The sequence below is a fragment of the Natronoarchaeum mannanilyticum genome (assembly GCF_039522665.1).
Taxonomy (GTDB): Archaea; Halobacteriota; Halobacteria; order Halobacteriales; family Natronoarchaeaceae; genus Natronoarchaeum; species Natronoarchaeum mannanilyticum.
On record NZ_BAAADV010000001.1, the window covers coordinates 1,216,133 to 1,272,634 of the forward strand.

The following is a 56,502-nucleotide window of genomic DNA, read 5'->3' on the forward strand; positions in this document are numbered from 1 at the left end:
CGACCAGCAGGCAAATCGTGAACATCGTCGCGAGCACGCGCGGGCGCTTGATCGCCCGCAGCTCGTCGCTGCCGAGCACCCCGCTGATCGGGTCGCCCAGCGTCAGCATCAGCATCGCGGGGATGGCGATCCTGGGCTCTAACAGCAGGACGACGATCGTCAGGCTGAACATGTACAGCGCGTAGCCCGCGGGGTTGTCTTGCTCGTACTCGCGGGTGAGCTTGTCGTAGATCCACCAGTCCAGCCCGAACGAAAGCCGGATCACCTCCAGGATCGCCGCGACGCTGCTGCCGATCAGCAGGAACCACTGGAGGTTCTCCCAGCTGAATATATCGAGGAGGTACAGCACCGGCATCCCCGTCCCGCTGATGTGCACGAGGCGTCGCTTGATCTCGTCGGCCATCGCTCGGTTAGTCCTCCTCGACAGGCTCGCCGTCGACGTCCGCGAACGCGAGATCACCCTCGCTGAGCGCCGTCAGCGTCTCGTCGAGGTCTTCGAGGGGGACGCGGAGCTGCTCGGTCGAGTCGCGCTCGCGGACCGTCACGGTGCCGTCTTCGAGCGTCTCGTAGTCGACCGTGACGCAAAAGGGCGTGCCGATCTCGTCCTGTCGGCGGTAGCGCCGGCCGATGGCGCCCGAGTCGTCGTAGTTGACCGAGAGGCCCGCCGCGCGCAGCTCCGCGGCGAGGTCGCGGGCGCGCTCGCCGAGGCCCTCCTTGTCCATCAGGGGGAACACGCCGACGGTCGTCGGCGCGACTTCCGGATCGAGCGAGAGGTAGGTGCGCTCCTCGCCGCCGACCTCGTCCTCGGCGTAGGCGTGATCGAGGATCGTGTACAGCAGCCGATCGACGCCGAACGACGGTTCGACCACGTGAGGCGTGATGTGTTCGCCGGACTCGGTGACCTCGTCGACCGAGAAGTCGGTCTTCTCGACGGGGACGGTGTACTCCTCGCCGTCGACGTCGACCGTCACGTCCTCGCCCTCGAACGCCGAGCGATCCTCCTCGGCGAGCGATTCGAGCGCGTCGGCCACGTCCTGGGCCTGCCCGCCGAACTCGGGGCCGAGGTAGCTCATGTCGGGATCGACCGTCGCGCGCTCGACGGTGACCGGCTCGTCGTACTGCTTGAAGATCGTGAAGTCCTCGTCGGAGTGCTCGGCGTGCTTGGAGAGGTCGTAGTCGCCGCGGTACGCGAAGCCGGCGAGCTCGATCCAGTCCTCATCTAACTCGGCTTCGGCGTCCCAGCAGTCGCTGGCGTAGTGGGCGCGCTCGCCCGAGAGGTGCTGGCGGAACCGGAACCGACTCTTGTCGACGCCGACGCGCTCGTACCACTCCTGGGCGATGCCGAGGTGGTAGGCGATCCACGGGCTGGCGAGCGTGCCGTCCGCGACGGCTTCACCGATCGTCGTCTCGATCAGCTCGCCCTCCTCGTCTTCCTGCTCGCCGATCGGGTAGAGCCGAACCTCGACGTCTTCGACGCGCGAGAGGTCGGGCCCCTCGCCCTCGGGGTCGACGAACAGTTCGAGTTCGGCCTGCGTGAACTCCCGCGTGCGGATGACGGACTTGCGCGGGCTGATCTCGTTGCGGTACGCCTTGCCGATCTGCGTGACGCCGAACGGCAGCTGGTTGCGGGCGTACTCCTTGAGCAGCGGGAACTCGACGAAGATGCCCTGAGCGGTTTCCGGCCGGAGGTAACCCGGCGAGGAGTCGCCGGGGCCGATGTTCGTGCCGAACATCAAGTTGAAGTCGTCGACCGGCTCGCCGGAGAGGTCGGCGCCACAGGAGGGGCAGACGAGCTGGTGCTCGTCGATCAGTTCCTCGACCTCCTCGATGGCGATCGACTCGGCCTCCTCGATCGCGGTGTTGTCCTCGATCAGGTGGTCGGCGCGGTGGCTCTCGCCGCACTCGGCGCACTCGACGAGCATGTCGTCGAAGCCGTCGAGGTGGCCCGACGCCTCGAAGACGGGCTCGGGCATCACGGTCGGCGCGTCGATCTCCTGGTGGCCCTCCCGGACCGCGAACCGCTCGCGCCAGGCGTCCTCGACGTTCTGCTTGAGCGCGGCGCCCTGCGGGCCGAACGTGTAGAAGCCGGCGACGCCGCCGTACGCGCCCGCCGACGGGAAGAAGTACCCGCGGCGCTTGGCGAGCTCGACGAGCTTCTCGGCGGTGCTCTCACTCATACAGCGCCTCCAGCAGGTCCATGTCGAGCACGATGCCCACGAGGTCGCCGCCCGAGACCAGCGGGATCTGCTCGATGTCGTTGGTGATCATCAGCTGGGCGGCCTCGCGGGCGGTCTTGCCCTCCGAGACGGTGACCAGATCCTCGGTCATGAACTCGGAGACCGGGCCCGCGGGCAGCTCGACGTTCCGGACGGTCATCGAGCGGCTGCCGACGCCCTTGATCCCCTCCCACATCCAGTCGTCGTCCTGGTCGGCGAAGCTGTTGCCCGTCTGCTCCTCGTCCTCGACGATCTCGGCGACGTCCAGCACGTCGACCTCGGTGAGCATGCCGGCCGGCTCGCCGGCCTCGTCGAGCGCGACGGCGTAGGGGACGTTGGCGTAGTTCAGCTCGCGCAGGGCGACGGTCAGCGGCGCGCCCGAAAAGGTGGTGTTCACGTCGCGCGTCGCGATTCCGCCGACCTCGACGTCGGCGTCGACGTCGCCCGTCGCGAGCGCCCGGATCACGTCCGTGATCGTGACGATCCCCTCCAGCTCGCCGTCCACGACGGGAACGCGCCGCGCGCCCTCCGTGACCATCAGTTCGGCCAGCTCCTCGATGCCGGCGTCGCGCGTCACGGTCGGGACGTCCTCCATCAGCAGCGCGAGCTGGTCCTCGTCGGGGTGTTCGATCAGGCTCTCGCGGGAGACGAGCCCGCGGTACTCCTCGCCGTCGTCGCCGGGCTTGACGACCGGCACGGAGGAAAATTCGCGATCCTGCAGGTACTCCAGGGCGTCGTCGCGGCTGCCGGGGAGCTCGACGGTCACGAGCTCTCCTCGCGGCGTCATCGCGTCGGACACATTCATACCACGCGGTACGTCCAAAACCGTCATAAAGGCCGTGCTTCGGCGGTCGCCCGCGGAAGCCGGCCGTCGGCGCCGCCGGAGCGCCGGTATCCGGGTACCTGCGTCACAGTTGACCGGTTCGTTTCCCGAGGAGCTCCGTCGGCGAACCGCCGTCCGTCGACTGCTCGGTCCGGCGCGAACGACGCATCGCGGCGCTTCGCCGCCGAATTCCCTCGTTGCGCCCCGCCAGACGGTTTCTGACGCGCGTTCGGGAAACATCCGTTCGATCCGAAACGTCAGTCAAATCCGACGGGTTTATCCATGTGTGAAAGATAATTATGTATATGTCGTCGTCAGGTTACAGCGACACGTCGCGCGGCGCGAGAGAGATCGTCGGCTCCGTCGACGGTGACGGGGACGACGAGCAGTACGTCATCGCCGACATCACGGCGGACGACGCCTGGCTCGCGATGGCGGTAGACGACGCGCCGTCGCTCCCCTCTTGCCGGTAACTCCCGCGGTTTTCGCTGCTTTCGATTCTTAGCCCAGCGGCTGTCGACCCCACCGTTTTTCCGCTCGCCGTGGACGTACGCCCGTGAGCGCGTACGACGTCGGACTGATCGTCGTCGCGGTGGCGCTACTGGGCGCTGTGCTGCTTCCTCGATTTCTGGCCGGCAAGCCGCTCTCGCTGCCGATCGTCTACGTCGGGGGCGGGTTCGCGCTGTTCGCGGCGGTGCCGGGCGTCCCCGCGCTCGATCCCGTCGTCAACGCCGATCTCACCGAACGGCTGACCGAGCTGGTCGTGATCGTCGCGCTGATGGGCGCCGGCCTCAAGATCGACCGGCCGTTCGACTGGCGCGGCTGGGCGTCGACCTGGCGGCTCCTCGCGATAGCGATGCCGCTGACGATCGCCGCGACGGCGCTGCTGGGCCGGTACGCGCTCGGCCTGCTGGTTCCGACGGCGCTGTTGCTCGGCGCGGTCGTCGCGCCGACCGACCCGGTGCTCGCCTCTGACGTCGACGCCGGCGCGCCGCTGACCGAGATCGAGTCCGAGCGGGCGCCCGTCCACGAGTGGGGAAGCATCCGCTTCGCGCTGACCTCCGAGGCGGGGCTGAACGACGGGCTGGCGTTTCCCTTCACGTACCTTTCCATCGCGGTCGCGGGCGCGAGCGCCGGCGACGGGTGGTCGTGGCTCGTCGACTGGGCGCTCGTCGACGTGGGGTACAAGATCCTGGTCGGGCTCGTCCTGGGATATCTGATCGGGCACCTGATGGCGCGGCTGGTGTTTTACTCGCCGGACCCGACCGAACGCGCGGAGGTGCTCGCCGGCGCCGAGGCGCTGGTCGTCACCCTGCTCGCCTACGGCATCACCGAGGTGGCGTCCGGCTACGGGTTCGTCGCGGTGTTCGTCGCCGCCCTCGAACTCCGGCGCTTCGAGTGGGAACACGAGTACTACCAGTACCTCCACGACTTCGCGGCGCTGATTGAGCGGCTGCTCACCGCGACCGTACTGGTGCTGTTCGGCGGCGCCATCGCGGGCGGCTTGCTCGCGCCGTTGACCCCGACGGGGGCGCTCGTCGGACTCGCGATCGTCCTCGCGGTCAGACCTGCAGCAGGACTGATCGCGTTTCTCGGCTCCGACGCGCCGTGGCTCGACCGCGCCGTCGTCTCGTTCTTCGGCATCCGCGGCGTCGGCTCCTTCTTCTACCTGTCGTACGCGCTGGCGCAGGCGTCGTTCGAGGAACTCGAACTGCTCGTCCAGGCCGAGGTGCTCTGGGCGATCCTCGGCTTCGTCGTCCTCTCGTCGGTCGTCGTCCACGGCGTCGCGTCGGGGCCGGTGATGGCCGCCGTCGATCGGCGGCGCGACCCCGTCACGCGGGAGCAAATCGACGAAGCCGAGTGAAGCGAGCGGTCCCGCGGGCCGACACCCGTCGGCGTCCGATCGCCGAAGAAATTTGATATAGCGCTCTATGATTTATTCGCGGTTCGGGTCGCTGTACACTGACGAATCGGGGCTCGGCGCCGTCCCCTTCCCGTCGCTGTTCTGCTGGACGAACGAGAACTCCCCGTGGCCGTCGACCGACTCGCCCTGCGTCCAGGGCATGTCGGGGTCCTCGCGCTCCTCGCGGTGGGTCGACATGAACGCGTAGTTGAACTCCTGGTTCTCCTTCTCCTGGGGGAAGCTCGCGGGCACCGGAACCGGATCGTCCAGCGTCTCCAGGGCGGCGAGCCACTGGTTCTGGTGCATCGTGTCGCGAGCGATCAGGTACTCCAGCATGTCCTTCATCCCGGGGTCGTCGGTCCGCTCCCACAGCCGCGTCGCGAGCAGGCGTCCGGTCGATTCGGCCATCACGTTGGCGTACATGTCCGCGGCGAGGTTGCCCGACGCCACGACGTAGTTCCCGTTGAACGGGAGCCCGTTGCTGTCGACCGGCATCGCCGACTCGCCGGCCGAGAGGATCTGGCGCGGGCTCTGGCCGGACATCATCATACGCATCATGTCGTCCTGAGCGGCGTCCTCGCGCTCCTCGTCGGTGGCGTTCCGGAGGTTCTTCGTGACCGCCGTCGCGAGGATCTCGATGTGGCCGAGCTCCTCGGTCCCGGTCTCCATTAGCAGCTTGCGGTACTCTTCGTGCTCCTTCGGCGTCGCCCAGGCCTGGAACAGGTACTGCAGCGCGACGCGCATCTCCCCTTCGACGCCGCCGATCGCCTGCTGAAGCTCCTTGGCGAACTGCGGATCGGGCTCTTCGACCGTAACTTCGTACTGTAGCTCGGGTTCGTGGAAGAACATGGGTATCCCCGCGAGCAACATCCACGAAGGTCGGAATAAGGGTTCGTTCGGTGTATTTACGTGGAGTAGAGGCAACTTGCCTGACGGTTTCGTACGGTAGCGTGCAAGTGACTGAGTGCCACTCGACAGACGGCGTCGCGCCACCGTCAGCGGCGTTCCTGTCGACGCCGCTGCGTCGCCACCTCGCCGCGGTCGCCGAGGGGCCGGCCCTGCGGAACGAGCGTCGGACGCCGGTGTGCCCGGATTTTTGTACGATGGCGCGCTACGTCGGCGAAATGGCGTCCGATCTCGACGACAACCCCTACTTCCGCGACCCCCCGACCGACTTCGAGCCGGTCGAGGACCTCTCGGAAGCGCGGGCCCGCGAGCAGGCCGAACAGCTCAGGGAAGCGGTCCGGCGTCACGACCGCCGCTACTACGTCGAGGGCGACCCCGTCATCGCCGATCGCACCTACGACGCGCTGTTCGCCCGCCTCGAAGCGCTCGAAGACGAGTTCGCCCTCGACGCCGAGGACAGCCCCACCCGCAGAGTCGGCGGCGAGCCGGTGGAGTCGTTCGACGCCGTCGAGCACGTCGCGCCGATGCTCTCGATCGACCAGAGCGGCGACGCCGAGGACGTCTACGAGTTCGACGAGCGCGTCCGCGGCGACCTACGTGCCAGCGGGCACGCGGGCGAGGTCGACTACGTCTGCGAGCCGAAGTTCGACGGTATCTCGATCGAAGTCGTCTACGAGGAGGGCAGCCTCGTGCGCGCAGCGACGCGGGGCGACGGTCGCGAGGGCGACGACGTCACCGAGAACGTCCGGACGATCCGGTCGATCCCCCAGCGCCTCGCCGGCGATCCGCCCGAGTTCCTCGCGGTGCGGGGCGAGGTGTTCATGCCCCGCGACGCCTTCCAGGCGTACAACCGCGAGCGCGTCGAGAGCGGCGACGACCCGTTCGCGAACCCCCGGAACGCCACCGCGGGGACGATCCGCCAGCACGACCCCTCGGTCGTCGCCGATCGGCCCCTCGACTGCTTCTTCTTCGAGGTGCTCGATTCGAGCGACGGCTGGGCGACCCGGTGGGCCGAGGATCAGGCGCTGCCCGAGTTCGGCCTCAAGGTCAACGAGCACACCGAGCGCGTCGACTCGATCGAGGACGCGATCGAGTACCGCGACGCCATGCTGGAGCGCCGGGACGACCTGAACTACGAGATCGACGGCGTCGTGATCAAGGTCGACGACGCCGAGAAGCGCGAGGAGCTGGGATCGACCGCCCGCCACTACCGGTGGGCGTTCGCCTACAAGTTCCCCGCCCGCACCGAGGTGACGACGATCCGCGAGATCGCGGTGCAGGTCGGCCGTACCGGACGGCTCACGCCGGTCGCGCTGCTCGACCCGGTCGACGTCGGCGGCGTCACCGTCTCGCGAGCGAGCCTGCACAACCCCGACGAGATCGCGGATCTGGGCGTCGACATCGGCGACAAGGTGCGCATCGAGCGGGCGGGCGACGTGATCCCGCAGGTCGCCGAAGTGGTCGAAGACGGGAGCGACGGCGAGGACGGCGACGCGCACTTCGCGTTCCCGGATCGCTGCCCGGTCTGTGATAGTCCGGTCGAGCGCGACGGGCCGATGGCGTACTGCACCGGCGGGCTGGCCTGCGACGCCCAGCTGCGCGAGTCGGTGGTCTACTACGGTAGCGACGACGGCCTCGACATCGAGGGGCTGGGCGAGCGCACGGTGCGCCAGTTCCTCGACGCGGGGCTGATTACCGACAGCGTGGCGGACCTCTACGAGATCGACGCCGACGAGCTGGTCGACCTGGAGGGCTGGGGCGAGCGCAGCGCCGAGAAGCTGCTCGCCGAGCTCGAAGCGACCAAAGAGCCGCCACTCGACGACTTCCTCGCCGCGCTGGGCATCCCGCACGTCGGCGCCGCGACGGCCCGCCAGCTCGCCCGCGAGTTCGGCTCGCTCGACGCCGTGATGGCCGCCGACGCCGAGGAGCTGGAGGACGTGCCCGACGTCGGTCCCGTCGTCGCCGAGCAGATCCGCGACTTTTTCGACTCCGAGGCGAACCGCGCGGTCGTCGCGGACCTGCGCGACCACGGCGTCGAGCCGCAGGACGCCGACGTCGAGGGTGGCGACGAACTGGAGGGACTTACCTTCGTGTTCACGGGCAGCTTGCCGAACTACACCCGCAGCGAGGCTCAGGAGCTGGTCGAGGACCACGGCGGCTCGGCGACCGGGAGCGTGTCGGGCAACACCGACTACCTCGTCGCGGGCGAGAACCCGGGCCAGACCAAGCGCGACGACGCCGACGCGGAGGGCGTTCCGCAGCTCGACGGCGAAGAAGAATTCGAGGAACTGCTCGAAGACCGCGGCGCGCTGTAGCGGTTCGCCGGCCCGGCACAGCCGGCGACGAGGGCTACAGCCGCTTGCTCCGCGAGGCGACCACGTCCAGTCCAGGACTGTAGTAGTACACCGGCTCGGCGTCGGGCTCCGCGAACCCGTGGGCCGCCAGCAGCGTGTTCGTCTCGATGTCGGCGTCGGCGGGGTACAGCGTCCAGGGGTCGTGCTCGACGTCCGTGTACCGGATCGACCCGTCCTGAGCTTCGGTGTAGAACCGGTAGCGCTCGACGAGGAACTCCCCGAACGGATCGTCGGGCGCCGCGAACGGCTCGCCGCTCGGCCGGTACGTCCCCTCGTAGCGGGCGGGGCGGGCGCCCGGGTGGCGACGCCGACTGCGAAAATTCACCCGGCCGTCGGTAACCTCCAGCGAAATCCGGGCGTAGTGGTACGGCAGGTGGTGGAAGATCCGCGCGCCGAGGACGCTCGCGACGTCCTGCGCGTCGAGCGTGAAGAAGTAGACGCTGGGGACGCCGTCGCGGGTGACGTACGTTCTGAGGTTGAGTTCGGGCAGTCGGATTCCGAGCGGTTCGGGGACGCCCTTCGGGCGCACGGCGACGTTGGTGAACGGCACGACCGAGAGCCACGCCGAGCCGTCGTACGTGTCGGGCGCGAGCCCCTCGGGGAGGTGCGCGTCCATGACGTCGGGCTCGACCGGCCGGTTCTCGAACAGGAGGTGACGCCACCCCATCTCCAGCGGGACGACCATACGATATCTAAGCGGTCTGAACGAAAAGCGGCTTCGACCCGGCATCGGCGTCACGCGACGGCGTCGACGCGGACGCCGCCGCGCTACAGGTCGACGGCGTCGAACCGCCAGAGGCCGATCGTCAGCGCGCCGACGGTCCACAGCGCCAGCACGACCCCGCCGGTCCAGGCGGTCATGTACGGCTCGGCGTACCAGACCGAGTACTCCGTCAGCACGACGTCCCGGAGCACGATCTGGTAGGCGTTGTGCGGGCTGAGCATGAACATGACCGACACCCACTCGGGGAATCCGCCGATCTGGACGACCCACTCGCCGGTCGCGAGCCGCGCCCTGACGGCGTTGGTCGCGAGCACGAGCGCGCCCCAGAGCCACTTGAACACGAGGTAGTACGCCAGCACCCCGGCGGCGGCTTTCGTCGTCGAGCCGGTCGACGCCGAGACCGCGATCGCGATCGCGACGTAGGCGATCCCGACCAGCAGCAGGGCTCCGAGGAAGCCGACGTAGCCGGCGATCGAGTAGGCGTCGAACGCGACCGCGACGACGCCGAAGCCCGCCGCGAACGCCAGCGCGATCGGGACCGCCAGCACGACCGCGCGGCCGACGAACTTCCCGATCACCACGTCGTCCCGGCTGTGGGGCTGGGAGAGCAACAGCGCGAGGCTGCCGCTCTCGCGCTCGCCGACGATCGCCTTGTAGCCCAGCATCGCGGCGAGGATCGGCACGAACGCCGACGCCGGGCCGAGCGATGCGACGAAGTTCTGGAACGTCAGGTTGCTCGCGGGCGTGCCGAACAGCCGCGGCGCGCCGACGTACACGCCCATCAGCGCCAGCGCGATCAGCACCATCGCGCCCGTCAGCGCGTGGAGCACGCGCGAGCGCGCCGCGTCCTGGACCTCCTTGCGGGCGATGATCTGCCAGCTCATGTCGACGCCTCCGTGTACTCCCGAAAGAGGTCCTCCAGCGACGCTTCCTCGGTCGAGAAGTCCGAGACGGCGACGCCCTCGTCTTCGAGCGTCGACACCACCGCCGACTTCGTCCCGTCGGCGCAGCGGACCAGGATCTCGTCGCCCCGAATTTCGGCGGCCGTCACGCCGTCTAACTCGCGGACGGCGTCGACCGCCGCCGGATCGGCGCGGTCGACCGACACGCGCAGGCGCGCCCCGGAACCGGCGGCCTCGCGCAGCCCCTCGACGCTGTCCTCGGCGACGAGCTCGCCGCCCCGCAGGATGCCGACGCGGTCGCAGACCGCCTCGACCTGATCGAGGATGTGGCTGGAGAAGAACACCGTCGCGCCCCGGTCGCGCTCCGCGAGGATCAGCTCGCGCATCGCCCGGGCGCCGTTGGGATCGAGCCCGGTCGTCGGCTCGTCCAAGATCAGCAGATCGGGGTCGCCGACCAGCGCCATCCCCAGCGCGAGGCGCTGGGTCATCCCCTTCGAGTAGTCCCCGGCCGTCCTGTCGGCGGCGTCCGCGATGCCGACGCGCTCTAATATCGCCTCGGGATCGGCGTCGACCTCGCGGGACTCGCAGGCGAACCTGACGTGCTGGCGGCCCGTGAGCCGGTCCCACGGGCTGAAGCCGTCGGGGAGGACGCCGACGCGCTCGCGGACGGCCACCGGTTCGGCCTGACAGTCCAGCCCGAACACCCGCGCGGCGCCCGCGGTCGGCCGCGCGAAGTCAAGCAACACGTTGATCGTCGTCGACTTCCCGGCGCCGTTGGGGCCGAGGAAGCCGTAGATCTCGCCCGCCTCGACGGCGAGATCGAGATCCGACAGCGCCGTGACGCCGCCGTAGCGTTTGCTCACGCCGTCCAGCTCGATGGCTGCCATGGCCGACGGTTCAGCGCACCGCCGCTTATGTTCTGTGATGGGTCTCGCGCTCGGACGCCGCCGATCACGCACCCCCGCCGAGCGTCGACGACCCCGTCCGGGTCGCTCAGAGCTCCTCGTCCGGATCGTACTGCTCGCGCACGGACGCGACCTCGTCGGCGTAGCGCGCCCGGGTGTCGGCGTCCTGCACGTCCTCCAGTTCGTCGGCGGGGATCTCCCGCGCCGCGGTCACGTCGATCTGGGAGAGCGCGTTGCCCGACAGCTCGCGCTGCTGGTAGCGCTCGCCGTCGGGCGTCGCGTACACCAGCGTCACGAGGTTGCGCTGGTCGAACGACCGCTCGACCAGCCAGCACTGTACCGCGTCGGTCGCGTCGCCGTCGGTCGCGTCGTCGGTCATGTGTCCCGGTTCGTGGCCAGGCCCCGTATGCCTCCCGGCTCGATTTCGGCGTCGTTCCGTCCGCGGGCTGCCGGCGCCCCGACCGCGACTCGCCCCGCTCCGGCTCGCGCTGGCTCGGCGCCGCGGCTCCTGGCACGCGGTCCCGGCGCTACCGGCAAGTAGTTCCTGAGTTCGGGTAGTGAAAACTGTGATGAAATAATGCTTCGTGAACGTTTTATGCCCTGCCGACCGCGTGTGTATGTGAAACGTAGTACGCACATCGCCACTCTGAGTTCGCTGGTCGACGCTCCCCGCCCGGACGGCGGCGAGCGGCGACCGGCGGAAGACGGCTCCGAGCGCGGCGACGACTCCTCCCACCCCGGCCCGCCGCGGTTCGTGGCGGTCAGCGAGACGATCGAGGACCCGAACGGGAACGATCAGCACGACCGCGACGCGCTGGCGCCGCGTAATCCCGACCCGGACGCCGAGTACTCCTGGTCGGTCGCCGACGCGCCCGACGGCAGCGACGCCACCGTCGGTGCGGACCCCGTCGTCTCGTTCGATCCGGACGTGCCGGGCGCGTACACGCTCGAACTCGAGGCTCCCGACGGCCGCCACGAGCTGACCGTCCACGCGTTCCCCGAAGAGGACGAGGACGATCCGCGGCCCCGCGTGGAGATCGACGCCGAGACGGTCGGCGATCGGGTGGTCCTGACCGCCGCCGCGACGACGCCGCCGGCCGACGACTCGATCGACCCCGCCGTCGACGTCGAGCTGTACGTCGACGACCGCGACAAGGACGTTCTGGCCGAGGCGAGCGGCGCGATCTCGGCGTCCGAACTCGACGAGCCGGTGCGGATCTACGCCGTCGCGGCGGGACGCCGCTACAGCGTCGCCGACGCGATCGAGCTCGTCCCCGAGGGCGATTCGGTGACCGTCGAGCGTCCCTACGATCCGCCCGAGTGGCTCGACGACGCCGTCTTCTACGAAATCTTCACTCGTCGGTTCCCCGATCAGGACGATCCGACGTTCGAGACGATGGCCGAGCGCGTCCCCTACCTCGCCGACCTGGGCGTCGACGCGCTCTGGATGACGCCGTTCGTCGAAGCGAACAGCAGCTTCGGCACCGACGCCGAGCGCGGCGGCCCCCACGGGTACGACGCGCTGGATTACTTCTCGGTCGACCCCGAACTCGGCACGATGGAGGAGTTCGAGGCGTTCGTCGACGTCTGCCACGACCACGGTATCAAGGTCGTGTTCGATCTGGTGGTCAACCACACGTCGATCCTCCACCCGCACTTCCAGGCCGCCGCGGACCCCGACCACGAGGACCACGAGAAGTACCGCGACTGGTACCGCTGGGAGGACGAGGGCGAACTCGAACCGGACACGTACTTCAACTGGAGCACGATCCCGAACCTGAACTACGAGAACCCCGAGGTCCGGGAGTTCGTCCTCTCTATCGTCGACTTCTGGGCCGACAAGATCGACGGGTTCCGCTGCGACGTCGCCTGGGGCGTCCAGCACTCCTTCTGGAAGGAAGTGTACGAGCGCACCACGGCAAAGGACGACGAGTTTCTGCTGCTCGACGAGTCGGTGCCGTACTTCGCCGACTTCTCGGAGGGCGAGTTCCACATCCACCACGACGACCGGCTCCACAAGGCGCTGAGCATGGCCGCCGACGGCGACGCCGACGCGATCCTCGACGCCGTCGAGCGCCGGGCTAACGTCGGCGTCCCGGCGTACCGACCGTTCCTCCAGTACGTCGAGAACCACGACCTCGATCGCTTCATCGCGGAGTACGGCCGCGAGGCACAGATGGCCGCCGGCGCGGCGACGTTCACGCTGCCCGGAAATCCGATGCTGTACTACGGGCAGGAGACCGGCCTCGAAGGGTATCGCGACGCGATGAACTGGGGCGAGTTCGACGAGGAACTCAACGGATTCTACCGCTCGCTGATCGAGGCTCGCAAGTCGATCCCCGCGCTTGGCAGCGACGCCGGGATCGAGCGGATCCCGTTCCACGCCGAGTCGGATCACGTGCTCGCGTTCTCTCGAGTCGCCGACGACCAGCGCGTCGTCGTCCTGCTCAACTTCGCCGACGGTCCCCGCTCGGTTCGCGTGGGAGACTACGTCGAGACGACCGATCTGCGCACCGGCGAGGCGGTCGCGCCGACGACCCACGACGACGGCTCGCTGGAGTTCGAGGTCGACAGCGTGGTCGTCGTCGAAGCCGATCGGCCGACGCCGGGTACCGGTCCCGAACCGGCCGACGAACGCGCCCCCGAACGCGACTTTGACGACGCGGACGGACTCGCCGCCGTCACCGGCGACGACGCGGACGACTCCGAGTAACGTCCGGCTTTTTTCCATCGCGGCAACTATCGGACAAACAGCTGACAACTGTGTCGAAATAATTCATAATGTTTTTATAGACATCTACAAAGTGTGGTACCATGGACCGAAGACAGTACCTGAGCGGCTTGGTTGCGGCGAGCGGACTAGCAGTTACGGGCGTCTCGACGGTTTCGGCGCAGTCGGACGCGATCGCCTCGTGGGACGACGCCACGGACGACGCGAACGGTCCCGGCAACTACACGCGCCCGACCGGCGACAGTTACTCGGACGCGACGTGGGACATCTCGTCGTTCAGCATCCACTCGGCCGACGGCGAGTACCAGTTCAAGCTGACGGTCGATGGAACGATCTCGAACAGCTTCCCCCTGGAGAACGGCTTTTCCCACCAGCACATTCAGGTGTATCTGCGCGATCCCAGCGCGAGTGGCGGCGCCAGCGCTGCGCGTGAGGGCGTGAACGCGAATCTCGCCGCGAACTACCAGATCCGGATCCTCGTCGACGGCCAGAACGGCGTCCGCGTGCAGGACGCGGAGGGCAGCGAACTCGCCACCGGAACGCCCAGCGTCGAGGGCGATTCGACGATCGTTTTCTCGGTGTCTCAGGACACGATCGGCGACATCGAGGCGATGGAAATCGTCCCGCTGATGCTCGGCTTCGACGGGTTCGGGCCCGGTCAGGTTCGGACGGTCGAATCCGAGGCCAGTCAGCACAAGTTCGGCGGCGCGGAAAACGAGAACGCGCCGAACGTGATCGACCTGATCGCGCCGGGGGGCACGAACCAGAGCGACGCGCTCGCGTACTCCAGCGATTCCAAGGCGTCGATCCCGTTCCTCGCTGTCACCGACGATAGTAGTTCCGGCGACGGTAGCTCGGATGACGGCAGCTCCGATGACGGAAGTTCGGACGACGGAAGTTCGGACGACGGTAGCTCGGACGACGGTAGCTCGGACGACGGTAGCTCGGACGACGGTAGCTCGGACGACGGTAGCTCGGACGACGGTAGCTCCGATGATGGTAGCTCGGACGACGAGAGTTCGGACGACAGCTCCGACGACGGCAGTTCCGACAACGGCGGATCCGGCGAGGACGACAGTTCCGACGAAGAGGACAGCGGTCTCCCCGGATTTGGTCTCGGCGTCGGTCTCGTCGGTGCGGCCGGCGGTGCGCTCGCGGCGCGACATCGCGGGGAGTCGGACAGCGACGAAGCCTGATCCCTGCGGCGTCTTTCTTTAGTGCGGTATCGACTGTTTTTCGTGCACCGTGTGGCGTCGGAGTCTCGTGTCGGCGTATCTGATCGACAGTCGTAGACCGCTCGTGACCGGCGATATCTACCGTTGCGGTTGTTCGGGGTTCCGTCGTCCCGCGAACACGTATTGTGACGCCGGTCGGAGGGCTGTGAACCGGCGCACCACACGGAATATATTCTATAACGCTATACGAAATCGCTCGGCGTCACGATTCCGACAACCGATCGGGCGAGCCTCGATACGGTCCTCGCTTTCCGTTGTCACGCCGGTTAGAGGGTTCGCATGCATTGGTGGACGAGGGGCAACCCCGCGCTGGCGATCCAAGAACGACTCTCCAGTATCCCTACTTCAGGGAAGTTCGCAAGTGTACGATTCCGGGCGCAACGAGTTGAAGATCGTCAGACCGGTGGGATCACTGACGTGATGGTCGGCCAGCTACCGCGGACGACGTGGGTGTCGCTGCGAGCGTCATCACACATCGAACACGCGTACGCCGCGCGGTACAGGATCCGTCGGCTCGTTCGCGTACCCGGGACTTCGATCGTGGGGCCGCGTCGTCGCGACTCGGCTTCGACACTCCGGGTGAGCGACGACGCCTCATCGGGAGCCGGTGATCGCTCTCCCGGCGAATGTTCTTCATCCGCGCGTGGCATCACCCCGTGTCCCGTCAGCATCCGAGCGTTGGCCTGAGGGATACTGCTCGCTGACTGGGATTCGTTCTGGTCAGTCAGGACATCCTCGTTCGGACGGCTCCCCGACTATTCTATATTGCACTATGTGATTTATTGAGCTGTGCGAACAGGACCGCCGGGGGACGAACTCCCGTCGACCCCGGATATCGTGGTCGATTCCGCGACGAAGCCGCCGAGCGACCCGTGCCGACGACCGCCATTCGGCCGACTTTTGTGTACCTCGCTCGTTCGATCCCACATGACCGAGTTCGATCCCGAGCAGTTCGAGGACAAGTACGCGAACTACTTCCCGGAGCTCCAGCGGGCCTACAAGAACGCCTTCGAGACGATGAACGACGCCTACGACTCCCAGCTGATCCACGGGATCGACCAGCAGGTGCTCAACGAGAGCGAGCCGTTCTACGAGGGCGACGGCGAGTTCCGGATCGAGCTCCCCGAGGAGCCCTACGAGCGCCTGACCGCCGTCGTCGTCGATCGCGAGAAGTTCGAGGCGGTGCTGGAGCGGTATCTCGACGAGATCGAGGCCGAACTCCGACGCGTCTTCGAGTTCGAGGACTGACGCCCGCGAGCCCGAACATCGGAGACCAAAGGCCTAAGACCGACCGCCACCTACCTCGTTCCATGAGCACGGACACGTCCAACGACGGCGACGACCTCGAAGATCGCGTCGCGAACTTCCTCCGCCGCAACTTCCCGCAGATCCAGATGCACGGCGGCAACGCGGCGATCCAGGACCTCGACCGGGAGACCGGCGAGGTGTCGATCCAGCTCGGCGGCGCCTGTAGCGGCTGTGGCATCTCTCCGATGACGATCCAGGCGATCAAGAGCCGGATGGTCAAGGAGATCCCCGAAATCGAGACCGTTCACGCGAACACGGGCGAGGCGGCCGGCCACGGCGGTGGCGGCATGAGCCCCTCGTTCCCCGGCGAGTCCAGCGACGACGACGCCGACTCCGACGAAGGCCCGCAGGCGCCGTTCTGAGGTCTCCGTCGGACTGTTCCGACGTTCGGGCTCTTTTTCGTCCCCCGGTCGAATCGGCCGTCGACTGGATCGATTACGGCTCTCGTAGCCCACGCTCTCGTTCCCAGCTCCGTACTACCCCCGCCAACAGCTCGTTCGTCGGCGCGTCGATTCCGTGATCCTCAGCTCGCTCGACGACGGCCTCGCTGACGGCGTCGATCTCGGTTCGGCGTCCCGCCGCGACGTCCTGGAGCATCGAGGACCGGTTCTCGGCGGTCGTCTCGACGACGCGTTCGAGGGCCGCCAGCGCCGCGTCCGTGGACAGATCTACGCCTTCGGCGCGGGCGGTTCGCGCGGTCTCCTTCGCAGCTCGCCTCGCGATATCGCGGGCGGGCGGCGCCGCGAGTGCGCCGTTCGGCACTCGCGCGAGCGCGGTCACGGGGTTGATGCCGGCGTTGACGGCGACTTTCTCCCAGAGCCGGTGGGGCATCGATCCCGACGCGCTCGTCTCGACGTCGGCGTCCCGGAACGCGCCGGCGATCCGTTCGGCCTGCGGCGAAGCGCCGCCCGACGGAGCGCCCAGAACGATCTCGCCGACGCCCGTGCACTCGGCGTGCCCCGGTTCGATCAGGCGGGCGCCGTAGGTCGCCGTACCCGCCAGTACCTCGCAGTCGAGGGCGTTCGCCAGCGTCGCCTCGTTGCCCAGCCCGTTCTGGAGCGACAGCGCGGCGTCGAACGATCCGGCGGCTAGTGCTGTCGCGGCCTGATCGGTGTCGTAGGCTTTTACCGTCACGACGGCCAGCTCGGCGTTCAGATTCGTTCCGTCGGTCGTCGCCGCTGGCTCGACGGCGGCGTCGATCCGATTCGAGATCCGGAGTCCGGACTCCGCGACCGTCGCGACGTGCGGGTCGCGCCCCACCAGCGTCACAGCGTGTTCGCGGGCGAGAAGCCCGCCCAGTAGGCTCCCGAGGCTTCCGGCTCCGAAGACGACGATCTCCATACTCTCCCCGGGGTCGCCGCCGACAAAACTGCTGGGTCAGTCCTCGGTCCAGTAGTAGATCTCTTCTTTGGGGACGCCGCAGTTCGGGCACTCGTCCGGGAACCCGTCGTCGATCGCGCCCATCTCGCCGCAGTTCGTGCAGCGCCACATCAACTCCGCCTCGCCGAAGCTCTGGCCCGACCGGGCGTGCTCGACCGACAGCGCCTCGTACCCCTCGCGCATCGTGACGTAGAACCCGCTCTTGTCGAATCCTCGTATCTCACCGAGGCGGTTGCCTTCCTCGTCGAACACGCCCATGCCCAGGTCCAGTTTCTGGAGCTCTTCCTCGTCGACGTCGTCGGGCTGCTCGCCGGTTTCCACCATACGCGGGCCTACCACGAATAACGGTATAAACGTCGGTTGCGACTCCTTCGATCCGCCGGTCAGTCCTCGGTCCAGTAGTAGATGTCCTCGCGAGGTGCGTCACAGGACGGACAGTTATCGGGAATCTCGCCGATCTTCCCCATCTCGCCGCACTGCCAGCAGCGCCACATCAGATCCATCTCGCCGGTCGGCCCGCCCGAGCGCATCCGTTCGGTCTCCTCGGCGACGGCGTCCTCGGCCAGCGTGACGTAGAACCCCTCGTCGTCGAACCCCCGGACGGTACCGAGCCGCGTTCCGTCCTCGTTGTAGATCGGAACCCCCAGGCTGACGTCCGCTCGCTCTTTCTGCGCCATGTGTTATCGTTTGGCGCGAACGGGCATAAATCCCGTTCGTCGTTTATCTCCGCCTGTACGCCGTCGTTTCGCTGCTTTCGGACGAAACCGGCTCTCTCTGTGGTGTCTGCTGCCGACCCGGACGATCCGGAAGTAAATCAATAAACGCTATACAGAATCTGGGTGTCCGGCTCGATGTCCGGCAGGACCACCTTCAAATCCGACGGCGCCGTACGGCCGGGCGTGACCGACCCCTTCGACGAGGACGAGTTCGACCCGCTCGATCCGGACGGCGAGATCGACGACACGCCGACGATCGCCTGCACGCGCTGCGGGCGCGAGTGGGATCTGGGCTACGAGCTCGACGATCTGGGCATCGGCAACCAGGCGATCGAGCAGTTCGCGCTCGACCACAAGCGCCACACCGGCCACTATCCCGACGGCGTCGCGCCGTGGCTCGCGGACTGTCGCAACTGTCCCGAAGGCGTCGAACGCCTCTCAAACGACGCCGCCCGGCGCTGGGCGAAGACCCACGCCCGACACACGCGCCACGAGGTCGACGTCGGGCGCGCGAACGAGGAGGAATCGACGGTCGTCGGCGCGCCCGAAGAGTAACCGTACGGACCACTCAGACCGGCTGATACTCCGAGACGCGACCGAAAGATTGTCGTTGCGGTTCGTCGCACACCCGGGCATGGTCCGCGACGTGATCGCCATCCCCGAGGAGGCCGCGCGGCAACTCGACCGCGACGTCGAGGGCGGGCTGAGCGACCGGGACGACCTGTTCGCGCACCGCTCGCGCGAGGCGGTCGAGCGCCTGCGCGAGCGCGCGGAGGCGTCGGACGAGCCGGTGCGTTTGGTCGTCGATCTCGATCCCGCCGAGAAGCGGGCGATCCGGAAAGCGCTGGGCTACGACGAGAAGCGCCACGAGTGGCTCCAGCGCGCGGTCTGCAAGACGTTCAGCGGATCGCGCGTCAACCGGCTCCCGCCGATCGACGTGATGATCGAGCGCGCGATCCGGGAGTGCGCGAGCATCTGAGGGCGGTTTTCGGCGTCGCTTCGGTCAAAAACGGGCGGGACGCCGTGGCGTCCCGCCTACTCACATGAAGCCCGCGATGCCGGTCTGCTTGTTCCGCGACGACCTTTTTCCCGTTCGGGTCGCCTTCGGCGACCTCTCACGGCAAAAAGCTCGGCCAAAAAGCCGCTCATCCCGACGGGGTTTGCGGTCCTACATGAAGTCCGCAATACCTGTCTGCTTGTTCTTGTCGTTCTCGAAGATGCTCTCCAGGGACTTTTCGAGCACCTCCAGGCGCTGTTTCGTGTAGTCCCGGGCGCCGAACTCCTCGGCGACCCGGATCGCGGTGTCCATGTACTTGTTGACCGACCCCTGGTGGACGGTGAGGTTCACCCGACCGCCGCACTCCCGGCAGTCGCCGGTCAACGGCATCCGGCGGTACTTCTCGCCGCAGTCGAGACAGCGCGTCTCCTGGCGCGAAAAGGCGCGAAGGTTGCCGATCAGGTCCGGCAGGAAGTGGTACTCGATGACGCGCTCGGCGACGTCGGTCTCGTCGACCGCCCGGAGCTTCCGGGAGATCTCGAGCTGGGCGTCCATCTTGTCCATCATCGACCCGAGCGTCTTGTACGCCGAGAGGTCAGGCCCCAGCGCGATGTCGCTCGTGTCGTGGGTGTGTCGGAAGCCGGTGTACTCCAGGTCGGTCCCGAGGGTGTCCTCGGCGATCTCGACGTCGACCTCGCCCGGATCTGCCAGCTCGCGGGTCGCCTCGTAGAACTCCAGGGGGTACCGGTCGACGACGTCCATGTTGTGGGCCTCGTCGTCGATCTCGGAGGGGTCGATCCGCGAGGACATCACCAGCGGGGCGTCCATCCGGCCGCCGCGCTGGTCCGGCAGGTAGCTCTTGCTGAAGTTCAGCAGGCCGTCGAGCAGGAGCATCACGCAGTCCTCGTCGCCGTCGCACTGCTTTTCTGATAAGTCGTTCGCGATGAGCGAATGCGTATCTTCCACGGTCAGGCAGTATGTCGAGTCGACGTCCGCCTTGACGATGTCGACGGACGTTACTGACTCGACGAGATAATCACCATCGCCGCCATCGAAGACGCGTCTGGCGGAGGTGTTGACGCTGTCAACCTGTGATTTCAACAGCTTGGATTTCCTCGAAAGATGAAAACCGACCTTGTCTGCGTATGCGACCGCGTCGTCAGAGGTGATGTTCACTACGTATCCTGGCGTAGACATCTCCGGATCGTCTATCTCGTAGTGTTCGGGAAACTTCTCGCAGAGAGGTACTGGGTCCGTTTTGTCGACGCGAGCAGTGATTCCGAGTCGACTCAGCAACGCGATGATGCCTTCCTTGAGATTCCTGCTAACCGTTGTCGCGGAGACCACTAAGGCGTTTGAGTCGACCGTCCCGTCGCCGCTGAAGTACCCGCGGAGGTACGCTGCGACGGTCTCGTCAGGAGCATCGAAGATACACTGCGGCACCCGTTTCGTGTCCGCAGACGCACTAGCGTCGAGCACCGTGTCGAAGAACATCCGCAGAAGTCTGCCTGATGCGGTTATCTTCGCATGGTTCTCTTCATATGGTTCGACGCCGAACTCTTTTCTAAGTACGCTCTTGAAAAACTCTCTGGCCTCCGACTCAACGCCGCAGATCGTCGTCTGGTGGATCGTGCCTTTTGGCGTTTTCTGGGTGCGAGCGAATCCCTCGGCAGTGTAGTATCCAATCAGCGTTGCGACTTGATCGTTCAACTCGATCCGCCGATCGATGGTCGTCGAATCGCGTTTCATCCCGAGTTCGACGTCTGCGGGGACCCACGCGAGCAGTTCTGCGGGAGACTCGAAACACTCGGTCAGAATGCTAATAGGAATGCTCTCTCGGTACAGGTAGTTACTGAGCGTCTTTTTGTTGATTCCCAGATGTTCGGCGGTCGAGTAGAGCGGGTAGAACTGCCCGTCCCACTGGTCAGCGAACGCATTCTCGAAGAGGTCGTACACTCGGTCTTTGTCGAGACCGTGGACCATGAGGCGATCCAGTTCGATCTCGTCGATCGCGATGCCTTGCGCGAGGAGGTCGAACACTCGTCCCGTCTCCGACGGATCTATCGAGTCGAGATGCTGCGGTTTGACGACTGAATCGCCCTTTGATAGCTCCGAGGCCCGCTCGGACGCGATCCCGTCTCCGTCGAAGACGTGCACGTCGTGATCGGGCGTTACCGTTATTTCCCGTCCGCTTCGGGTCTCGATCTTTACGAGATGTTCCGGCGCCTCGTGCTTCGATACTGCCTCGACGCGCTTGCGTTTCAACGTCCCGTCTTCGTCAATCGACGGCACGTAGACCTCGCCGTCGAGATTCTGTACGAGCGTGCCGAAGTCATCCTCTTCAGGATCGTTCAGTCGCTCCTCTACGAGCGTTCGGATCTCCTCGTAATGCCACTGTCCGCCTTCGTCCTCGTACCAGACTTTCGTCTCCGGATGGAAGCAGTTTCGACGTTTCGAAGCGTGGAAGAACGGATGAGCGTAGCCGACTGCCGCGCTCGTGAATCCTACGACCCTCCCTACGACAGCCGCGCTCGTGTGCGGCGCCATCCCGAACACCAGCTTCCCCACCAGATCGTCGCGCTCGTCGACCTCGTAGTACCGGTCGAGTCCGTAGTACTGCTCCAGGAGGTCGTCGACGAAGTCGGCGGTCTTGAGCATGTGCTCGGCGGCGCCGTCCGAGAGCACGACGTCCTGGACTTTCAGCTCGACGAGCTGGTCGTCGTGCTGGAGCGGGTCGCCGTGGATGTCCTCGTCGTAGCCCAGCTGGCGGAACTGGTCGGCCGTGACGTCGAGTTCCTCGGGGCGGACCGACGTGACCGGCAGGTCCGTCATGTCGTAGCGGACGGTGCCGTCCTTGAACGACGAGACGTCGTGTTTCGCCCGAAGGATTCCCTTCTCGATCGGCTCGGGCGTCTTGGTCGCCGAGGAGAGCCCCTTGACGCCTTTGAGCATGTCGAAGGCGTTCTCGCGCTCGCCGACAGTCTTCATCGCGTCGCGGAACTCCGCGTTGACGTCGATCACGCGGTCCTCGACGCAGGTGCCCTCGACCTCGCAACGGTCGCAGTGGACGCGACCGGACTCGTCGGGCTCCAGTCTGGTCTCGCAGTCCGGACACCGGTACACCGGCTCGGTCTGCCCGTCGCAGTCGGGACAGGCCGCCTTGAACGTCTCGGCGCCGCAGTCGACGCACTCGCGGTCGGCGACCTCGACCTCGATCATGCCGGGCGTATCCTCCATCGTGTCGGCGTGCTTCCCGGCGGCGGCGACGTCGCGCTGGCTGCCGCCGGCCTCGCCGATCGGGAACAGCGTGTGGACCGCGGGGCTGAGCTCTCGCTCCTCGGATTTTTCGGGCCTACCCATCCGGTTGCCGACGCGGGTCGGCGCCCGCTCCCGGACGTCGAACGGCGCGACCTCGCGGACGGCCTCCATCGCGTTGGGCCACGACCGGGCGTCGGGCGAGAGCTCGTCCCAGGTGCGTTCGAGCGTCGGGGCGTCGGCGGCCACGACGCCGCCGTCCGTTTTCGGCGCCGCCTCGCCGCCCCCCGCTCCGGCATCGACCCCCTCGTCGATCTCGAAGCCGAGCGTCAGCGCGAGCGGCCGCCAGACCGGGATTCGCAGGCGTCCGTCGGTCTGGGTGTGGGGGACGATCAGCGACTCGATCGCGTCCTGAACGTCCTCGTCGCGCTCGAGCGCGAGGTGGTCGCCGGTCCGGCCGCCGGCGGTGGGGTGGTCGATCGGCTCTGGATCGACGGTACCCGCCGCGACGGCGTCGGCCAGCGCCTCGAACTGCTCGGCGTCGACGTCGTGCCAGAGATAGGTGTAGTCGGGGTGCAGCGGCGCGTCGTACTCGCGGGCCCACGCGAGCGCTTCTTCGGGGTCGGGGTCCGAGAGATCGACGCCAACCGAGTCCTGCATCGCCTGCACGTCGGCGCCGGACTCGGCGAACTCCTGGATCCACCATTCGACGGTGTAGGACGCCGGGGCGAGCGGGTGGTTGTTCTCGACGAACTCGCCGTAGTTGACGAGGTACTCGCCCAGGTCGAGGATCTTCTCGACGCCGTTGCGAAGCTCCAGGGCGGTCTCGGGGTCGTCGATCCGCCGGACCTCGCCGTTGGCCAACCGGACGGTCGGCCCCTCGATCGAGTCGACCGGGATGACGCCGGCGGCCTTCCCGGGCAGCTCGGTCTTGATCTGCGTCCCGGTCGCGAGGAAGTCGTCGACCAGGTGCATCGTCGCGGGGTGGACGCCCGCGGTCGCGAACCCGTGGTTGCGTGCGCGGCCGTAGCGCAGGCGGAATCCGCCCTCCTCGCTGGGGTGGGAGAAGACGGGGCGCCCGGCGATCAGGTCCCGCAGGAACTTCTCGCTCGGATCGACGCGGGGCGGACCGTCGGGGTCGGCGTCCTCCGCGTCGCCGTCCGCGCCGTCGGCGTCGTCGCCCTCCGCAGCGGCGTCTTCGGCGTCGTCCGCGTCCGCTTCGTCGTCCTCGGCGTCCTCGCCGTCTTTCCCGATGGTGCCTTCCATCAGGTCGGTGAGCCAGGGCCACTCGACCTCGTCTAACTGTGCCGTGTAGCGCTTGATCTTCGGCGCCTTGAGCGCGATCCCCTCCGCGAGCACGAGACACATCCCGCCGCGGGCGCTGTTGGTGTCGATCCGCTCCAGGTCGCGGAAGCCCGAGACCTCCTCGTCGCCGGTGGCCTCCCCGTCGAGCATGATCGGGCAGTTCTCGGTGATGAACTTCGTCTCCTTGTCCTTCGGCGAGTACTGCAGCCCGGTCTCCTTGTCGTAGAGGCCCACTTCCTCGGCGTAGCGCTCTACCTCGTCGTCGCGGGGCTTGAACCGATCGACGTCCAGCAGCGACCGGGCGTAGTCGGCGACGAGCACGGAGAGCGCCTGCGCCGTCCCGCCCGCCGAGCGGATCGGCCCGGCGTAGTAGACGGCGACGAACTCGGTGCCGTCGTCGTTCTCGTTGATCTCGACGCGGTCGATCCCCTCGATCGGCGCCGCGACGACGCCCTCGGTCAGCAGCGCGACCGCGGTTCGGACCGCGCCCTCGACTTTCCCCGCGCGGCTCTCGTAGTCGCCGACCTCCCCGTCGACGAAGTCGGTCACCAGCTCCAGCGCGGCCTCCTCGCGGCTCATCTCGCCCTCGAGCTCGCGGACGCGCTCGGCGACGCCGTCGATCCCGAGGATGTTCTCGACCCGGTCGGCCATGTCCCGCGCGGTGGGGATTTCGACCTCGGGCTTCGGGTCGCCGCCGCGGCGCTTGGCCTCGCGGGCGACCTCGAAGGCCTCTTCGAGAGGATTTTCGAGTCGTTCGAAGTACCGTTCGTCTTCCTCGCGCATCTACAACCAGAGGTCCAGTTCGGTGGTGTCGTCGTACTCTCGCTCCAGTTCGCCCTCGAACGCGCGCAGGTGGACCTCGCCGGCCCACACCGTCGCCGAATCGAGGTGGCCCGCGAGCGCCTGCCCGCTCGGCCGCGAGAGGACGGCGTGAGTGTGGGCGAACCGGTCGCCATCCAGCAGCGAGACGTTCCCGACGCAGCTCGCGACCTCCAGCGGCTCGTCGAAGGTCATCGACTGGTACTCGCAACTGTCCTGATCGTAGAACCAGAGCTCGGCGTCCTGCACGGCGCCCATCGCGGCGAACCACGCGGCGTCGGCGTCGACGTCGGCGGCGAGCGCCTCGATCTCCGCGCGCCAGTCGGCGCCCGTCTCGAGGCGGGCGAGATACTCGCCCGTGGTCGTGACCTCCCGATAGTTCATACTCTCTCTCGTGGGCGGCACGGGCAAAAAATGTGAGCCTTCCGGCGCGACGCGCGGCCGGGGTCCGCCGGCGCGGCGTCGAGCCGCTACGGGCGCGTTCCGACGCTCCCGTCGGTTACAGCCCGGCGACGTCCTCGATGGCGTCGGTCAGCTCCTTGATGCTCTCGACGTCGTGCTCGCCCATGTGGCCGATGCGGAACGTCTTCTCGCCCAGCGCCGAGCCGTAGCCGTTCGAGAACGCGAAGTCGTACTCCTCGGAGACGGTCTCGATCGTCTCGGCGACGTCGATCCCCTGGGTGTTCTCGATGCAGCTCACAGTTTGAGACTCGTAGCCCTCCTCGGGGAACATCGCGAAGTGCTCGCGGGCCCACTCCCGGGTGTACTCGGCCATCTCGCGGTGGCGCTCGTCGCGACCCCGGTGGCCCTCCTCGAGCATGTGTTTCATCTGCTGGCGGTAGGCTAGCATGATCGGGATCGCGGGCGTCGAGTGGGTCTGGCCCTTCCGATCGTAGTAGTCGATCGTGCGCTGGAAGCCGCCGTACCACGACGCCGAATCCTTCTCCAGTTCGCGCTCGTAGGCCTCGTCGCTGACGGCGCAGACGGCGAGTCCGGGAGGCATCGCGAACGCCTTCTGGCTGGACGCGAAGATCACGTCGATCTCGTGCTCGTCGATGTCGACGTAGTCGCCGCCCAGCGAGGAGACCGCGTCGACGACGAAGTACGTGTCGGGGTACTCGGCGATCACGTCGCCGATCTCCTCGATCGGATTTCTGACGCCCGTCGAGGACTCGTTCATCACGGTCGCGACGACGTCGTACTGTTTGTCGCTGGACTCGAGCTCGGCGCGGATGTCCTCGGGCTTGATCGCCTCGCCCCACTCGTACTCCAGCCGGTCGACGTCCTTGCCGAGGCGCTCGGCGACGTTGGCGTGGCGCTCGCTGAAGCTGCCGCAGGTCGGGACGAGGATGTTCTCGTCGACGAGGTTGAGCGTCGAGGCCTCCCAGAACTCGGTGCCCGACCCCGTCAGGATGACGACCTCGTTGTCGGTGCCGAGGAACTCCTTCGTGTCCTCGACGATGGTCGTGTAGAGGTCGGTCATCCGGTCCATGCGGTGGCCGAACATCGGCTCGCACATCGCCTCGATGACGTCATCGCGCACCTCGGTCGGGCCGGGGATGTACAGCGTCTTGTCGTCGTAGTCGTCGCGGTATTCGCGTTTTTCGGTCACGGAGCTCACCTGATACTGCCCACTGCTCGGCGAGACGGCATGGTACTTTTGATCCGGCGCCGGAAACTCCTCGGAAACCCGGTCGGAGAGGCTACCTGCGAACGTCGACCCGACTGCGAACGTCCCGCGACGACCGCCCGATCTCGATCTCGTAGGTCCCCTCGTCGACCGTCCAGCCCGCATCCTCGTCGTAGCGCGCGAACGCCATCTCAGAGAGCTCGATCTCTACCGTCTTGCTGTCGCCCGCCTCAACCTCGACGGCGGCGAACCCCGCCAGTTCGCGCTCGGGGCGCTCGACGCCCGTCTCGGGCGGTCGGACGTACGCCTGGACTACCTCCCGACCGGCGCGGTCGGCGACGTTCTCGACGTCGACCCGCGCGACGCCGTCCTCGACCGTCGCGTCGCCGTACTCGAACGCGGCGTAGGACTCGCCGTGGCCGAAGGGGTAGGTCGGCGCGGCGTCCGCGGCGTCGAAGTGTCGGTAGCCGACGAACACGCCCTCGTCGTAGTGAGCGCGGTCGTCGACGCCGGGGTACTGGCGGGGTTCGGTCGCGGGATACTCGCCTTCGGGCGCGACCGTGACCGGGAGCCGGCCGCCGGGATCGGCGTCGCCGTACAGCACTCGGGCCAGCGCCTCGCCGTCGACCTGTCCGGGGTACCAGGTTTCGAGGATCGCGTCGACCTCCTCGCGCCAGGGCAGCTCAACCGGCCCGCTCGACCGCACTGCAACGATCGTTTGCTCCGCCGCGGCGGCGACGGCCTCGACCAGCTCGTCCTGCTCGCCGGGCAGTCGCAGGTCCTCGCGGTCGGCGGCCTCGGTCGTGCTGTCGCGGACGACCACGACCGCGACGTCGGCGGCCGCCGCGGCGTCGACGGCGTCGTCGAAATCGACGTCTTCCTCACCTGCTTCCTCGCCGCCCTCCTCGCCGGCGAGTAGCTCGAAGAACGAGGGGCTCTCGATCCTGGGGACGCCCCGCTCGACCGTCACCGATCCCGCGGCGCGGTCGCGGACGCCCGCCGCCGTCGAGGTCGCCTCTCGCGGCGTCGTCTCCGAGGAGCCGCCGCCGCCCAGCGTCGCCTCGTCGACGTTCGGCCCGATCAGCGCCACGTCCGCGTCATCGGACAGCGGGAGCCCCCCGTCGTTTTCGAGCAGTACCGTCCCTCGGGTCGCGATCTCCGTTGCCAGCGAATCGTGGGCTTCGGCGTCGACCGTCGGGGCTTCGCGCTCGCCGTCGAGCACGCCGAACCGCTTCATCTGGCCGAGGATGCGGGCGACCATGTCGTCGAGGCGCTCGGCGGGCACCTCCCCGGCGTCGATCGCGTCGCCCAGCGCCGCGCCGAACCGGTCGTAGTTCTCGGGGTCGGGCAGGCCGTCGGCGATCGGGCCGAGGTCGACGGCGTCGCCGCCGCCAGACTCGCCGTCGCCGCCGCCAGATTCGACATCGTCGCCGCCACCGCCCGGTCCGGCCATCTCCTGCTGGGGGATCCCCGGCATCTCCAGGTCGAGCCCGGCCGTCGCGGCGTCGACGGTGCTCTCGGTGCCGTACCAGTCAGACATCACGACGCCGTCGAACTCCCACTCCTCTTTGAGGACCTCGGTGACGAGCCGGCGGTGCTCGCTCATGTACGTGCCGTTCACTCGGTTGTACGCCGTCATCACGGCGCCCGCGCCGGCCTCGACGGCGGCGCGGAAGCCCGGCAGGTAGAGTTCGCGGAGCGCCCGCTCGCTCACCTCGGCGCTCACTCTCGCTCGGCCGGTCTCCTGACTGTTAGCGACGAAGTGTTTCGGCGTCGCGACGACGCCGTCCGACTGGATTCCGTCGACCGCGGCGGCGGCCATCGCGCCGGTCAGCTCGGGGTCCTCGGCGTAGTACTCGAAGTTCCGCCCGCAGTTGGGCACCCGGATCAGGTTCAGCCCCGGCGCGAGCAGCACGTCCTGGTTCTTCGCTCGGGCCTCCCGCGCCATCGCCGCGCCCTTGCGTCGCGCGAGCTCGGGATCGAACGTCGCCCCCGCCGCGATCGGCGCCGGGAACGCCGTCGCCGACTCGCCGGGGATCCGAACCCCGAGCGGGCCGTCGACGAGCCGTAACTCGGGGATTCCGAGCCGCTCGACGCCCGGCACGTAGCCGGTCGCGGTGCCCTCCGGATCGACCGCGCCGCGGACGAGATCGAGCTTCTCCGCCCTGGTGAGCGATTCGACGAGTCCTGCGACCGCGTCGCCGTCCCGTGTCATTGCCGTATTGCTCGGCGGGACGGTAATGATTGTACGGGTAGCGACACCCGACGTGCGTATTTAGCCCTGAGCCTTCTGCATCACCAGCAAGGAGATCGGAACGCTCGCCGCGACCAGCCCGAAGGCGCCGCCGATCAGCGGCTCGACGCCGAGCGCCGGACCGAGCAGGTAGCCCGCAAGAAATCCGATCGGATCGAGCGCGAGCGCCGAGATCAGGACCTGCTGTTCGAAGGGCTTCGACTCCAGCCAACCGGGGAAGATGCCGAGCATCGTCTACCGCGTTGAATTTTCTTTCTGGGAAATAACCTTTGTGCCGCGTCTCGCTCGCCGTCACGTCACAAGGTATTCACGTTCTCGACGAGAAGCGACGGTATGGCCGCGGTCGTCTCACTGCTGGGGATCGTGCTCGCACCTGTGGCTGCGGGTGTCGTCTACGCCGATGCGAGCCGACGCGAGCTTTCACCGCCGATTCGGCGGTTGTGGGCCGGGAGCGTCGGATTCGCGACCGTCGTCGGATTTTTCCTGCCCGCGTTGTTCGAGGGCGCGCTCCACGAGTTCTACTTCGGGGTGGTCAAGTCCGGTCCCGTCGTCCACACGCCGTACGAACTACTTGTCCTCGACGTGAGCGTCGGTCTCGCCGCCGGTCTGCTGGCGATCGCTCTCTACCTGTTCGGCAGCCGGACCGTAGCGGACGGTCGAGGCGTCGGCGCGTAAGAACGTCCGTACGGTTCGTCGCGCCGGCCGCGACGATCGTCGTCCCGCCGCGATCGTCGTTCCGTCGGCCGGCTCGTCACTCCGGGTCGGTCTCGTCCTGCCGCGGATCGTCGTCGCTGCTTCCCTCGTCCGCGTCGTCGTCCTCCTCGTCCTCCGGTTCGACGTCCGTCTCGTTCTGACGAGTTTCGATCGGTCCGTCGTTCTCGTCGCCGCCGTCGTCGATGTCGACGCCGTCGTCGCCGCCGTCGTCGATGTCGATGTCGACGCCGTCGTCGCCGCCGTCGTCGATGTCGATGTCGACGCCGTCGTCGCCGCCGTCTTCGATGTCGATCCGGATCGGCTCCGTCCCCTCGTCCGGACCGCTCGGCCCGAACGGCAGCAGGCCGCCGCCGTTCCGCTGGTCGGGAATCAGGTCGTCGACGTCCCGTTCGTTCGCATCGCGAGCGACGTCCCGGAGCACGCGCTCGATCTGGCTCCGTTCGAGTTGCTGGCCGACGCGCTTGCCGACGACGCCGCCGACCGCGTAGCCCACGAACTGCTCGACGGTCTGGCCCGGCGTGTACCGGCCCACCGAGTTGCGGACGATCAGCCGCCCGGTCATCTGACCGACGAGTTCGCCCATCTTCTCGTACTCCATCGGCTCTTCGAGTCCCTCGCCCGACAGCAGGGCGTCGACGTCGACGGCGTCGAGCACCTGCGTGATCGTGTCGGTCGCGAAGTACGCTTCGAGCCCTTTCTCGAGGCCGCGCTGTACGTGGTTCGAGACGTCTGCCGGTCCTGGCGTCATAGTTTGGAATCCCCCGGACGTTCGCGTGCGTCGGTACGTTCTGTGGCCTCGAAAAGGTCGGGTTTGCGAGGGCAAGCCCGCCCGGAGAGCTTTCCGGATCCTGCCAGCCGAGTTTATCATGATCGATAGCGTAGTTTCGAACGGTATGGCACAACGAGAGATCCACGACGTACTGGAGGTCGATCGGTACACGCTCGGACTGGTCGGCCCCGATCAGGAGTGGGCCGGCACGGTCGCCGACGGCGGGACGATCAAGACCCACACGCCGCCGGCGTGCTGGGGGCCGATGATCACGCCCGAGTTCCGCGGCGGCCACGAGGTGACCCGTCCGATCCGCGTCGAGAACGCCGAGGTCGGCGACGCGGTCGCGCTGAAGATCAAAGACATCGAGGTGACCAGCGTGGCGACCAGCACCGGCTCGATGCGCGAGCGCGAGGGAGCGTTCGGCAGCGACCCGTTCGTCGACCACCGGTGTCCCGAGTGCGGCACCGAGTGGCCCGAGAGCGTCGTCGAGGGCACCGGCGAGGAGTCGATCAAGTGCAAGGACTGCGGCGCCAACGCCTCGGCGTTCGGCTTCGAGTTCGGCTACACCGTCGCGTTCGACGACGACCGGTCGGTGGGGATCACGGTCGGCGAGGAGGGCGCCCACGATCTGGCCGAGCGCGCCGAGGAGGCGATGGCGATCCCCGAGCACTCCCGCCAGCATCCGATCCTGCTGTACGAGCCCGACGAGATGCCGGGGACGCTCGGGCGCCTGCGGCCGTTCGCCGGCAACATCGGCACGACGCCGCCGGTCGAGCTGCCGGATTCGCACAACGCCGGCGACTTCGGGCAGTTCCTGATCGGCGCCGACCACGAGTGGGGCCTGGAGGACGAGGACGCCCTCGCGGAGCGCACCGACGGCCACATGGACGTTCCGGAGGTGCGGGCCGGCGCGACGCTGCTCTGTCCCGTGAAGGTCGACGGCGCGGGCGTCTACGTCGGCGACCTCCACGCGAACCAGGGCGACGGCGAGCTATCGCTGCACACGACCGACGTGAGCGGGCGCACCGAGGTCGAAGTGAAGGTCATCAAGGACCTCGACATCGACGGCCCCGTTCTGCTGCCCAACGAGGAGGACCTGCCCCACATCAGCAAGCCCTACAGCGACGAGGAGCTCGACGCCGGGCGCGAGCTGGCCGAGCAGTACGACACCGACCTGACCGAGGAGATGGGCCCGATCCAGGTGATCGGCTCGGGCGAGACGATCAACGCCGCCACCGAGAACGCGTTCGACCGCGCCGGCAAGCTGCTGGACATGACCGAGGGCGAGGTCCGCGGCCGGTGCACGTTCACCGGCGGCGTCCAGATCGGCCGGCTCCCCGGCGTCGTCCAGCTGGACATGCTGGCGCCGATGGAGAAGTTGGAGGAGCGCGGGATGGACCACCTCGTGCGCGAACAGTACGGGCTCTGATCCGTCAGGGCTCCGCTGCCGCTTCGATTCACCCGTCGATGCGTCGCGGGTGACCCGTCACGCCCGATCGCCGCTCTATTTACCGTCTCCGCTCGCACCGTTCCCGCTACGTACAGCTATTGGCCTCTCGTACCGCTCCGGAACGCGCGTGATCGATTCGGACGCCGACGGCGATATACCGTATTGTTAATATATAAATTATAAAAGTACTACTTGCAACGAAATTTCGATCTACGTGCAGCATGCGACGACGACAGTTCATCACGGCGCTGGGTGCAACGGGACTGCTCGGAGCGGCCGGACCTGCGAGCGCGGGTACCGGCGAGGGGGCTCTGGGGAGTGAGATCGAGAACGTCATCGTGCTGATCGGCGACGGGATGGGGTTCGACCCGATCGAGGTGACGTCGGTCGTCCACGGCGACCTGTCGATGCAGTCGATGACCGGCGTGGGCTACACGCGGACGAACTCTCGGAGCGGCGAAGTGACAGATTCGGCCGCCGCGGGGACGGCGTTGGCGACCGGACACAAGGCGTACAACGGACAAATCTCGGTCCGAGGCGAGCAGGGTGACGAAGATCCGACGCCGCTACTGACGCAACTCGAACTCGCCCAGGAGCGGGGCAAGGCGACCGGGCTTGTCTCGACGACGCGGATCACGCACGCGACGCCCGCGGCGTTCGGCTCGCACGTTCCGGACCGGGGCATGGAGGAGGTCATCGCGGAGCAGCTCGTCGACACCGGCGTCGACGTCCTCATGGGCGGCGGGCGCGACCAGTGGTCCGGCGACCTGCTCGACCGGGCGCGCTCGGAGGACTACGAGGTGCTGTTCGACGAGAGCGACCTCCGGGGCGCCGACGGCGACCGGCTGCTGGGCCTGTTCGACGACAGCCACGTCACCTACACGCTCGACCGCGACGATTCGATCCCGTCGCTCCCGCGGATGACCGCGTCCGCGGTCGACCGCCTAGAGGGCGACGAGGGGTTCTTCCTGACGGTCGAGGGCGGCCGCATCGACCACGCCGAGCACGGCAACGACGCCCAGACGACCGTCGCCGAGACGGCGGAGTTCGACGCGGTCGTCGACTGGGCGCTCGACTACGCCGAGGGGCGAGACGACACGCTCGTCGTCGTCACCTCGGATCACGAAACCGGCGGGATGGCGACCGGGAACGGTTACGGCTCGCCGATCGAGGCCGACGCGATCCGGTCGGCGCAGGCGAGCAACGCGGCCATCGCCGCCGCCATCGACGACGGCGCCGACGTCCGCGAGGCCGTCGAGGGGAATGTCGACGTCGAACTTACCGACGAGGACGTCGCGCGGATCGAGGACGCCCGGGACGCCGACGGCTCCTACGCGCTCTCGAACGAACTCGGAGCGGTCGTCTCCGAACACCTCGGCGTCGCCTGGGCCTCGAACGCCCACACTGGACCGGCCCAGACGGTCATGGCTGCCGGCCCCGGCGTCGAGCCGTTTGACGGCTGGATCCACCACGTCGACCTGTCGGTGACCGTCGCGGCCCTCCTGCTGTTCGGACGGCTCGCGGACGTCTCGGACGACGAACGCGAGCGCTGGGAGCGTCGGGTGGCCCGGAACGGTCCGAGCGGTCGTCTGGACGCCTACCTCGCCCTGGAGTACGTCGGCCCCGCCACGGACGACGTGACCGAGGCGCTCGACGTCGACGGGGACGGGGTCGTCGACTACGCCGACGTGCTTCGGATTCTGGACGACGAGGAACCCTCGGACTCGAAGCCCGGTCGAGGTCGCGGACGGGGCCGCAACCGGGATGACGACGGGCGCGGTCGCGGCCGCCCCGACAAGTGGGAGCGCCGCACGCCGGACCGGTTCCACGACGCCTGATCGTCGCCGTTCCGAGTTCTCTTCTTATTCGTCCGGCGGGTCATTGTCGGATGCCGCGGCTCGGTCGTCCGGACGCCGCAGTTCAGTCGGCGTCCCCCGTCCCGGCTCCGACGATCGGCTTGCCGCCGAGGCCGAGCCGGAGGAACGCCGGGATCGTCACGAGCGCGATCAGGATCTCCAGTCCGCCGGCGACGAAGAACGCCGCGAGGTAGCCGAACTCGCTCGCGACGCCGCCGCCGACGAGAAAGCCCGTCAGGAAGCCGACGCTGCCGAACAGGTTGAACCCGCCCATCGCGACGCCGCGGTCGCCGTCGCGGGCGACGTCGGTGACCAGCGCCATCGTCGCCGGCGAGATGAGCGCGCCGAGCACGCCGACGACGACCATGCCGACGCCCGCCAGCCGGAGCGTCGGCGCCAGCCCGACGCCGATCACGCCGAGCCCGTACAGCGCCGAGCCGACGACGATCGGAACGCGGCGTCCGATCCGGTCGGACAGCTTGCCCATCGGATACTGCAGGAGCGCGAAGGGAGCGAAAAACAGCATCAGGACGAGTCCCGTCTCGCCCGGCCCGATCCCGAACTGGTCCTGGAAGTACAGCGTCCCGACCAGCGCGAAGAAGCCGGCGGTCAGCCGGTCGATCAGGCCGAAGGCGTACGGAATCCCGAGCGTCGGCGTCGCGCGGAGCGACGCCACCGCCTCGCGGGCGCTACGCCCGCCGGACGGGGCGCGATCCTCGACGAACCAGACCAGCCCGCCGGCGGCGAACAGCAGCGCGCAGGCGAGATACAGCGGCGCGAGCGGATCTATTTCGGAGAGCTGGCCGCCCAGCGGCGCCCCGACGGCCGTCCCGGTGCCGATGGCGATGCCCGCCGCGCCCATGTTCCGGCCGTGGCCGCCCTCCAGATCCATCAGCATCGTCATCGCCAGCGAGAACGCGCCGATCGTCGCGGCGCCCTGGACGACCCGCAGGACGAGCACGGCGCCGAAGCTGGGCGCGGCGATCGCCGGCAGGGCGCCCAGTGTCGCGTAGCCGATCGCGCCGCCGAACGCCCCCGCGGCGATGAAGGGAACCCGTCGGCCCGTGGCGTCGCTGAGCGCGCCCCAGACGCCGACGAACGTCACGAACGCCGCGAACTCGGCGGCGAGGAACCACATGCCGGCGTCGAGCTCGGTCGTCGCGCCGAGGGCTTGCACGAGGCCGCCGATCCCCGGATAGAGGAGGACCTGCGCGAGCAGGACCGAGGCCACGACGGCGGCGAGCACGATGCGGTCGCGGTGAGTACTCACGGTTGCAGGATGTTGGGCGTCGAGCGTGTTAACGGCTGCTGAATCGGTCGGCGGTTCCTGACTATTCGTCCGGTTCAGGGGCTGTGCTCAGTCCAGTCGCTCGACCAGCTCGACGACGTAGCCGTCCGGGTCCTCGACGAACGCCACTCGCCGATCGATGTCGTCCATCGTCGTCGGCTCCGTGCGAACGGGCGGGTCGGCGCGCTCGACGAGGCGCTCGAACGTCTCGTCGACGCTGTCGACGCCGACGGCGACGTGGGCCACCGATCCAGCGTCGATCTCCGGTCCACCCTCGGGATCGTATTTAAACTGGAACTCGCCGTGCTCGCCGCCGATATACACGTTCTGTACGCCGTCGCTGGTGAACGACCAGTTCTCCTCCAGGCCGAGGGCGTCGACGTAGAACGACCGCGTTCGGTCGATGTCGGACACCCACAGCGCGGTGTGGATCACGTCCATGGGCGTGGTGTCGGCGGCCGGAGAGAAGTCGGTTGCGTCTCGACGGAGTGGTTCGCATCGTCGAAGATTCGAGCAGCGCCGGGGTCGACGATCATCCGTGCTAACTATTGGCAATATTTGCGAATCTTGCCGTAACTGGCGGTTATTTCCGCGTGGGGAGATATGCGTCGTATACATGACCGACTCGGACGAGCCGGAGTTCCGAACCCGCAGCCTCCACGCGGGGCAGGAGCCCGATCCGGCGACGGGGGCCCGGGCACCGCCGCTCTACCAGACCACGTCGTACGTCTTCGACGACGCCGACCGCGCCGCCGACCTGTACGCGCTGGAGGCCGACGGACACATCTACTCGCGGATGACAAACCCGACGGTGCAGATGCTCGAAGAGCGCCTCGCGGATCTGGAGGGCGGCGCGGGCGCCGTCGCGACCGGCAGCGGGATGGCCGCGCTCGACGCCGCGACGCTCGTGCTCGCGAGCGTGGGCGACAACGTCGTCTGCTCGACGGACACTTACGGCGGCACGACGGCCTATCTCTCTCACACCGCCAACCGACGGGGGATCGAGGCCCGCTTCGTCCCGACGCTCGACTACGAGGCCTACGAGGAGGCGATCGACGAGGACACCGCCTACGTCCACCTCGAAACCATCGGCAACCCCTCGCTGGTGACGCCGGACTTCGAGCGCGTCGCCGAGCTCGCACACGAGCGAGACGTGCCCGTCGTCGGCGACAACACGTTCGCGACGCCCGCGCTCTGTAACCCCCTGGAGCACGGCGCCGACGTGGTGTGGAACTCGACGACGAAGTGGATCCACGGCTCGGGGACGACGATCGGCGGCGTCCTCGTCGACGGCGGCGACTTCGACTGGGAAGCGGGCGGCTACGAGGAGATCGCCGGGACGAACCCGGCGTACCACGACACCGACTTCAGCGAGGACTTCGCCGACGCGCCCTTCGCCGCGGCGGCGCGGTTCCGCTCGCTGCGGAGTTTAGGGAACCAGCAGCACCCCTTCGACGCCTGGCAGACCTTACAGGGCCTGGAGACGCTGCCGATCCGGATGGAGAAGCACTGCGAGAACGCCGCCATCGTCGCGGAGTACCTCGCGGACCACGACGAGGTCGCGTGGGTGTCGTATCCGGGCCTGGAGAGCCACGAAACCCACGGGAACGCGAGCGAGTATCTGGATGGCGGGTACGGCGGCATGATCGCGTTCGGTCTCGAAGGCGGATTCGAAGCGGGCAAGCGCTTCTGCGAGGAGGCCGAACTCGCGAGCTTCCTCGCGAACATCGGCGACGCGAAGACGCTGGTGATCCACCCCGCGAGCACGACGCACGGCCAGCTGACCCCCGAGGAACAGGAGGAAGCCGGCGTGACGCAGGATCTGATCCGGCTCTCGGTGGGGATCGAGGACCCCGCGGACATCCTGGCCGACATCGAGCACGCGATCGGGGCTGCCGGCGAGTAACGCGCAAGAATCATGACATGCCGATGCTCTAGAACGACCGTGAAACGAGCGAATCGGGCGACGAATCTCCCGTCAGAAGCCGAGCGTCGGCGTCGAGCCGGCGCCACTTCGGCGTCGACGAGCACCGGAGGTGACCGCCGATGAACGCCGACGCCGGCGTGCTCGATCTCGGCGAGTTCGAGTTCGAGTGCGGCGAGTCGATCCCCCGGCTCGACGTCGCCTACGAGGCCTACGGCGAGTTCGACGGCGAGAACGCGGTGCTGGTCTGTCACGCCCTGACCGGCAGCGCTCACGTCGCCCACCGCCGGCTCGACGACGAGCCGGCCGACGCCCAGCCCACCGGCGGCCAGGCCCACGCCTGGTGGTCCGACATCGTCGGGCCGGGCAAGGCCATCGACACGAAGGAGTACTACGTCGTCTGCGTGAACATCCCCGGCTCGTGCTACGGGACGACGGGCCCGGCCAGCGAGAACCCCGAGACGGGCGAGGCCTACGGCGCGGAGTTCCCGCCGGTGACCGTCGCCGACTGGACCCGCGTCCAGCGCCGCGCGCTCGACGCGCTCGGCGTGGGGCGACTCCACGCCGTCGTCGGCGGCAGCGTCGGCGGGATGAACGTGCTGGACTGGGCGAAGCGCTACCCCGACGACGTGCGCCGGCTCGCGCCGATCGCCACCGCCGGCCGGCTCGACCCCCAGAGCCTCGCGCTGGACGCCATCGCGCGGCGGGCGATCCGCGCCGATCCGAACTGGAACGGCGGGTACTACTACGGCGAGGATCAGGAGCCGCCCTCCGAGGGGCTGGCGCTGGCCCGCCAGATCGGCCACGTGATGTACCTCTCGAAGGCGTCGATGTCCCAGAAGTTCGGCCGGCGCGCCGCGGGCCGGGACGCCGGCGGCGAGCAGTTCCCGGCCGACGCCGCGGCGGCGTTTTTCCCCTACCGGGACGTCGAGTCCTACCTCGACTACCAGGCCGAGAAGTTCGTCGACCGGTTCGACGCCAACAGCTACCTCTACCTGACCCGCGCGATGGACAACTACGACCTCGCGTCGGGCTACGAGAGCGACGCCGATGCGCTGGCGGCCTTCACCGGCGAGGCGCTGGTGATGAGCTTCACCGGCGACTGGCACTTCACGACCGAGCAGGCCGAGTCGCTGGCCGACGGGTTCCGGGACGCCGACGTCGAGATCGCTCACCACGTCATCGAGTCGGACCACGGCCACGACGCCTTCCTCGTCGAGCCGGACAACGTCGGCCCGCCGCTCGCGGATTTCCTGTCGGCCGGCGTCGAGGGCAAGGCCGTCACCGACACCGACGAGGACCCCCGCGAGGACTCCGACTTCGCGCCGGTCCACACGAGTCTGTTTTCGGACTGAGGGTCGGCTGACGGAACGCGGTTCGGTTTGAAATCCGGAACTAGCTACCGCCCGTGGCGGAACCGACATTGGCGACGGCGTCCGAAAGGCCAACGAGCACTTCGCGGCGGCGAGCAACGACTCGCGGTCCCGGTACGGTCGCTACCGCGATATCACGGAAGTCGAGCACTGCAAAATCATGGACTTCACAGAACAGGAGCTTCAGGATAGGTACGACAAGGACAACTATGCGCTTCGGTTCCACAGGGACGACCTGGAGAGTCAACTGCGTCGGAAAGATGCACTCGATCTCGTCAGCAAGCACAAGACCGTCTGGCACAGAGAAAGTGCTAAAGGCGCCACGGAGCTGCATCTCGGCCGGTACGAGAGGTCGCGAGAGTGCTTTGCAGAGGGAACAGCGTTCAAGACGGCGTATCTGCACATCGTCGAAACCGCCCACCGGCGGGGGGAGCGGCTCGGCGGCGACTGGAACGCGTACCTTCAAAACGCAGAGGAAACGCTGGAAACGGCAATTCTCGGCAGCGATCCGGTCCTCGAAGCCCGCGTCGTCGAACAGGCCAGACAGTATACCGACGAGGACGCGACCAAGCCGCATTTCGAGTACTGGCACAACCGGGTTCACGCGCTCGCGGCGCTGGTCGACGGCACCGACGACCGAGCACTCGAGCGTCTCGATGCTGCGGCGGAACACCTCGAGGTAGTCGGCTTCGCCACGGCCGAACCCGCGCTCGACCTCTACCGGGGGCTCGCCGTCGCGGACGAGGCTGCCATCGAAGACGCCGCAGCGGACCTCGCAGCGATCGCAGAGCGGGAGTTCGAGCCGACAGTCGCACACGGGGGCCAGCTCGTCAGCTTCCACGCGATCGCCGGCCTCGCACTCGCGCGTCGGCGCGGGCTGGACGTCGCCGTCGAGAGCAACGCGATCCCCGAGGAAGTGTGTCGGCACGACTGGGCGCACCGCGAGCACGATCTCTCGGAGCTGGCCCGGACGACGCTCGCCGCCGTCGACGCGGACAAATGTGAGTGACGAGGCCGTTGGAGCCACTTTCGGGGTCCGACCAACACAGTGATTAGCAGATAGCTCACTGGGGGCACACTCACACCGCAACTCGCGAGGACGTGAGTGGCGACATTCGCAAGCGGTGGGCCAATCAGGCGCTCCCGTCTGAAGAGGTCGACACCAGTTCGATCGAATCGACGTTTGTCTCGTTCGGAAGTGCAACCCGTGATTTCGCAAGCGATGCGACGGGAGCGGTCGCGGACGTGACGCTCGGGACGACGGTGTACGTGCGGGCGACCGACGAGAACGAAAACAGCAAGCGCGCCGTCGGCGTCGAGCGGGCGAACTTCTACAGCTACATCGCTGGCGACCTCTACACGGGGACGCTGCTCGACTACGCCGTCGCCACCGAGTTCGGGAAGGTCTCCGGATTCTCGGCGAGCATGGGGATCTTCCTGAAGGACCTCTCGGCGTTCATCGAGGATCCCACGGCGTTCGTCGACGGGATCAAGGCGCTGTTGAAGCTCCTGGCCGAAGGGGACGTCGACGTCCAGGCGATCATCGACGGGTACGTCACGCAGTTCCAGCAAAAACAGGCCCAGAACAATCCGTACGACCCGACAGATCCCGACGAAGAACACCTCCACACCGCGTTCAAGGCAAGCTGGTACGAGGGATACGCGGCCGGCTTCGTCGCCAAGCTCGTGATCAGCGCCGGTCTCGGGAAGGCTGCCAAGACGGCGATCAAGCAGACCGACACGGTCGGCGACATCGCCGATCGGCTCTCGGACACGGGCGCGGCGCGAGCGCTCTCGCGGATCGACAGCGCCAAAGAAGCGAGCAAGGCCCGTGCGACCGCGCGGATTTTGTTGGCGGTCGACGGGGCGGTTCCCGAACGGTTGCTGAGTCAGGCCGACACGGCAGGGCAGGCGTATCGGCTGTGGCAGTTGCAGCGCGGGATGGACGCCGACGCGGCGCAAGAAGCTCGGTTCTCCACGACTACGATCAACTGTGGGCCAGACTGGACGGCCACTCCCCGTTCGATTCGACGCGTACATCACCGACCTATAACTACTGACAGGAGAACAGTGGATCAACTCGAGTACTCCGATGACTGATCCCGACCGCCAGCCGTCGCCCGACCGGCCGTCCGAACTGCTCTCCGAGGGGTCTCGCGAGGACGCGATCGACGCTCTGGCCCGACTCGAAACGGCCGACGCGGATGCCCGAAAGCGGACGATCCGGACGCTTCAGGATCTCGCCGAGACGGAGTCGTCCGCTTTCGATGAGCTGGCGACGCCACTGACGACGTTCCTGAACGACGAGGAGCGCGCCATCAGGCTGACGACCGCCAAGCTGTTCGTCGCGCTCGCCCGATCGGAGCCGGCCGTCGTTCGACCGGTCGTCGACGCGCTCGCGGCCCGATCGGCCGACGACGAGGAGTTCTACTACGTCCGGGCCCGGTGTGCGGAGGCGCTCGGCTACGTCGCGCTCGACCATCCCGACGCGGTCAGCGACCCGGAGCTACTGGCGGATCTCCGCGTCAGGCTGTCGTTCGACGAGCCGGAGGTCAGGGAGAAGCTGGCCAAGGCGCTGGCGTACGTCGCGATCGGCGACCCGAGCAGGCTCCGCCATCAGGTCTCCTCGCTGGCCGAGCATCTCGACGACGATTCCGAGCTCGTGCGGTACTACCTCTGTACGGCGCTGGCCGCGATCGGGTGCGATCACCCATCGAAGCTGGCGGACGCCCGCGACCCGCTCGGACAACTGCTCGACGACGAGCGTCCCTACGTCCGCGGGCGGGCCGCGGAAGCGCTCGGACTGCTGGCGCGGTCCGGCGACGCCGACATCCGATCGCTCGACGGCGTCGACCCCGACGAGGGCGACGCCGCGGCGTTCGTGGCCGATCGGGTGCGGTTCCTCGACGCGGCGCGAGACGGAGAGACGGGGGAACCTGCCGATTCGACCCCGGACGGCGTCGGGACGCTGGCCTCGATCCGCGGCGAAACCGAGGCGGTCGTCGAGGCGATGACGGCCTCGGACGACGACTGCCCCCACTGCGGGCACACGCTCGCCGAGGGACGGCCGCCGGTGTGCCCGCACTGCGGGGCCCCGCTCTGAGCGTCGTCCCGGTCACCCGATCCCCGCGCCCCACCGAACCGGTTTTCACCCGTCGGCCCCCACGTCGCGCACATGAGCGTTCGCGAGGAGTTCGACGCCTGGGCCGCCGAGGGACGGGACCGCGGGATGGAGGATCGACACTGGCACACCGCCAAGCACGTCCTCTCGCGGATGCCCGTCGAGGCGGGTGACGTCGTGCTCGACCTGGGCTGTGGCAGCGGCTACGCCGGCCGCGCGCTGCGCGAGGCCGCCGGCGCCGGGCGGGCGTACGGGCTCGACGGCTCACCCGAGATGACGCGCAACGCCCGATCGTACACCGACGACGAGTCGGTTGGCTACGTCGTCGGGGACTTCGGATCGCTGCCGTTCGACGAGAACAGCATCGACCACATCTTCTCGATGGAGGCGTTCTACTACGCCGCCGAACCTCACGAGACGCTTCGGGAGATCCGGCGCGTGCTCCGGCCCGGCGGGACGTTCTACTGCGCCGTGAACTACTACGAGGAGAACGTCCACTCCCACGAGTGGCAGGAGTTCATCGAGGTCGAAATGACCCGCTGGAGCGCCCGCGAGTACCGCGAGGCGTTCCGCGAGGCCGGGCTCCACGTCGCCGAGCAGGACAACATTCCCGACAACGAGACCGAGATCCCGCCGGCAAGCGAGTTCCCGACCGAGGACTGGGAGACGCGCGAGGACATGGTCGAACGCTACCGGGAGTACGGCACGCTGCTGACCGTCGGCATCGAGCCCTGACGCGGTCGCAAGAACTCTCCGCGGCGTCGAAACTTCGTCGCGGCGTCTCGACGCCGCTGCGCGGACGCCGTTTTCGAGTCGTCTTTCTTCGAGTCGACGGGCCGCTCAGGGCGCTCGCTCGCCCGCCTCGATCACGACGTCGAGCCAGTTCTCCTCGGGCGGGAGCGGGCAGGCGAACGTCTCGCTGAACGCGCAGAAGGGCGAGTACGCGAGGTTGAAGTCGACGACGATCTCGTCGCCGTCCGAGAGCTCCCGGTCGGCGTGGAGCTCCATGTACCGACCCTGGCGGTAGGTCTGCTGGCCGGTCGTCTTGTCGCGGAACGGGACGAAGTACGCCTCGTCGCCCTCCTGGCGGTACGCCGAGAGCGTCTGCTCGGTGCCCCTGATCTCGAAGGACAGCGTCGCCTCGCGGAGGTAGCGTACTTCGGGGCCGCCGCCGGTCGAGTCCATCGTGACGCCCTCGGGGTCGTCGTGGACGGTCACGTCGGCCGCGACCCGGTACTCGGGGTCGGGATCGAAGTAGTCGAGCCCGTCGAACTCGTCGCGCTCCTCGGGCGGGATCGGCGACTGTCGGTGCTCGGCGAAGAACTCGTCTTTCTCCTCGCGCTGTGCGGTCAGTTCGCGGCGCCACGCGTCGGCGTCGAAGGCGTCGTCGGTCACGAGCGTAGTTCTCGCTCCGGCACCAAAGGCGGTTTGCACTGGCGACGGGCTCAGCTGACCAGCGCGAGCAGCACCGACGACGTCGCCGTCACGCCCACCGCGACGCCCGAGAACCCGGCCAGCGACCCCATCCCCGCGAGCTGGCCGAGCGCGGCGGCGATCACGCCGAGTCCGACGAGCATCGCGCCGAACGCGAGCGCGACGAGCCGCGGCATCTCGAACTCGTACCGGAGCAGCCCCCACACGAGCCCGAACACTACGAGGAACCCCGCCAGTCCGGTATACGCTATCATCTTGGTTGTAATTTATTCAGCATCCTTATTAATTCTTTCTAGGTGTATGAACATAATTGTATTCGAGATTATGGATTAACTACCGCTTACCGACGAGTAGCTACCGTTTACTTGCCGCCTACGCTGCGGCCCCGCTGGATCGCTCCCCCTTCCGACAACCCTAAACGGGGAGCCAGGAGTAGAACGTGTAGATGCCCGGCTCCTGGCGAGACGTGTTCGGTCACGAGGATCCCTACGACGAGCAGGTCGACGGGATCGAGACCGCGATCGACGCCGCGCGCGACGGCGGGTTCCTGGCGCTGGAGGGCGCCTGCGGCACCGGCAAGACGATGCTGGCGCTCGCGGCGGGGCTTCACCTCGTACGCGACCCGGACAGCGACTTCGAGCGCGTGCTGGCGCTGACCAGCGTCAAGCAACAGCTCCGGCAGTTCGAGGCCGACGTCGAGCGGATCAACGACGAACTCCCCGACGACTGGCGCCCGTTCTCGGCGCTGACGCTGGTCGGGAAAGCCGACGTCTGTCCCTACAGCCGCGAGGAGGCGGCGGGGATCGACGACACCAACGTCTACGACCGCTGCGAGGAGCTGCGCGACACCACCCGCGCGCTGACCGGCGACGGCCCCGCCAGCGCGGGCGCGCTCGTCGACGACGCCCGGAGCCAGCAGATCGGGCTGGCCGACTCGGGGAAAGAGGGCGGGGCGGATTACCTCGAAACGGCCGGCGAACCGTCCCCCTATCCCACCGGGATGCCGACGCGCGACGACGCCGAGTACTGCCCGTTCTACGCCCGCTATCTCGACGACAAGCCCGACGACGGCGACGGCGATCCCGCCGAGGCCGTCCCCTTCGATTTCACCGACGCCGGGCTGATCGACCCCGAGGAGCTGGTTCGTCGCTCCGTTGGGGCCGGAACCTGCCCGCATTCGATGATGGGCGCGATTTTGCCCCACGCCGAGCTCGTGCTGGGCAACTACTACCACGCGTTCGACCCCACGACGACGGGCTCCTTTACCGGCGCCCTGCTCGACGAGTCGACGTTCGTGATCTGCGACGAGGCCCACATGCTCGAACCCCGCGTACGCGACCTGGTGAGCGACACCGTCGCAGACCGGTCGCTGCGGGACGCCGAAGCCGAGCTTACCAGAGTGCTGCAGGCCCTGCAGTTCGACGGCAAGGAAGGAACGAGCAGCGCCGACGCCGACCTCGTACGGGCGGAACTGCAGGAAGCGGAGGTCGCCCGGGACGAACTGGAGACGCTGCGCTCCTTTATCAGGGATCTCCGCGAGGAGCTCGACCGGCAGGTCACCGCCCACCTCGAACGCGAGCACCGCGGCTGGAAGAGCGACCTCAACAGCCTGCCCGACGAGGAGATCCCGCTGCGCGATCCGGAGGTGCCCGCGGTCGACGAGATCACCGAGTGGGCAGAGCGGACCGGCTACGACGACCGCGTGTGGAGCCGCGCCGAGACGGTCGGCGCGGTCGTCAAGCGCATCCTCGACGAGGCCGACGACGACGCCAAGCAGCGGGCCGCTCCCGGCGTCGGGCGCGTGCTCGGCCGCTGGTACCGCGCCGACCACGAGGGCCACTTCCGCGAGATCGAACTCGATCGCACCTGGGACGACGCCGAGCCCCCCGACAGCTGGCGCCGGGCGTACAACGCGCGGCTGGCGATCCACAACTGCGTGCCCGGCGACGTCATCGGCGAGCGCCTCGCGGAGTTCGGCGGCGGCGTCCTGATGAGCGCGACGCTCGAACCGCTTGACGTCTTCGCGGAGGTCACCGGACTGGATCACCTCGAACACGAGGAGGATCGCCCGGTCGTCACCCGGACCTACGGCCTGACCTTCCCCGCCGAAAATCGCGAGAGCTTCGCGGTCGACGCTCCGAAGTTCACCTACGACAACCGGGGCGGCCCCCACGAAGATAATCCGACGCGCCAGGCGTACGCCGACGCGATCCGCGACGTCGCCCGGAGTCCGGGCAACGTGCTCGTCGGAATGCCGAGCTACCGCGAGGCCGAGTGGGCCGCCGAGCGGCTGCGCGACGCCGTCGACAAGCCCGTGCTGATCGACGAGTCCAGCGGGGACGACGCCACCGAGGAGCTGAAGAGCGACTTCTTCGCCGGCGAGGGGAAGGTGCTGGTGACGAGTCTCCGCGGCACGCTCACCGAGGGCGTCGACTACCGCGGCGACCGGCTCTCGGCGGCGGTGATCTGCGGCGTCCCGATCGTCGACACCACGTCCCCGCGAACGCGGGCGATCCGGACGGCCTACGACGAGGCGTTCGGCGACGGCTTCGAGTACGCGCTGACGGTGCCCGCCGTCCGCAAGGCCCGCCAGGCGATCGGGCGCGTGATCCGCGGCCCCGAGGAGGTCGGCGTCCGGGTGTTCGTCGACGCCCGGTACGCCCGGGACTCCTGGGACAGCGTCCGCGAGTACATCCCCGGCGAGGAGTTCCAGCCCGTGAGCACGGATATGCTCTCGCTCGGACTGGAGCGGTTCTGGGATCGACACTGAGCCGCGAGACTCGCCGAGCGATTCGAAGCCATTTTATAGGGTCTCATTCGAACGAAGTACAGCGCGATTCTCGCCGTCCCGTCGTGGTTACACGCTCCGACAGGAACCCCTTCGTTTCAACTGGAGATCCCGCAGCGGGCGCTACGGCGTCCCCTCGACGCGACGCTCTCCGTCGGTCGCGACGACGCGGACGTCGGCCGGATCGAACGTCACGGTCACCGTCTCGGCGTCCGGCGCGTCCGCGAAGCGCGCGACCAGCTCCCGGCCGCGCCACCGCAGTCCGACGCGGACGGCACCGCCGAGAAACTCCGTCGTGACGACGTCCGCGGTCAACCTGTTCGTCGCAGCACTGCTGCGGCCCGCTCCGTCACCGCTGTCGCCGTCGAGTCGTCGAACGTCCTCCGGGCGGACGCAGACCGTCGCGCGCTCGGCGTCGACGCGGGGGATCAGCAGGTCGAACCCGTCGACGTCCAGCGTCGATCGGTCGTCGCCCGCCGGGCTCACCGCGCCCTCGAACACGTTGTTGTCGCCGAGAAAGTCCGCGACGAACCGCGTCGCCGGGCGCCGATACACGTCGCGCGGCGTCCCGACCTGCTCGACGCGCCCGCGGTTCATCACCGCCAGCCGGTCGCTGATCGCCAGCGCCTCGGACTGGTCGTGCGTGACGTAGACGGTCGTGACGCCCAGCTCCGACTGGATCTCCTGGATCTGGCGGCGCAGGCGCTTGCGCAGCCGGGCGTCGAGCGCGCTCATCGGCTCGTCGAGCAGCAGCAGGTCGGGGCCGGGCGCCAGCGCGCGGGCCAGCGCGACGCGCTGTCGCTGGCCGCCCGAGAGCTCGTCGGGATCGCGGTCCTCGAACCCCTCCAGATCGACCAGCGAGAGCAGGTCGGCCACGCGCTCGTCGCGGGACTCGCCGCCCGGCGGGTCCCGAAATCGCAGCCCGTAGGCGACGTTCTCGGCGACGCTCATGTGGGGGAACAGCGCGTAGTTCTGGAAGACGATGCCGACGTCGCGATCCTCGGGCCGGACGCCGACGACCGACTCGCCGCCGATCAGCACCTCGCCCGCGTCGGGCTCCTCGAAGCCGCCGATCGTCCGGAGCGTCGTCGTCTTGCCGCAGCCCGAGGGGCCGACGAGCGTGAAGAACTCGCCGTCCTCGATCCGGAGGTCGACGCCGTCGAGCGCCGTCGCGCCGCCGTAGCGCTTCGTCACGCCGCGCAGTTCCAGCTCGCTCATCGGTCTCCGCCTCCGGTCCCGTCGTCGCTCATCGACGCCCGCCTCCGTCGTCTCCCATCAGTATCTCCCTCCGACGCGCTCGATCACCACGAAACTGGCGCTGGTCACCGCGAGCAACACCGTGCCCATCGCGGTCGCCGGGCCGAGCGTCCGGTCGCCGAGGTAGCGCTCGACGGCGACCGGCATCGTGTAGGCGTCGCCGCCCTCCGCGAGGATCACCGTCGAGTTGAACTCGCCGATGCTGATCGCCGCGGCGAAGGCGGCGCCCGCGACGACGCCGCTGATCGCGAGCGGAAGTTCGACGTCGAGCAGCGCCCGCGCCCGCGAGGCGCCCAGCGAGCGGGCGGACTCGACGAGCGACCGGTCGACGCCGCCGACTGCCGGCGCGGCGTTGCGCACGACGAACGGGTACGCCGCGGCGGCGTGGGCGGCGACGATCGCGGCGACGCCGGTGACCTGCAGCCGGAACCCGCCGGGCAGCGGGACGCCGAAGACGAGCCCGCGGAGCAGGCCGACGCCCAGCACGATGCCGCTGACCGCCAGCGGCGCCGTCGCCAGCGCGTCGAGCACGAGGCCGCCGCGCCCGCCGCGGACGCGACGCACCGCGACGACGACGCCGGTCGGCACGGCGATCGCGAGCGTCGCCCCCGCAAACAGCAGCGAGTTGCGCACCGCGGGCCAGGGTTTCACCTGGAACGCGGCGCCCTCTGCCTGCCGATTTATCAGGAACGCGTAGTAGCGCAGCGTCAACCCGTTCGGCCCGGTGAGGCTCTCGACGATCATGCTGGCGATCGGCCCGACGAACACGACCGCGACGACCAGCCCGTAGGCGAAGATCGCGAGCCGACTGGGCTTGGCGAGCGCGCGCAGCGACGGAACCAGCGGCGTCCGCTCGCTCGGCGTCGGCGTCCTGCCCGAGCCGTAGCGCCGCGCCTCGAAGCGCAGGTAGATCGCCAGCACGGCGACTGCGATCGCCGTCTCGACGACGGCCAGCGCCGCGGCGCCCGCGAGATCGAGCTGGCGGATCCGGCTGTAGATCCACACCTCGACGGTCGCCAGCTCCAGCCCGCCGAGCGCGAGCACGATCGGGAACGTCCGGAACGTGAACACGAACGTCAGGATCGCCCCGGCCAGCACCGCGGGCGCGAGTTGGGGGACGATCACGTCAAGGAAGGCGCGGCGTCGGCTCGCGCCGAGGCTCCGGGCGGTCTCGACGGTGCGGGCGTCGACGCTCTCCCAGGCCGCCGTCGCCAACCGGGCGACCAGCGGCGCGTTGTAGAACGCGTGGGCGAGAACGATCACCTCCAGCGAGAACAGGATGTCGACCGGGCCGAATCCGACGAGCCCGAGCAGCCGGTTGAACGGCCCGCCGGCGCTGAACATCGCGAAGAAGCCGACCGCGACCATGATCCCCGGCAGCACGAAGGGGAGAATCGTCAGCGAGCGCAGCAGGTCGCGGCCGGGAAACTCGAAGCGCGCGAGCACGTACGCGCCGGGGAGTCCGAGCGCGACGCTGGCGACCGTCGAGAGCAGCGCCTGGTAAGCCGTGAAGCCGATCAGTCCGAACGTCGGGACGGGGAAGCCGGCGCGCGCCCAGCCGACGAGCCCGCGGAGGTGCTCGCCGACTGCGAGCGGATCGGCGAACACGTTCGCGAGGGCGCCCACGTAGAACGGGTCGGTTAGGACGCCGCGGATCGGCGCCGCGGAGAGGGCGCCGTCGACGAGAATCGCCTCGACGAACACGACCGCGGCGGGGAGGACGAACACGACCGCCAGCACGGCGACCGCGACGCCGGTGGCCAGTCCGAGCGTGCGCCGTTCCAGCCACTGTCGCGTTCGTCGAACTGCAGCCGACAGCGCGTCCTGCGTCCCCGCACTCGCTTCGGCGTCGTCCCCTCCGCTCGCCATGCTATCCCGCGATCTCTCGCGCCCAGTCCTCGACCCAGCCGTCGAGGTTCCCCCGCAGCTCATCGTAGCCGTAGAAGACGGTTTCCGGCGGTTCGTGGGCGTACTGGTCGAACTCCTCGTTCAGGTCGGCGTCGGTGGTCGCGGGGAACTGGACGTTCAGCGTCGCGATCTGGCCCTGCGCTTCCGGCGAGAGCACGAAGTCGAAAAAGTCGTGGGCCAGCTCCGAGTTGTCGGAGTCGGCGAAGATTCCCATCCCCTCGGGGTTGGCGTACCCCTGGTCTTCGAGGAAGCCGAGCTGATGGCGCGACATGTCCAGTCCGTCCCGATTCGCGTACACCTGGTCGGTCGAGTAGGAGACGACCATCGGCCGCTCGCCCTCGCTGTAGGCGCTGTAGGAGTCCCACCACGAGCCGAGAATCCGGACGCCGTTGTCCTGCAGGTCCCGCCAGTAGTCGAGGTAGCCGTCCTCGCCGTACCGGTCGATCGTCCACAGCAGGAACGCCTGCCCGGGGTCGCTCTGCTGGGCGTTCTGGGCGAGCAGCGTCCCCTCGTAGGCCGGTTCGAGCAGCTGGTCGAACGTCTCGGGGCCCGAGACCTCCCCCTCGTCGTACACGAGGCTGATGTAGCCGGTGTCGTAGGGCAGCAGGCGCTCTTCGGGATCGAACTCCAGTTCCGATTTGACGCTGTCGGCGTTTCCAATGGTGCCCCGGTCGAGATCCTGAAACAGCGAGTCGTCCAGCTGCTCGTCCGCGCGGATGAGGTCGTCGACGTTGACGCCGAGGTAGACGTCGGCGTCGAACTCGACGCCCTCGCCGGCACGCTGAACGTAGTGGTTCAGCCCGCTGTCGGGGTTCGTCCACTCGATCTCCACGTCGTCGTGCTCGCTCTCGAACTGCTCTTTGATCCACGCGCCGGGCGCGTCGAGCTCGCCCTGCGACTCGAGGAACGAGTCGTAGGTGGCGACCGTGAGCGTTCCGTCGTCACCGGAACTGCCGGGACTGGCGATACAGCCCGACAGCCCGATCCCCGCCGCGCCGCCGACCGTCGCGAGATACTGGCGTCGTTTCATTACCCGGTGTTTTCGCCGGGTAATGATAAGGGGAGCGGTACGCAGCGGCGTCTCGACGCCGTCGCCGCGCTTCGCTCGCGACGAGCCCCGACTCGCTTCGCTCGTCGCGACGCCGAACATCAAAAGCCGCCGCGCTCGATTGAGGGGTCTAGCCGGTCAGCGGGCAGTCTCTCCGGCAGTTCGAGTAGTCCGAGGGTCGAGTCACGAGTGCCGACCGACGTGGTAAATGATGCCCCACGCGAACGACAGTCCGACCATCACCACGAGCGTCCCGGCGAACTGCTCGTTCGCGGGCAGCTCCGCACCCGTGGTCGATCGGATCAGCTCGATCGTCAGCAGCGATAGCTCGCCCAGCGGCGGAACGATGTCCCAGATGAACTTCGACAGCAGCGTGCCGACGATCAGCGTACCGAACGCCGAGAACCCGTGCGACAGTCCCGATGTGGTGGCCATGCGCGACGTGTTTACGCCGCGATTATTTAAAATTCTGGACCGATCTGCCGCAGCTCACTCGGCGTCGGCCCCGCCGGTCTCGATCGGCCCGCCGGCGTCGGTCCATTCAGTAAAACTCCCCTCGTAGAACTCGACCGTTTCGTAGCCCAGATGCGAGAGCACGGCGTAGGTGTGGCTGATCCGCCGGGCGGTGTTGCAGTACAGCACGATTCGCCGATCGGTCGTGATGCCGCGCTCCTCGAGGATCGCGCGGATCTCCTCTTCGGGCTTGAGCCCCCGCGTCTCGTCGTCGACGAGCTCCTTCCAGTCCAGCCGAACGGCGCCGGGGATGTGGCCCTCGGCGAACTCCTCGGCGCGGCGCGTGTCGACGATGACGGCGTCGGGGTCGTCCATCGCGGCCTCGACGGTCGCCATGTCGACCAGCGGCGTCGCCTCGGGCTCGCTGACGACGTAGTCGGTCGGCTCGATATCGGGCGCGTCGTCGGTGGTCTCGTACTCGCGGTTCCAGGCGCTGTAGTCGCCGTCGAGCAGGTACAGCTCGTCGTGGCCGTAACACAGCGCCGTGACGAGAAAGCGCGCGGCGAACACGCCGTGGGTGTCGTCGTAGGCGACGATCGGGTCCTCCGGGGTGACGCCGGCCTCGCTCAGCAGCTCGGCGAACCGCTCGGCGCCGGGCAACATTCCGGCGTCGTCGTCGGCGGCGCTTCGGAACGAGTCGAAGGGGACGTTCGCGGCGCCCGGCACGTGGCCGATCCCGTCGTACTCCCAGGCGTCGCGCACGTCGACGATCCGCACCTCGTCGGCGTTGGCGTCGAGCCACGCCGGCGACACGAGTTCGATCATTGGCGGGCGTTGTGGGCGAACCTGTATGAACGCGCTGATACGGTTCCGAGCACGGGCTCGGCGATACCGGACATACTTGCGTCGACCTCGCGCGGCGACCGGGCGTTACGGGCGGGGCGCTGACGCGAGTCGGCGCGTTGCGGCCCGGAGCGCCGACGCTTTCGCACCTTGCGGCAACAATTGACGCCGATCGCCACGAAAGGCCGTTACTGCCGATGCTGAAGGTACTTTAATAGTGGGGCGCAAACGAGGAGCTGTATGACTGACTACGCAAAGGACGTGCTCGTCTCGGCCGACTGGGTCGAGGGGCACCTCGACGAGTTCCAGAGCGACGATCCGGAGTATCGACTGGTAGAGGTCGACGTGGACACGGAGGCGTACGACGAGGCACACGCCCCCGGCGCCATCGGCTTCAACTGGGAGACACAGCTCCAGGACCAGACCACGCGCGACATCCTCGACAAAGAGGAGTTCGAGGACCTGCTCGGTAGCCACGGCATCTCCGAGGACTCGACGGTCGTCCTGTACGGCGACAACTCCAACTGGTTCGCCGCCTACACCTACTGGCAGTTCAAGTACTACGGCCACGACGACGTGAAGCTGCTCGACGGCGGCCGCGAGTACTGGCTCGAGAACGACTACCCGACCACCGACGAGGAGCCCGACTTCTCCGCGGTCGACTACGAGGCCTCCGGCCCGCGCGAGTCCATCCGCGCGTACCGCGACGACGTCGAGAACGCGATCGACAAGGGCCTGCCGCTCGTCGACGTTCGCTCGCCCGAGGAGTACTCCGGCGAGGTTCTCGCGCCCCCAGGACTGCAGGAGACCGCCCAGCGCGGCGGCCACATCCCCGGCGCCGAGAACATCTCGTGGGCCGCGGTGACCAACGACGACGGGACGTTCAAGACGCCCGAGGAGCTCGAGGAGATCTACGGCGAGTACGACATCGACGGCGACCAGACGACCGTCGCCTACTGCCGCATCGGCGAGCGCTCCTCGGTCGCCTGGTTCGCGCTCCACGAGCTGCTCGGCTACGAGGACGCCGTCAACTACGACGGCTCCTGGACCGAGTGGGGCAACCTCGTGGGCGTGCCGATCGAGAAGGGCGAATAACCGGCGAGAAGCGCGCAGCGTCTTCGAGCCGTGTTCCCCTTCTCGCAGAGAAGGGCGAATAACGTCGCTCAGACTTCGCGATTTTTTGCGGTAGCGTGATGTCGTCCCCGTGAGTCTCTCGTCTGTTTACCGCGACTAGCGCCAGTACTGACAGCCCGAAAGCCCCCGCAGTCTCGCCCCTGCGGGACTCGCTGTGCGCGCTCGCTTCGCTCGCGTGCTTACTTCGTCCGGGTGGGGCGAGACTGCGGCCCCTTTCATTCCCACCCGCCGGATGCCCGGATTGCCGGTATAGCGTCGAAGGTAGACGGATCGCACCACAAACGCGGGAGCTTTTTGCGACTGCGGCGGGTCCTCACCGAGCAGATGCAACGAGAGGTTCCAGTTCCGCTGTTGCCGAGCCGATGGCGCTGGGCGCTCGTCGGCGTCGTCGCCGCGGTGATCTTCTACGCGTCGGTGCTCGTGGTCCCGCCCCAGACGCCCGATCCGGGTCCGATCGGCGTCGACAAGATCCAGCACGCGGCCGGGTACTTCGTCCTCGGCGTCACGATCGCGTACGCGCTGGTCGATCGCGGCGTCGAGCGCCGCACGGGACTCCTCGCGGTGCTGTTGCTCCCCGTCCTGTACGGCGCCGGGATCGAGGTCGCCCAGTCGTTCACGGCCGTCCGGACGTTCGACGTCGCGGATATGCTCGCAAACGCGGTCGGCGGGATGCTGGCCTGTAGCTGGTTCCGGATTGCGCCGCGGCTGTCGTTCGTCCCGCCGGAGCGGTGGTTGTCGATCGTCCGGTCCTCGGAGTGATCGGCGACGTCGAGAACGCGTCCCAATCTTCCACGAGAGAGCGAGTTATCGATCGTACGCGGGCGCCGACCTGAACTGCAGGTTCCGCGCTATTTGCCGAACGGATCTTTCTCTCCCCCGATCGACCCGTCGTCTCGATCGGAGTGACGGACGAACTGGAACGCGAGTCCGGTCAGGAGCACCGCGCCGAACGCGAGCGGCGAACTGCGCGAGAACTCCTCGGCGACGGCCGGGTCGCCGGCGAGCGTCCGCCGCCAGAGGGGGATCGCCACGCTGAGCAGCCCCGCTCCGAGCACCGTCATCGTGACTCCGACGAGCGGCTCGTAATACCGCCAGGCGAGCAGCGCGCCGATCAGCCCGACGACGCCGGCGATCAGCAGCAGGCGCTGGAACGCCTGCTGTTCGAACATCGGCAGCGACGCCAGCGCGTTCAGCACGGCGGCGATCTGTTCGGGGAGCGGGGCAGCGGTCGGACGTGCGGTGGCCACCGCGTTGAGAATCTGTTCACCCGACATGGTTACTATCGTCGCGACGGACGTGGCGGCGAACCCGGCGATCCCGGCGACGAACCGACTCACCAGCGGAATCAGGGCGCGACCCAGAAGCGCGCCGAGGAACAGGAACACGACCGCGTAGAGAAGCCGTTGCTCGGACTGGACCGCGGCGTTCGCGGCCTGCGGAACGACGACCCAGCCGATCGTCCCGCCCAGAACGGCGCCCGCGATCCAGCCGATCCACTTCAACAGCGGCGCTGCCAGGTCGTAGCCGAAGTACGCGAACGCGCAACCGATCGCGGTCACGAGCGCCAGCGCCCCCGTGACGGTCGGTTCTATCTGTAGCATTGGCGATCATTTGGGGCTATATATAATGAATCCCACGGTTACTGCAATCGTAATTCCAGGCCGACAGCGGTACGATTTGCTCCTCGACGAGTGAACTGATATGACAACTACGGAACGTTCGAGGTTCGATCTTGTCGCTTCTGACCAGACGGCAGGGCTTATCGATCGGCGTATCCGGTTCTGTGGCGGTCTGTTAGGTGAGCGGTTGGGCGCTCGCCAGTGCAGGTGTTAACTCTCCTTGACGGTGGGCGCTACGAAGCGGTAGCGAACGGAACGAATACCGAGATTCTTACTATAATATAAATTATGCATATGATGACTAACCATACTACTGATACAATTGTGGTGCTTCCCTCTCGCAGCTAGCAGTCCATTGGTATGCTACTCAATATAGCAGCGGGATCTGCGGTTTACAGCGCTAATAGTGCCGATATATCGAGAGTGACTCGCAGGATCGCCGTGTTTGATCCGTTCATCGTGTAGTATCGGTGATACCCAGTATCCAGGCGGTAATCGGCTCATATGGGCGCTTTATTACGATTCTTGGCTTCTTTTTGGGTCTCTCTACGTCGGTCTGCGATTTCCTATATTTTCCTAGAGGAGGGCGAAAACTATAATATTTGTGTTATGCAACTTCTATTGTTATTTGTCTCTATTACGGTAGTTCGAACGCAGATCTTACCGAGAGTCGGCGGCCGCTCAGCACATCCGGTACACTTCGTCCATCCAGGGGTCGTCCTCGTCCACGAGAATCGGCTCCATCACCTCGTCCCAGTCGGCCTGCGCCTCGCTCTCCTCCATGACCTCCCTGATGACCTCGGGGTCCTCGACTTCCATGTAGCCGAACACGTGTCCGTCCTTCTCGAAGACGCTGTAGGTTTCCAGCCCCGCGTCGGAGCCGAGATACGCCTCCTCTAACGCGGTCGAGACGTCTTCGTGTTCTGATCGGTACGCCTCTCGCTTTCCCTCCTCGATGCGGAGGTGGAATGCGATTCGCTCCATGCGACTCCGGGTTGCACGTCTGCCGGCTTAATTCTTCTCCGGGCGCAAATTTAAGGGATATCGCACTACCGTTACAGTATGATCGATAGCCACACCCACGCGTGGGGCGCGGCCAGCGAGGACCACCCCTGGATCAACGGACCGATCCTCGATCTCGTCGACGGGTTCGACGTCCACACTGTCTACACGGCCGATCGGCTCCTGGATGACATGGACCGAAACGGCGTCGACGAGGCCGTCGTCGTCGGCTACCCTATCTGCGACTGGACGGACAACTGGTACACGCTGCGGGCCGCCGCGGAGCACGACCGGCTCCACGGCATCGTGATGCTCGACCCGTTCGCGGACGACGCCGCCGATCAGCTCCGACGCTGCATGGCCACCGACGGCGTCCTCGGATTCCGGCTCGGCGCCGCCTGCCCCTACGATCGGATGTGGGAGACGTTCGATCCGAGTGTCACCTGGCTTCGGGACGCTATCCAAGAAACCGAGTTCTGGGAGGCCGCCGTCGAGACCGACGCCGCGGTCCAGATCCTCTGCGATCACGGCCAACTCGATCAAGCGCTCGAACTCGTCGAGGCCTACCCCGAGCTCGCCTATCTGTTCGATCACTTCGCCCACGCGGGTCCGGAGACGCCGACCGAGGAGGGCACGTTCGCGCAGTTCGCCGAACTGGCCGAGTACGACACCGTCGCCGTCAAGGTCTCGGAGATCGCGCACATGTCCGACTCGGCGTTCCCCTACGAGGACATGCACGACCACGTGCGGTGGTTCGTCGAGACGTTCGGCCGCGAGCGGGTGATCTGGGGGTCGGATTACCCGAACGTCAGCGACGTCGCCAGCTACGCCGAGGCGATCAACTGGCTGGGGCAGGTCGACGGTCTGTCGGACGCCGATCGCGAGTGGCTCACCGATCGGTCGTTCCGACGCCACGTCGGTCTCGACTGAGCCGGATCACGCCTGGCTCGGCCGTTCCCGCCTGATTCGGTCGGTCGCCCGACTACTCGTCGGCTTCCTCGACGGTGTTGACGAGCGTGCCGACGCCTTCGACCTCGACCTCGACGGTCTCGCCGGGGTGGAGCTGGATGTCCTGGAACGTGCCGACGCCTTCGGGCGTCCCCGTAGCGATGACGTCGCCCGGTTCGAGCCGGACGCGCGAGGAGGCGAAGGAGACGAGGTCGGCAACCGACCGGATCATCATGCCGGTGTTGTCGTCCTGCATGGTCTCGCCGTCGACGCGCGAGGCGATCTCCAGGTCCTGCGGGTCGTCGATCTCGTCGACGGCGACGTAGGGGCCGACCGGCGTCGTCCGCTCCATGGTCTTGCCGGAGAACCAGTCAAGCATGTCGTCGTCGCCGACCTGCAGGCCGAGCTGGAGATCCCGCGCGGACGTGTCGTTGAGGATCGTGTACCCGGCGACGTGGTCCAGCGCGTCCTCGGACTCGACGTGACGGGCCGGCTCGCCGATCACCGCGGCGAGTTCGGCCTCGTAGTCGATCTCCTCCGTTACGCGGGTGTGATACGAGATCGGCTCGCCGTGGCCGACGAGCGTCCGCGGGAGCTTCATGAACACCAGGGGCCACTCCGGCACTTCGATGTCGGACTCCTCGGCGTGGGCCTCGTAGTTCAGCGCCGCGCAGAACACCGCGTTCTCGCGGGTGGTCGGCGGCAGGTGGGTGACCGAATCGAGATCGAACGTCTCGCCCTCGACGTCGGCGGCGTCCTCGGGCCGCGACACGGCGTCCCGGAAGTCCTCGAACTCGTCGGTGACGTCCCGGACGGCGTCGTCCTCGAAAACTCCGATACGCGGCTGTCCGTCTGCTTTGAAGCGTCCAATACGCATATTCGTCTACTCTCGGTCGCGCGCCTTTAGATTTTCCGTTCGCCGACATCTCGGGGACGATCCGGCCTTGTCGCGGGGTTCTCCTCGATCACCCTTTGAGATAGCCGCCGTCGACGGCGATCGACTCGCCGGTGACCCACTCGCCCTCCGCCGAGAGGAGCCACACCGCCGCGTGACCGATCTCCTCGGGCTTGCCGATCCGATCGAGGACGTGCTCGTCGATCGTCTCGGCCAGCAGTTCGTCCTCGGTGGCGTCCGACTCCGCGGCGCGCTCTTCGAGCCACTGCTGGACCATCGGCGTGTCGATCGTCCCCGGTTTGATCGAGTTGG

General features: G+C 67.7%; 52 protein-coding genes (1 of these 52 running past the window's edge). 22 read left to right on the forward strand and 30 right to left on the reverse strand.

Translation table 11 applies throughout. The features are described from left to right. From ABDZ81_RS06355 to ABDZ81_RS06365, 3 genes are all read right to left on the reverse strand, one after another. Positions 1 to 403: dolichol kinase (locus ABDZ81_RS06355; protein ID WP_343773063.1), on the reverse strand; the 403-nt coding region annotated here is incomplete at its 3' end. A 7-nt stretch (positions 404 to 410) separates the two neighbouring features. Further along, positions 411 to 2,177, reverse strand: coding sequence for a glycine--tRNA ligase (glyS, locus tag ABDZ81_RS06360; RefSeq protein ID WP_343773064.1), 1,767 nt, complete (start codon positions 2,175 to 2,177; stop codon positions 411 to 413). Beyond that, positions 2,170 to 3,021: a CBS domain-containing protein gene (locus ABDZ81_RS06365; protein WP_343773065.1), complete on the reverse strand. Its 852-nt coding sequence runs from the start codon at positions 3,019 to 3,021 to the stop codon at positions 2,170 to 2,172. Before ABDZ81_RS06365 ends, glyS begins: the two co-directional genes overlap by 8 nt. 323 nt (positions 3,022 to 3,344) lie before the next feature. On the opposite strand from ABDZ81_RS06365, the gene ABDZ81_RS06370 reads away from it, so the two are divergent. Further along, positions 3,345 to 3,512 (forward strand): DUF7556 family protein, encoded by a 168-nt coding sequence (locus tag ABDZ81_RS06370; protein ID WP_343773066.1) that lies wholly within the window; start codon positions 3,345 to 3,347, stop codon positions 3,510 to 3,512. A gap of 83 nt (positions 3,513 to 3,595) precedes the next feature. Then, positions 3,596 to 4,903 carry a cation:proton antiporter gene (locus ABDZ81_RS06375; protein ID WP_343773067.1) on the forward strand — a complete coding sequence of 436 codons (1,308 nt, stop codon included), beginning with the start codon at positions 3,596 to 3,598 and terminating at the stop codon, positions 4,901 to 4,903. Positions 4,904 to 4,975: 72 nt separating this feature from the next. Here ABDZ81_RS06375 and ABDZ81_RS06380 read toward each other — a convergent pair whose 3' ends face one another. Beyond that, positions 4,976 to 5,791 carry a manganese catalase family protein gene (locus tag ABDZ81_RS06380; protein WP_343773068.1) on the reverse strand — a complete coding sequence of 272 codons (816 nt, stop codon included), beginning with the start codon at positions 5,789 to 5,791 and terminating at the stop codon, positions 4,976 to 4,978. 275 nt (positions 5,792 to 6,066) lie between these two features. Here ABDZ81_RS06380 and ligA point away from each other — a divergent pair, with 275 nt between their 5' ends. Next, positions 6,067 to 8,163 carry an NAD-dependent DNA ligase LigA gene (gene ligA, locus ABDZ81_RS06385; protein WP_343773375.1) on the forward strand — a complete coding sequence of 699 codons (2,097 nt, stop codon included), beginning with the start codon at positions 6,067 to 6,069 and terminating at the stop codon, positions 8,161 to 8,163. Positions 8,164 to 8,197: 34 nt separating this feature from the next. Here the strand turns inward: ligA and ABDZ81_RS06390 are convergent, their stop codons facing one another. The 4 genes from ABDZ81_RS06390 to ABDZ81_RS06405 form a co-directional block, all read right to left on the reverse strand. After that, entirely contained in the window at positions 8,198 to 8,887 is a 690-nt protein-coding gene (locus tag ABDZ81_RS06390; protein WP_343773069.1) for a YqjF family protein, read from the reverse strand. A gap of 83 nt (positions 8,888 to 8,970) precedes the next feature. Continuing rightward, complete coding sequence (locus ABDZ81_RS06395; RefSeq protein ID WP_343773070.1) at positions 8,971 to 9,810, reverse strand: ABC transporter permease; 840 nt, start codon at positions 9,808 to 9,810, stop codon at positions 8,971 to 8,973. Continuing rightward, positions 9,807 to 10,715, reverse strand: coding sequence for an ABC transporter ATP-binding protein (locus ABDZ81_RS06400; RefSeq protein WP_343773072.1), 909 nt, complete (start codon positions 10,713 to 10,715; stop codon positions 9,807 to 9,809). Before ABDZ81_RS06400 ends, ABDZ81_RS06395 begins: the two co-directional genes overlap by 4 nt. 106 nt (positions 10,716 to 10,821) lie before the next feature. Beyond that, on the reverse strand, positions 10,822 to 11,112 hold the full coding sequence (locus ABDZ81_RS06405) for a DUF7967 family protein (protein ID WP_343773073.1): 291 nt from the start codon (positions 11,110 to 11,112) through the stop codon (positions 10,822 to 10,824). Between the two features lie 240 nt (positions 11,113 to 11,352). Here ABDZ81_RS06405 and ABDZ81_RS06410 point away from each other — a divergent pair, with 240 nt between their 5' ends. The 4 genes from ABDZ81_RS06410 (at position 11,353) to ABDZ81_RS06425 (ending at position 16,369) form a co-directional block, all read left to right on the forward strand. After that, positions 11,353 to 13,446 carry an alpha-amylase family glycosyl hydrolase gene (locus ABDZ81_RS06410; protein WP_343773074.1) on the forward strand — a complete coding sequence of 698 codons (2,094 nt, stop codon included), beginning with the start codon at positions 11,353 to 11,355 and terminating at the stop codon, positions 13,444 to 13,446. A gap of 101 nt (positions 13,447 to 13,547) precedes the next feature. Then, positions 13,548 to 14,660 (forward strand): glucodextranase DOMON-like domain-containing protein, encoded by a 1,113-nt coding sequence (locus ABDZ81_RS06415; RefSeq protein ID WP_343773075.1) that lies wholly within the window; start codon positions 13,548 to 13,550, stop codon positions 14,658 to 14,660. Between the two features lie 966 nt (positions 14,661 to 15,626). Beyond that, entirely contained in the window at positions 15,627 to 15,947 is a 321-nt protein-coding gene (locus tag ABDZ81_RS06420) for a DUF5783 family protein (RefSeq protein WP_343773076.1), read from the forward strand. A gap of 62 nt (positions 15,948 to 16,009) precedes the next feature. After that, entirely contained in the window at positions 16,010 to 16,369 is a 360-nt protein-coding gene (locus ABDZ81_RS06425) for a NifU family protein (protein ID WP_343773077.1), read from the forward strand. Positions 16,370 to 16,442: 73 nt separating this feature from the next. On the opposite strand, the gene ABDZ81_RS06430 is transcribed toward ABDZ81_RS06425, so the two are convergent. The 3 genes from ABDZ81_RS06430 to ABDZ81_RS06440 are packed head-to-tail and all read right to left on the reverse strand — an operon-like array spanning position 16,443 to position 18,064. Further along, entirely contained in the window at positions 16,443 to 17,348 is a 906-nt protein-coding gene (locus tag ABDZ81_RS06430; RefSeq protein WP_343773078.1) for a ketopantoate reductase family protein, read from the reverse strand. A 36-nt stretch (positions 17,349 to 17,384) separates the two neighbouring features. Then, positions 17,385 to 17,711 (reverse strand): DUF7130 family rubredoxin-like protein, encoded by a 327-nt coding sequence (locus ABDZ81_RS06435; RefSeq protein ID WP_343773079.1) that lies wholly within the window; start codon positions 17,709 to 17,711, stop codon positions 17,385 to 17,387. 59 nt (positions 17,712 to 17,770) lie between these two features. After that, positions 17,771 to 18,064: a DUF7130 family rubredoxin-like protein gene (locus ABDZ81_RS06440; protein ID WP_343773081.1), complete on the reverse strand. Its 294-nt coding sequence runs from the start codon at positions 18,062 to 18,064 to the stop codon at positions 17,771 to 17,773. A 222-nt stretch (positions 18,065 to 18,286) separates the two neighbouring features. Here ABDZ81_RS06440 and ABDZ81_RS06445 point away from each other — a divergent pair, with 222 nt between their 5' ends. Beyond that, on the forward strand, positions 18,287 to 18,658 hold the full coding sequence (locus tag ABDZ81_RS06445; RefSeq protein WP_343773082.1) for a DUF8062 family protein: 372 nt from the start codon (positions 18,287 to 18,289) through the stop codon (positions 18,656 to 18,658). A 79-nt stretch (positions 18,659 to 18,737) separates the two neighbouring features. Further along, positions 18,738 to 19,082 carry a hypothetical protein gene (locus ABDZ81_RS06450; RefSeq protein ID WP_343773083.1) on the forward strand — a complete coding sequence of 115 codons (345 nt, stop codon included), beginning with the start codon at positions 18,738 to 18,740 and terminating at the stop codon, positions 19,080 to 19,082. A 189-nt stretch (positions 19,083 to 19,271) separates the two neighbouring features. Here the strand turns inward: ABDZ81_RS06450 and ABDZ81_RS06455 are convergent, their stop codons facing one another. The 5 genes from ABDZ81_RS06455 to ABDZ81_RS06475 form a co-directional block, all read right to left on the reverse strand. Beyond that, positions 19,272 to 24,443 (reverse strand): DNA polymerase II large subunit, encoded by a 5,172-nt coding sequence (locus ABDZ81_RS06455; protein ID WP_343773084.1) that lies wholly within the window; start codon positions 24,441 to 24,443, stop codon positions 19,272 to 19,274. Continuing rightward, positions 24,444 to 24,863, reverse strand: coding sequence for a PPC domain-containing DNA-binding protein (locus ABDZ81_RS06460; RefSeq protein WP_343773085.1), 420 nt, complete (start codon positions 24,861 to 24,863; stop codon positions 24,444 to 24,446). It lies immediately after the preceding gene. 115 nt (positions 24,864 to 24,978) lie between these two features. Continuing rightward, positions 24,979 to 26,091, reverse strand: a complete 1,113-nt coding sequence (locus ABDZ81_RS06465; RefSeq protein ID WP_343773086.1) for a pyridoxal-phosphate-dependent aminotransferase family protein — start codon at positions 26,089 to 26,091, stop codon at positions 24,979 to 24,981. Between the two features lie 91 nt (positions 26,092 to 26,182). Further along, a complete protein-coding gene (locus tag ABDZ81_RS06470) occupies positions 26,183 to 28,324 on the reverse strand; it encodes a beta-glucosidase family protein (protein ID WP_343773087.1) in 2,142 nt (713 codons plus the stop codon). A gap of 60 nt (positions 28,325 to 28,384) precedes the next feature. Continuing rightward, positions 28,385 to 28,594, reverse strand: coding sequence for a DUF8141 family membrane protein (locus ABDZ81_RS06475; protein WP_343773088.1), 210 nt, complete (start codon positions 28,592 to 28,594; stop codon positions 28,385 to 28,387). A 102-nt stretch (positions 28,595 to 28,696) separates the two neighbouring features. Here ABDZ81_RS06475 and ABDZ81_RS06480 point away from each other — a divergent pair, with 102 nt between their 5' ends. Then, entirely contained in the window at positions 28,697 to 29,038 is a 342-nt protein-coding gene (locus tag ABDZ81_RS06480; protein ID WP_343773089.1) for a hypothetical protein, read from the forward strand. A 76-nt stretch (positions 29,039 to 29,114) separates the two neighbouring features. On the opposite strand, the gene ABDZ81_RS06485 is transcribed toward ABDZ81_RS06480, so the two are convergent. Next, entirely contained in the window at positions 29,115 to 29,825 is a 711-nt protein-coding gene (locus tag ABDZ81_RS06485; protein WP_343773090.1) for a hypothetical protein, read from the reverse strand. A gap of 145 nt (positions 29,826 to 29,970) precedes the next feature. On the opposite strand from ABDZ81_RS06485, the gene ABDZ81_RS06490 reads away from it, so the two are divergent. Both ABDZ81_RS06490 and ABDZ81_RS06495 read left to right on the forward strand, forming a co-directional pair. Then, complete coding sequence (locus ABDZ81_RS06490; RefSeq protein ID WP_343773091.1) at positions 29,971 to 31,278, forward strand: acetamidase/formamidase family protein; 1,308 nt, start codon at positions 29,971 to 29,973, stop codon at positions 31,276 to 31,278. A gap of 242 nt (positions 31,279 to 31,520) precedes the next feature. Continuing rightward, positions 31,521 to 33,137, forward strand: a complete 1,617-nt coding sequence (locus ABDZ81_RS06495; RefSeq protein ID WP_343773092.1) for an alkaline phosphatase — start codon at positions 31,521 to 31,523, stop codon at positions 33,135 to 33,137. Positions 33,138 to 33,219: 82 nt separating this feature from the next. Here the strand turns inward: ABDZ81_RS06495 and ABDZ81_RS06500 are convergent, their stop codons facing one another. Continuing rightward, positions 33,220 to 34,425, reverse strand: a complete 1,206-nt coding sequence (locus ABDZ81_RS06500; protein ID WP_343773093.1) for an MFS transporter — start codon at positions 34,423 to 34,425, stop codon at positions 33,220 to 33,222. 87 nt (positions 34,426 to 34,512) lie between these two features. After that, a complete protein-coding gene (locus ABDZ81_RS06505) occupies positions 34,513 to 34,884 on the reverse strand; it encodes a VOC family protein (RefSeq protein WP_343773094.1) in 372 nt (123 codons plus the stop codon). 175 nt (positions 34,885 to 35,059) lie between these two features. Here ABDZ81_RS06505 and ABDZ81_RS06510 point away from each other — a divergent pair, with 175 nt between their 5' ends. From ABDZ81_RS06510 to ABDZ81_RS06535, 6 genes are all read left to right on the forward strand, one after another. Next, positions 35,060 to 36,349 (forward strand): O-acetylhomoserine aminocarboxypropyltransferase/cysteine synthase family protein, encoded by a 1,290-nt coding sequence (locus ABDZ81_RS06510; RefSeq protein WP_343773095.1) that lies wholly within the window; start codon positions 35,060 to 35,062, stop codon positions 36,347 to 36,349. Between the two features lie 140 nt (positions 36,350 to 36,489). Further along, on the forward strand, positions 36,490 to 37,722 hold the full coding sequence (metX, locus tag ABDZ81_RS06515) for a homoserine O-acetyltransferase MetX (RefSeq protein ID WP_343773096.1): 1,233 nt from the start codon (positions 36,490 to 36,492) through the stop codon (positions 37,720 to 37,722). 178 nt (positions 37,723 to 37,900) lie between these two features. Beyond that, positions 37,901 to 38,749: a hypothetical protein gene (locus tag ABDZ81_RS06520; protein WP_343773097.1), complete on the forward strand. Its 849-nt coding sequence runs from the start codon at positions 37,901 to 37,903 to the stop codon at positions 38,747 to 38,749. Between the two features lie 92 nt (positions 38,750 to 38,841). Continuing rightward, a complete protein-coding gene (locus ABDZ81_RS06525) occupies positions 38,842 to 39,840 on the forward strand; it encodes a hypothetical protein (RefSeq protein WP_343773098.1) in 999 nt (332 codons plus the stop codon). Beyond that, entirely contained in the window at positions 39,833 to 40,843 is a 1,011-nt protein-coding gene (locus ABDZ81_RS06530) for a HEAT repeat domain-containing protein (protein ID WP_343773099.1), read from the forward strand. The genes ABDZ81_RS06525 and ABDZ81_RS06530 overlap by 8 nt, the downstream gene beginning before the upstream one ends. 72 nt (positions 40,844 to 40,915) lie before the next feature. Continuing rightward, positions 40,916 to 41,596, forward strand: coding sequence for a class I SAM-dependent methyltransferase (locus ABDZ81_RS06535; protein WP_343773100.1), 681 nt, complete (start codon positions 40,916 to 40,918; stop codon positions 41,594 to 41,596). A gap of 105 nt (positions 41,597 to 41,701) precedes the next feature. On the opposite strand, the gene ABDZ81_RS06540 is transcribed toward ABDZ81_RS06535, so the two are convergent. Then, positions 41,702 to 42,256 (reverse strand): DUF1684 domain-containing protein, encoded by a 555-nt coding sequence (locus tag ABDZ81_RS06540; RefSeq protein ID WP_343773101.1) that lies wholly within the window; start codon positions 42,254 to 42,256, stop codon positions 41,702 to 41,704. A gap of 50 nt (positions 42,257 to 42,306) precedes the next feature. Beyond that, the gene (locus ABDZ81_RS06545; RefSeq protein WP_343773102.1) at positions 42,307 to 42,549 is read right to left on the reverse strand and encodes a hypothetical protein; all 243 of its coding nucleotides are present in this window, start codon (positions 42,547 to 42,549) and stop codon (positions 42,307 to 42,309) included. A gap of 191 nt (positions 42,550 to 42,740) precedes the next feature. On the opposite strand from ABDZ81_RS06545, the gene ABDZ81_RS06550 reads away from it, so the two are divergent. Continuing rightward, complete coding sequence (locus ABDZ81_RS06550; protein ID WP_343773103.1) at positions 42,741 to 45,065, forward strand: ATP-dependent DNA helicase; 2,325 nt, start codon at positions 42,741 to 42,743, stop codon at positions 45,063 to 45,065. Between the two features lie 141 nt (positions 45,066 to 45,206). On the opposite strand, the gene ABDZ81_RS06555 is transcribed toward ABDZ81_RS06550, so the two are convergent. From ABDZ81_RS06555 to ABDZ81_RS06575, 5 genes are all read right to left on the reverse strand, one after another. Further along, entirely contained in the window at positions 45,207 to 46,301 is a 1,095-nt protein-coding gene (locus ABDZ81_RS06555; protein ID WP_343773104.1) for an ABC transporter ATP-binding protein, read from the reverse strand. A gap of 57 nt (positions 46,302 to 46,358) precedes the next feature. Beyond that, positions 46,359 to 48,209, reverse strand: a complete 1,851-nt coding sequence (locus tag ABDZ81_RS06560; RefSeq protein WP_343773105.1) for an ABC transporter permease — start codon at positions 48,207 to 48,209, stop codon at positions 46,359 to 46,361. Between the two features lies 1 nt (position 48,210). Further along, positions 48,211 to 49,278 carry a thiamine ABC transporter substrate-binding protein gene (locus ABDZ81_RS06565; RefSeq protein ID WP_343773106.1) on the reverse strand — a complete coding sequence of 356 codons (1,068 nt, stop codon included), beginning with the start codon at positions 49,276 to 49,278 and terminating at the stop codon, positions 48,211 to 48,213. Between the two features lie 201 nt (positions 49,279 to 49,479). Beyond that, positions 49,480 to 49,731, reverse strand: a complete 252-nt coding sequence (locus tag ABDZ81_RS06570) for a hypothetical protein (RefSeq protein WP_343773107.1) — start codon at positions 49,729 to 49,731, stop codon at positions 49,480 to 49,482. Between the two features lie 54 nt (positions 49,732 to 49,785). Further along, positions 49,786 to 50,574 carry a sulfurtransferase gene (locus ABDZ81_RS06575; protein WP_343773108.1) on the reverse strand — a complete coding sequence of 263 codons (789 nt, stop codon included), beginning with the start codon at positions 50,572 to 50,574 and terminating at the stop codon, positions 49,786 to 49,788. Between the two features lie 258 nt (positions 50,575 to 50,832). Between ABDZ81_RS06575 and ABDZ81_RS06580 the strand changes: the two genes are divergently transcribed. Next, on the forward strand, positions 50,833 to 51,687 hold the full coding sequence (locus tag ABDZ81_RS06580) for a sulfurtransferase (RefSeq protein ID WP_343773109.1): 855 nt from the start codon (positions 50,833 to 50,835) through the stop codon (positions 51,685 to 51,687). Positions 51,688 to 52,050: 363 nt separating this feature from the next. Next, on the forward strand, positions 52,051 to 52,485 hold the full coding sequence (locus ABDZ81_RS06585) for a VanZ family protein (protein WP_343773110.1): 435 nt from the start codon (positions 52,051 to 52,053) through the stop codon (positions 52,483 to 52,485). 89 nt (positions 52,486 to 52,574) lie between these two features. Here ABDZ81_RS06585 and ABDZ81_RS06590 read toward each other — a convergent pair whose 3' ends face one another. Both ABDZ81_RS06590 and ABDZ81_RS06595 read right to left on the reverse strand, forming a co-directional pair. Continuing rightward, entirely contained in the window at positions 52,575 to 53,327 is a 753-nt protein-coding gene (locus ABDZ81_RS06590; protein ID WP_343773111.1) for a hypothetical protein, read from the reverse strand. Positions 53,328 to 54,026: 699 nt separating this feature from the next. Further along, the gene (locus ABDZ81_RS06595; RefSeq protein ID WP_343773112.1) at positions 54,027 to 54,329 is read right to left on the reverse strand and encodes an L-rhamnose mutarotase; all 303 of its coding nucleotides are present in this window, start codon (positions 54,327 to 54,329) and stop codon (positions 54,027 to 54,029) included. Between the two features lie 78 nt (positions 54,330 to 54,407). Between ABDZ81_RS06595 and rhcC the strand changes: the two genes are divergently transcribed. Continuing rightward, a complete protein-coding gene (rhcC, locus tag ABDZ81_RS06600; protein WP_343773113.1) occupies positions 54,408 to 55,277 on the forward strand; it encodes an L-rhamnono-1,4-lactonase in 870 nt (289 codons plus the stop codon). Positions 55,278 to 55,329: 52 nt separating this feature from the next. Here rhcC and ABDZ81_RS06605 read toward each other — a convergent pair whose 3' ends face one another. Both ABDZ81_RS06605 and ABDZ81_RS06610 read right to left on the reverse strand, forming a co-directional pair. Continuing rightward, a complete protein-coding gene (locus ABDZ81_RS06605) occupies positions 55,330 to 56,172 on the reverse strand; it encodes a fumarylacetoacetate hydrolase family protein (RefSeq protein ID WP_343773114.1) in 843 nt (280 codons plus the stop codon). A gap of 88 nt (positions 56,173 to 56,260) precedes the next feature. Further along, positions 56,261 to 56,502 carry the 3' end of an SDR family NAD(P)-dependent oxidoreductase gene (locus ABDZ81_RS06610; RefSeq protein ID WP_343773115.1) on the reverse strand. The gene runs 556 nt beyond the window's last position, so 242 of the gene's 798 nt are visible here — the last part of the coding sequence; its start codon lies beyond the right edge, outside the window; its stop codon occupies positions 56,261 to 56,263.

Excerpts from the sequence above, each read along its gene's own strand:
- glyS (WP_343773064.1), bottom strand. The coding sequence starts at position 2,177 with ATGAGTGAGAGCACCGCCGAGAAGCTCGTCGAGCTCGCCAAGCGCCGC.
- ABDZ81_RS06365 (WP_343773065.1), bottom strand. The coding sequence starts at position 3,021 with ATGAATGTGTCCGACGCGATGACGCCGCGAGGAGAGCTCGTGACCGTC.
- ABDZ81_RS06370 (WP_343773066.1), top strand. The coding sequence starts at position 3,345 with ATGTCGTCGTCAGGTTACAGCGACACGTCGCGCGGCGCGAGAGAGATC.
- ABDZ81_RS06380 (WP_343773068.1), bottom strand. The coding sequence starts at position 5,791 with ATGTTCTTCCACGAACCCGAGCTACAGTACGAAGTTACGGTCGAAGAG.
- ligA (WP_343773375.1), top strand. The coding sequence starts at position 6,067 with ATGGCGTCCGATCTCGACGACAACCCCTACTTCCGCGACCCCCCGACC.
- ABDZ81_RS06390 (WP_343773069.1), bottom strand. The coding sequence starts at position 8,887 with ATGGTCGTCCCGCTGGAGATGGGGTGGCGTCACCTCCTGTTCGAGAAC.
- ABDZ81_RS06395 (WP_343773070.1), bottom strand. The coding sequence starts at position 9,810 with ATGAGCTGGCAGATCATCGCCCGCAAGGAGGTCCAGGACGCGGCGCGC.
- ABDZ81_RS06400 (WP_343773072.1), bottom strand. The coding sequence starts at position 10,715 with ATGGCAGCCATCGAGCTGGACGGCGTGAGCAAACGCTACGGCGGCGTC.
- ABDZ81_RS06405 (WP_343773073.1), bottom strand. The coding sequence starts at position 11,112 with ATGACCGACGACGCGACCGACGGCGACGCGACCGACGCGGTACAGTGC.
- ABDZ81_RS06415 (WP_343773075.1), top strand. The coding sequence starts at position 13,548 with ATGGACCGAAGACAGTACCTGAGCGGCTTGGTTGCGGCGAGCGGACTA.
- ABDZ81_RS06420 (WP_343773076.1), top strand. The coding sequence starts at position 15,627 with ATGACCGAGTTCGATCCCGAGCAGTTCGAGGACAAGTACGCGAACTAC.
- ABDZ81_RS06425 (WP_343773077.1), top strand. The coding sequence starts at position 16,010 with ATGAGCACGGACACGTCCAACGACGGCGACGACCTCGAAGATCGCGTC.
- ABDZ81_RS06430 (WP_343773078.1), bottom strand. The coding sequence starts at position 17,348 with ATGGAGATCGTCGTCTTCGGAGCCGGAAGCCTCGGGAGCCTACTGGGC.
- ABDZ81_RS06435 (WP_343773079.1), bottom strand. The coding sequence starts at position 17,711 with ATGGTGGAAACCGGCGAGCAGCCCGACGACGTCGACGAGGAAGAGCTC.
- ABDZ81_RS06440 (WP_343773081.1), bottom strand. The coding sequence starts at position 18,064 with ATGGCGCAGAAAGAGCGAGCGGACGTCAGCCTGGGGGTTCCGATCTAC.
- ABDZ81_RS06450 (WP_343773083.1), top strand. The coding sequence starts at position 18,738 with ATGGTCCGCGACGTGATCGCCATCCCCGAGGAGGCCGCGCGGCAACTC.
- ABDZ81_RS06455 (WP_343773084.1), bottom strand. The coding sequence starts at position 24,443 with ATGCGCGAGGAAGACGAACGGTACTTCGAACGACTCGAAAATCCTCTC.
- ABDZ81_RS06460 (WP_343773085.1), bottom strand. The coding sequence starts at position 24,863 with ATGAACTATCGGGAGGTCACGACCACGGGCGAGTATCTCGCCCGCCTC.
- ABDZ81_RS06470 (WP_343773087.1), bottom strand. The coding sequence starts at position 28,324 with ATGACACGGGACGGCGACGCGGTCGCAGGACTCGTCGAATCGCTCACC.
- ABDZ81_RS06475 (WP_343773088.1), bottom strand. The coding sequence starts at position 28,594 with ATGCTCGGCATCTTCCCCGGTTGGCTGGAGTCGAAGCCCTTCGAACAG.
- ABDZ81_RS06480 (WP_343773089.1), top strand. The coding sequence starts at position 28,697 with ATGGCCGCGGTCGTCTCACTGCTGGGGATCGTGCTCGCACCTGTGGCT.
- ABDZ81_RS06485 (WP_343773090.1), bottom strand. The coding sequence starts at position 29,825 with ATGACGCCAGGACCGGCAGACGTCTCGAACCACGTACAGCGCGGCCTC.
- ABDZ81_RS06490 (WP_343773091.1), top strand. The coding sequence starts at position 29,971 with ATGGCACAACGAGAGATCCACGACGTACTGGAGGTCGATCGGTACACG.
- ABDZ81_RS06495 (WP_343773092.1), top strand. The coding sequence starts at position 31,521 with ATGCGACGACGACAGTTCATCACGGCGCTGGGTGCAACGGGACTGCTC.
- ABDZ81_RS06505 (WP_343773094.1), bottom strand. The coding sequence starts at position 34,884 with ATGGACGTGATCCACACCGCGCTGTGGGTGTCCGACATCGACCGAACG.
- ABDZ81_RS06510 (WP_343773095.1), top strand. The coding sequence starts at position 35,060 with ATGACCGACTCGGACGAGCCGGAGTTCCGAACCCGCAGCCTCCACGCG.
- metX (WP_343773096.1), top strand. The coding sequence starts at position 36,490 with ATGAACGCCGACGCCGGCGTGCTCGATCTCGGCGAGTTCGAGTTCGAG.
- ABDZ81_RS06520 (WP_343773097.1), top strand. The coding sequence starts at position 37,901 with ATGGACTTCACAGAACAGGAGCTTCAGGATAGGTACGACAAGGACAAC.
- ABDZ81_RS06530 (WP_343773099.1), top strand. The coding sequence starts at position 39,833 with ATGACTGATCCCGACCGCCAGCCGTCGCCCGACCGGCCGTCCGAACTG.
- ABDZ81_RS06535 (WP_343773100.1), top strand. The coding sequence starts at position 40,916 with ATGAGCGTTCGCGAGGAGTTCGACGCCTGGGCCGCCGAGGGACGGGAC.
- ABDZ81_RS06545 (WP_343773102.1), bottom strand. The coding sequence starts at position 42,549 with ATGATAGCGTATACCGGACTGGCGGGGTTCCTCGTAGTGTTCGGGCTC.
- ABDZ81_RS06550 (WP_343773103.1), top strand. The coding sequence starts at position 42,741 with ATGCCCGGCTCCTGGCGAGACGTGTTCGGTCACGAGGATCCCTACGAC.
- ABDZ81_RS06555 (WP_343773104.1), bottom strand. The coding sequence starts at position 46,301 with ATGAGCGAGCTGGAACTGCGCGGCGTGACGAAGCGCTACGGCGGCGCG.
- ABDZ81_RS06560 (WP_343773105.1), bottom strand. The coding sequence starts at position 48,209 with ATGGCGAGCGGAGGGGACGACGCCGAAGCGAGTGCGGGGACGCAGGAC.
- ABDZ81_RS06565 (WP_343773106.1), bottom strand. The coding sequence starts at position 49,278 with ATGAAACGACGCCAGTATCTCGCGACGGTCGGCGGCGCGGCGGGGATC.
- ABDZ81_RS06570 (WP_343773107.1), bottom strand. The coding sequence starts at position 49,731 with ATGGCCACCACATCGGGACTGTCGCACGGGTTCTCGGCGTTCGGTACG.
- ABDZ81_RS06575 (WP_343773108.1), bottom strand. The coding sequence starts at position 50,574 with ATGATCGAACTCGTGTCGCCGGCGTGGCTCGACGCCAACGCCGACGAG.
- ABDZ81_RS06580 (WP_343773109.1), top strand. The coding sequence starts at position 50,833 with ATGACTGACTACGCAAAGGACGTGCTCGTCTCGGCCGACTGGGTCGAG.
- ABDZ81_RS06585 (WP_343773110.1), top strand. The coding sequence starts at position 52,051 with ATGCAACGAGAGGTTCCAGTTCCGCTGTTGCCGAGCCGATGGCGCTGG.
- ABDZ81_RS06590 (WP_343773111.1), bottom strand. The coding sequence starts at position 53,327 with ATGCTACAGATAGAACCGACCGTCACGGGGGCGCTGGCGCTCGTGACC.
- ABDZ81_RS06595 (WP_343773112.1), bottom strand. The coding sequence starts at position 54,329 with ATGGAGCGAATCGCATTCCACCTCCGCATCGAGGAGGGAAAGCGAGAG.
- rhcC (WP_343773113.1), top strand. The coding sequence starts at position 54,408 with ATGATCGATAGCCACACCCACGCGTGGGGCGCGGCCAGCGAGGACCAC.
- ABDZ81_RS06605 (WP_343773114.1), bottom strand. The coding sequence starts at position 56,172 with ATGCGTATTGGACGCTTCAAAGCAGACGGACAGCCGCGTATCGGAGTT.